The organism is Kutzneria buriramensis (genome assembly GCF_003387475.1).
In the GTDB taxonomy this organism is placed as follows: domain Bacteria; phylum Actinomycetota; class Actinomycetes; order Mycobacteriales; family Pseudonocardiaceae; genus Kutzneria; species Kutzneria buriramensis.
This window is the reverse complement of the sequence record NZ_QUNO01000001.1, coordinates 906569-964239: the sequence shown is the minus strand read 5'-3', so window position 1 is coordinate 964239 and position 57671 is coordinate 906569. Positions and strand designations below refer to the sequence as shown.

45 protein-coding genes and 1 riboswitch (2 of these 46 running past the window's edge) are annotated in these 57671 nt (G+C 70.8%); of the genes, 23 read left to right on the top strand and 22 right to left on the bottom strand.

Annotated features, from left to right (window positions below; genetic code table 11):
- Nucleotides 1-1035: the 5' portion of an MFS transporter gene (locus BCF44_RS04595; RefSeq protein ID WP_246014822.1), read on the bottom strand. It extends 261 nt beyond the left edge of the window; only the first 1035 of its 1296 coding nucleotides appear in the window; it begins with the start codon at nt 1033-1035; its stop codon lies beyond the left edge, outside the window.
- A 117-nt stretch (nt 1036-1152) separates the two neighbouring features.
- Between BCF44_RS04595 and BCF44_RS04590 the strand changes: the two genes are divergently transcribed.
- Nucleotides 1153-1542, top strand: coding sequence for an SSI family serine proteinase inhibitor (locus BCF44_RS04590; protein ID WP_116172732.1), 390 nt, complete (start codon nt 1153-1155; stop codon nt 1540-1542).
- Nucleotides 1543-1645: 103 nt separating this feature from the next.
- Here BCF44_RS04590 and BCF44_RS04585 read toward each other — a convergent pair whose 3' ends face one another.
- Nucleotides 1646-3883 (bottom strand): glycosyl hydrolase family 95 catalytic domain-containing protein, encoded by a 2238-nt coding sequence (locus tag BCF44_RS04585; protein WP_116172912.1) that lies wholly within the window; start codon nt 3881-3883, stop codon nt 1646-1648.
- Nucleotides 3884-4074: 191 nt separating this feature from the next.
- Between BCF44_RS04585 and BCF44_RS04580 the strand changes: the two genes are divergently transcribed.
- The 4 genes from BCF44_RS04580 (at nt 4075) to BCF44_RS04565 (ending at nt 8453) form a co-directional block, all read left to right on the top strand.
- Nucleotides 4075-4299: a hypothetical protein gene (locus BCF44_RS04580; protein ID WP_116172731.1), complete on the top strand. Its 225-nt coding sequence runs from the start codon at nt 4075-4077 to the stop codon at nt 4297-4299.
- Between the two features lie 65 nt (nt 4300-4364).
- The gene (locus tag BCF44_RS04575) at nt 4365-5438 is read left to right on the top strand and encodes a glycoside hydrolase family 88 protein (RefSeq protein ID WP_170217322.1); all 1074 of its coding nucleotides are present in this window, start codon (nt 4365-4367) and stop codon (nt 5436-5438) included.
- Nucleotides 5439-5451: 13 nt separating this feature from the next.
- Nucleotides 5452-7581, top strand: coding sequence for an AAA family ATPase (locus BCF44_RS04570; RefSeq protein WP_116172729.1), 2130 nt, complete (start codon nt 5452-5454; stop codon nt 7579-7581).
- A 35-nt stretch (nt 7582-7616) separates the two neighbouring features.
- Nucleotides 7617-8453 (top strand): SAM-dependent methyltransferase, encoded by an 837-nt coding sequence (locus tag BCF44_RS04565; RefSeq protein WP_116172728.1) that lies wholly within the window; start codon nt 7617-7619, stop codon nt 8451-8453.
- A 16-nt stretch (nt 8454-8469) separates the two neighbouring features.
- Here BCF44_RS04565 and BCF44_RS04560 read toward each other — a convergent pair whose 3' ends face one another.
- The 4 genes from BCF44_RS04560 to BCF44_RS04545 all read right to left on the bottom strand — a co-directional run bounded on the left by BCF44_RS04560 (nt 8470) and on the right by BCF44_RS04545 (nt 11662).
- Nucleotides 8470-9165: an SIR2 family NAD-dependent protein deacylase gene (locus BCF44_RS04560; RefSeq protein WP_116172727.1), complete on the bottom strand. Its 696-nt coding sequence runs from the start codon at nt 9163-9165 to the stop codon at nt 8470-8472.
- 51 nt (nt 9166-9216) lie between these two features.
- On the bottom strand, nt 9217-9693 hold the full coding sequence (locus BCF44_RS04555; RefSeq protein ID WP_147328387.1) for a nucleoside deaminase: 477 nt from the start codon (nt 9691-9693) through the stop codon (nt 9217-9219).
- A 175-nt stretch (nt 9694-9868) separates the two neighbouring features.
- A complete protein-coding gene (locus BCF44_RS04550) occupies nt 9869-10288 on the bottom strand; it encodes a DUF6228 family protein (protein ID WP_116172725.1) in 420 nt (139 codons plus the stop codon).
- A gap of 3 nt (nt 10289-10291) precedes the next feature.
- Complete coding sequence (locus BCF44_RS04545; RefSeq protein WP_116172724.1) at nt 10292-11662, bottom strand: L-serine ammonia-lyase; 1371 nt, start codon at nt 11660-11662, stop codon at nt 10292-10294.
- Between the two features lie 137 nt (nt 11663-11799).
- A riboswitch (glycine riboswitch) is annotated at nt 11800-11891 on the bottom strand.
- A gap of 67 nt (nt 11892-11958) precedes the next feature.
- On the opposite strand from BCF44_RS04545, the gene BCF44_RS04540 reads away from it, so the two are divergent.
- Nucleotides 11959-13131, top strand: coding sequence for a glycoside hydrolase 5 family protein (locus tag BCF44_RS04540; RefSeq protein ID WP_116172723.1), 1173 nt, complete (start codon nt 11959-11961; stop codon nt 13129-13131).
- A gap of 123 nt (nt 13132-13254) precedes the next feature.
- Entirely contained in the window at nt 13255-15555 is a 2301-nt protein-coding gene (locus BCF44_RS04535; RefSeq protein ID WP_116172722.1) for an alpha-L-fucosidase, read from the top strand.
- Nucleotides 15556-15614: 59 nt separating this feature from the next.
- Here the strand turns inward: BCF44_RS04535 and BCF44_RS04530 are convergent, their stop codons facing one another.
- Nucleotides 15615-16043 carry a hypothetical protein gene (locus BCF44_RS04530; RefSeq protein ID WP_170217321.1) on the bottom strand — a complete coding sequence of 143 codons (429 nt, stop codon included), beginning with the start codon at nt 16041-16043 and terminating at the stop codon, nt 15615-15617.
- Between the two features lie 217 nt (nt 16044-16260).
- Here BCF44_RS04530 and BCF44_RS04525 point away from each other — a divergent pair, with 217 nt between their 5' ends.
- A complete protein-coding gene (locus tag BCF44_RS04525; protein ID WP_116172720.1) occupies nt 16261-17754 on the top strand; it encodes a PucR family transcriptional regulator in 1494 nt (497 codons plus the stop codon).
- Here BCF44_RS04525 and BCF44_RS04520 read toward each other — a convergent pair.
- Entirely contained in the window at nt 17735-18661 is a 927-nt protein-coding gene (locus BCF44_RS04520) for a GlxA family transcriptional regulator (RefSeq protein WP_116172911.1), read from the bottom strand. The two genes, BCF44_RS04525 and BCF44_RS04520, sit on opposite strands and share 20 nt — an antisense overlap.
- A 121-nt stretch (nt 18662-18782) precedes the next feature.
- Between BCF44_RS04520 and BCF44_RS04515 the strand changes: the two genes are divergently transcribed.
- From BCF44_RS04515 to BCF44_RS04505, 3 genes are all read left to right on the top strand, one after another.
- Complete coding sequence (locus BCF44_RS04515) at nt 18783-19223, top strand: hypothetical protein (protein ID WP_116172719.1); 441 nt, start codon at nt 18783-18785, stop codon at nt 19221-19223.
- Nucleotides 19224-19367: 144 nt separating this feature from the next.
- Nucleotides 19368-20486, top strand: coding sequence for an alanine dehydrogenase (ald, locus tag BCF44_RS04510; protein WP_116172910.1), 1119 nt, complete (start codon nt 19368-19370; stop codon nt 20484-20486).
- Nucleotides 20487-20660: 174 nt separating this feature from the next.
- Complete coding sequence (locus tag BCF44_RS04505) at nt 20661-22256, top strand: S53 family peptidase (RefSeq protein WP_116172718.1); 1596 nt, start codon at nt 20661-20663, stop codon at nt 22254-22256.
- A gap of 71 nt (nt 22257-22327) precedes the next feature.
- Here BCF44_RS04505 and BCF44_RS04500 read toward each other — a convergent pair whose 3' ends face one another.
- Genes BCF44_RS04500 through BCF44_RS04490 form a run of 3 tightly spaced genes read right to left on the bottom strand, consistent with a single transcriptional unit; the run spans nt 22328 to nt 25832 of the window.
- Entirely contained in the window at nt 22328-23470 is a 1143-nt protein-coding gene (locus BCF44_RS04500; RefSeq protein WP_116172717.1) for a nucleotide disphospho-sugar-binding domain-containing protein, read from the bottom strand.
- Between the two features lie 41 nt (nt 23471-23511).
- Nucleotides 23512-24657: a nucleotide disphospho-sugar-binding domain-containing protein gene (locus BCF44_RS04495; RefSeq protein WP_170217320.1), complete on the bottom strand. Its 1146-nt coding sequence runs from the start codon at nt 24655-24657 to the stop codon at nt 23512-23514.
- Between the two features lie 11 nt (nt 24658-24668).
- Nucleotides 24669-25832, bottom strand: a complete 1164-nt coding sequence (locus tag BCF44_RS04490; protein WP_147328386.1) for a nucleotide disphospho-sugar-binding domain-containing protein — start codon at nt 25830-25832, stop codon at nt 24669-24671.
- 405 nt (nt 25833-26237) lie between these two features.
- Between BCF44_RS04490 and BCF44_RS04485 the strand changes: the two genes are divergently transcribed.
- From BCF44_RS04485 to surE, 9 genes are all read left to right on the top strand, one after another.
- Nucleotides 26238-26435 (top strand): hypothetical protein, encoded by a 198-nt coding sequence (locus tag BCF44_RS04485; protein WP_116172714.1) that lies wholly within the window; start codon nt 26238-26240, stop codon nt 26433-26435.
- Nucleotides 26432-27265 carry a hypothetical protein gene (locus tag BCF44_RS55295; RefSeq protein WP_170217319.1) on the top strand — a complete coding sequence of 278 codons (834 nt, stop codon included), beginning with the start codon at nt 26432-26434 and terminating at the stop codon, nt 27263-27265. Before BCF44_RS04485 ends, BCF44_RS55295 begins: the two co-directional genes overlap by 4 nt.
- Before the next feature lie 10 nt (nt 27266-27275).
- Nucleotides 27276-28169: an HAD-IIB family hydrolase gene (locus BCF44_RS04480; protein WP_170217318.1), complete on the top strand. Its 894-nt coding sequence runs from the start codon at nt 27276-27278 to the stop codon at nt 28167-28169.
- Nucleotides 28170-28214: 45 nt separating this feature from the next.
- Nucleotides 28215-29471 (top strand): ABC transporter ATP-binding protein, encoded by a 1257-nt coding sequence (locus tag BCF44_RS04475; RefSeq protein WP_116172909.1) that lies wholly within the window; start codon nt 28215-28217, stop codon nt 29469-29471.
- Nucleotides 29471-30346: an ABC transporter permease subunit gene (locus BCF44_RS04470; protein WP_116172712.1), complete on the top strand. Its 876-nt coding sequence runs from the start codon at nt 29471-29473 to the stop codon at nt 30344-30346. The genes BCF44_RS04475 and BCF44_RS04470 overlap by 1 nt, the downstream gene beginning before the upstream one ends.
- A gap of 135 nt (nt 30347-30481) precedes the next feature.
- On the top strand, nt 30482-34075 hold the full coding sequence (locus BCF44_RS04465; protein WP_170217317.1) for an ABC transporter ATP-binding protein: 3594 nt from the start codon (nt 30482-30484) through the stop codon (nt 34073-34075).
- Nucleotides 34076-34634: 559 nt separating this feature from the next.
- A complete protein-coding gene (locus BCF44_RS04460) occupies nt 34635-38339 on the top strand; it encodes a multifunctional oxoglutarate decarboxylase/oxoglutarate dehydrogenase thiamine pyrophosphate-binding subunit/dihydrolipoyllysine-residue succinyltransferase subunit (RefSeq protein ID WP_116172711.1) in 3705 nt (1234 codons plus the stop codon).
- 142 nt (nt 38340-38481) lie between these two features.
- Nucleotides 38482-38664 carry a DUF6104 family protein gene (locus tag BCF44_RS04455; RefSeq protein ID WP_116172710.1) on the top strand — a complete coding sequence of 61 codons (183 nt, stop codon included), beginning with the start codon at nt 38482-38484 and terminating at the stop codon, nt 38662-38664.
- 70 nt (nt 38665-38734) lie between these two features.
- Nucleotides 38735-39487: a 5'/3'-nucleotidase SurE gene (surE, locus tag BCF44_RS04450; RefSeq protein WP_116172709.1), complete on the top strand. Its 753-nt coding sequence runs from the start codon at nt 38735-38737 to the stop codon at nt 39485-39487.
- On the opposite strand, the gene hutI is transcribed toward surE, so the two are convergent.
- Genes hutI through hutH form a run of 5 tightly spaced genes read right to left on the bottom strand, consistent with a single transcriptional unit; the run spans nt 39447 to nt 46252 of the window.
- Nucleotides 39447-40595 carry an imidazolonepropionase gene (gene hutI, locus BCF44_RS04445; protein WP_116172708.1) on the bottom strand — a complete coding sequence of 383 codons (1149 nt, stop codon included), beginning with the start codon at nt 40593-40595 and terminating at the stop codon, nt 39447-39449. The two genes, surE and hutI, sit on opposite strands and share 41 nt — an antisense overlap.
- Nucleotides 40580-41890, bottom strand: a complete 1311-nt coding sequence (locus BCF44_RS04440; protein ID WP_246014821.1) for a formimidoylglutamate deiminase — start codon at nt 41888-41890, stop codon at nt 40580-40582. The genes hutI and BCF44_RS04440 overlap by 16 nt, the downstream gene beginning before the upstream one ends.
- Nucleotides 41887-43071, bottom strand: coding sequence for an allantoate amidohydrolase (locus BCF44_RS04435; protein WP_116172706.1), 1185 nt, complete (start codon nt 43069-43071; stop codon nt 41887-41889). Before BCF44_RS04435 ends, BCF44_RS04440 begins: the two co-directional genes overlap by 4 nt.
- Nucleotides 43071-44717, bottom strand: coding sequence for a urocanate hydratase (gene hutU, locus BCF44_RS04430; RefSeq protein ID WP_379801649.1), 1647 nt, complete (start codon nt 44715-44717; stop codon nt 43071-43073). The genes BCF44_RS04435 and hutU overlap by 1 nt, the downstream gene beginning before the upstream one ends.
- Nucleotides 44717-46252 carry a histidine ammonia-lyase gene (hutH, locus tag BCF44_RS04425; protein ID WP_116172906.1) on the bottom strand — a complete coding sequence of 512 codons (1536 nt, stop codon included), beginning with the start codon at nt 46250-46252 and terminating at the stop codon, nt 44717-44719. Before hutH ends, hutU begins: the two co-directional genes overlap by 1 nt.
- Nucleotides 46253-46338: 86 nt before the next feature.
- On the opposite strand from hutH, the gene BCF44_RS04420 reads away from it, so the two are divergent.
- On the top strand, nt 46339-47124 hold the full coding sequence (locus BCF44_RS04420) for an IclR family transcriptional regulator (RefSeq protein WP_116172705.1): 786 nt from the start codon (nt 46339-46341) through the stop codon (nt 47122-47124).
- Nucleotides 47125-47234: 110 nt separating this feature from the next.
- Here BCF44_RS04420 and BCF44_RS04415 read toward each other — a convergent pair whose 3' ends face one another.
- The 4 genes from BCF44_RS04415 to BCF44_RS04400 are packed head-to-tail and all read right to left on the bottom strand — an operon-like array spanning nt 47235 to nt 50599.
- Nucleotides 47235-48158, bottom strand: a complete 924-nt coding sequence (locus BCF44_RS04415; RefSeq protein WP_116172704.1) for an ABC transporter substrate-binding protein — start codon at nt 48156-48158, stop codon at nt 47235-47237.
- Complete coding sequence (locus tag BCF44_RS04410; protein ID WP_116172703.1) at nt 48155-48835, bottom strand: ABC transporter permease; 681 nt, start codon at nt 48833-48835, stop codon at nt 48155-48157. Before BCF44_RS04410 ends, BCF44_RS04415 begins: the two co-directional genes overlap by 4 nt.
- A 4-nt stretch (nt 48836-48839) precedes the next feature.
- The gene (locus tag BCF44_RS04405) at nt 48840-49478 is read right to left on the bottom strand and encodes an ABC transporter permease (RefSeq protein ID WP_116172702.1); all 639 of its coding nucleotides are present in this window, start codon (nt 49476-49478) and stop codon (nt 48840-48842) included.
- On the bottom strand, nt 49475-50599 hold the full coding sequence (locus BCF44_RS04400) for an ABC transporter ATP-binding protein (protein ID WP_116172701.1): 1125 nt from the start codon (nt 50597-50599) through the stop codon (nt 49475-49477). Before BCF44_RS04400 ends, BCF44_RS04405 begins: the two co-directional genes overlap by 4 nt.
- 104 nt (nt 50600-50703) lie before the next feature.
- On the opposite strand from BCF44_RS04400, the gene BCF44_RS04395 reads away from it, so the two are divergent.
- Nucleotides 50704-52146, top strand: coding sequence for a bis-aminopropyl spermidine synthase family protein (locus BCF44_RS04395; RefSeq protein WP_342775556.1), 1443 nt, complete (start codon nt 50704-50706; stop codon nt 52144-52146).
- A gap of 56 nt (nt 52147-52202) precedes the next feature.
- On the opposite strand, the gene BCF44_RS04390 is transcribed toward BCF44_RS04395, so the two are convergent.
- Nucleotides 52203-55391, bottom strand: coding sequence for a sensor domain-containing protein (locus tag BCF44_RS04390; RefSeq protein WP_246014820.1), 3189 nt, complete (start codon nt 55389-55391; stop codon nt 52203-52205).
- A gap of 222 nt (nt 55392-55613) precedes the next feature.
- Entirely contained in the window at nt 55614-56792 is a 1179-nt protein-coding gene (locus BCF44_RS04385) for an NAD(P)-dependent malic enzyme (protein ID WP_116172903.1), read from the bottom strand.
- A 306-nt stretch (nt 56793-57098) separates the two neighbouring features.
- On the opposite strand from BCF44_RS04385, the gene BCF44_RS04380 reads away from it, so the two are divergent.
- Nucleotides 57099-57671 carry the 5' portion of a dTDP-4-dehydrorhamnose 3,5-epimerase family protein gene (locus tag BCF44_RS04380; protein ID WP_116172700.1) on the top strand. It continues 33 nt past the right edge of the window, so the window shows 573 of its 606 coding nt (coding positions 1-573); it begins with the start codon at nt 57099-57101; its stop codon lies off the right edge, out of view.

Sequence of the window (57671 nt, the reverse complement as noted above, 5' to 3'; positions counted from 1 at the left end):
TCCCGCGTACGCCAAGGCCATCGCCAGGATCAGCGCCCCGTACGAGCCGGAGTCCACCAGCCAGAACAGCGGGAACGCGAACACGATGATGAACACGGCCCCGACCAGCATCACCGGCGTGCGGCCGACGCGGTCGGCGATCCGGCAGGCGACCAGGATGGCCGCCACCTGACACGCGGCCCCGACCAGGCCGGCGTTCAGCACCTGCTGCTGCGGCAGGTGGTGCACGGACGTCCAGTAGCTCAACACGAAGGTCACCAATACGAAGATGAAGGCGTTGAAGCCCAGGTTCACGCCGACACCCAGCACCACCTTGCGCCACGACGTGCGCAGCACCTCGCCCAGCGGCAGCCGCGTGACCCGGTGCTCGGCGCGCAGCTCCTTGAACTCCGGGCTCTCCTCGATGGACAGCCGCATGTAGATGCCGACCGCCACCAGCACCAGGCTGGCCAGGAACGGGATCCGCCAGCCCCAGCTGAGGAACGCGGGGCCGGACACGGCCGTGGACAGCGAGAACATGGCCGTGCCGAGGAACAGGCCCAGCGGCGAGCCGAGGAACGTCCAGCCGCCGTACCAGGTGCGATGCCGTTCCGGCGCGTGCTCGACGACCATCAGCGCCGCGCCGCTCTGCTCGCCGCCGAGGAAGAACCCTTGCAGCAGACGGAGAACCAGCAGCAGCACCGGCGCGATCAGGCCGGCGCCGGCGTAGGTGGGCAGCACGCCGATCAGCGCCGTGCACACGCCCGTCGCGGTCAGCGTGAGCACGAGCATCGGGCGCCGGCCGACGCGGTCGCCGAAGTGCCCGATGACGGCCGCGCCCAGCGGTCTCACCAGGAAGCCGACCCCGAAGGTGGCGTAGGCCAGCAGGATGCTGACCGTCGGGTTGCCGGCCGGGAAGAACAGCTTGCCCAGCGCCACCGCGGAGGCGGTGCCGTAGATCAGGAAGTCGTACAGTTCGATGGTGGTGCCGGCCGCACTCGCGAGCGCGACCTTGCGGACGGACGAACTCTGGACCTGGTCAATCGATCGAGTCACGGCAGCCTCCCTCAGTCACGACATAGCACCACAAATGGGTGAAGGCGGCCACACGTTCTGGTGGAGCACTCGGTTTTACATCGATGGTTTGCACGATCGGCGCAAGAGTAGGCAACCATGGCCCTCCCCCGAGTCCTGGCCGGCGCGGCTGCCCTTTTCGCCGTCGCCGCCTGCGTGACCGCCCTCCCCGCCGCGGCCGCCATGCCCTCCACGCTGACCCTCACCGCCGCCACCAACGGCGGGACACCCCACGTCGTCGAGCTCACCTGTGACCCGGACGGCGGCAATCACCCGGATGCCCAGACCGCCTGCATGCAACTGGCACAGGTCGACGGCGACATCGAGAACATGCCCGGCACCGAGGCGCACATCTTCTGCCCGATGATCTACCAGCCGATCACGGTGACCGCGACCGGCCTGTGGCGCGGCCGCCTCGTGCAGTTCCAGGACAGGTACACCAACGGCTGTGAACGGGACAACAGGACCGGAAATCTCTTCCGTTTCTGATAGTGGTCGGGGCTCCCGGTTTCCACCGGGAGCCCCGCGACACAGATCACATCAGGCGTTCCTGAGGAACGGTTACGACCTTCCTTACAGAATCCTGTGAAACTCACGCAGGCAGGCCCCAGGGGGCCGTAGGTCCGTTCGACGCGACCGGCGCGACCGTGAAGTCGGGCCGGTCCCCGGACCGGTGGAGTACGGCCTCGCCGCCCCGCGGCAGGTCGATCTGGATCGTGGTGGCGTCGAGTTCCTTGCTCCGCAGCGGCCGCCCGTGCGGGTCGCGGACCACCACCTGCCCCGGAATCCCGTGCCGGACCACACACGGCGCGCCAACTTCGCTCCGCAGCCGCACCCAACGCGTCACGCCCTTTTGACGCGAGGCGCTGAGCAGGAACGCGCCCTGCGTGCGGAAGCTGTCCACCGTGACATCGGCCCAGGAGTCGGGGATGGCCGGGAACACCCGGATGACCCCGTTCCAGCTCTGGCACACCATGTCGTGCATCGACTGCGACGCCGACAGCGGCGTCTCGATCACCGGGCCGGACTCCTTGTACAGGGTGTTCGGCTGGATGTAGAGCCGCAGCAGGTCGGACAGGTACTGGGCGGAGTCGTTGCCGCGCAGCATCTGCGCCGCGAACGAGGCCGCGCCGGTGTAGCTGTAGCCCTGCAACGCGCCCTTGAAGCTGATCCAGTGGTTGACCGAGGTCTGGATCAGGTTCCGGTTCTCCGGCTGCTCCCAGTTCACCAGGTACAGCGGGTACACCGACAGCATGTGCGAGTAGTGCCGGTGGGACATGGCGAACGACTGGCCGGCGCCGATCATGAAACCGTTGGCGTCCACCGGATACGGCGTCAGGTTGGCCAGCACGTCCCGCCACTTCGGCGCCAGCGGGTCGTCGATGTGCAGCAACTGGGCGCTGTCGAGGAGCGTCTGGCAGCCCCAGCGGATCAGCGCGAGGTCGAAGTTGGTGTCGGGCGTGTCGACGCCGTACTCCGGCGAGAACGTCTTGGGCAGGTGCAGCTTGCCGTCGGCGCCGGGGGCCAGGAAGTGCAGGTAGTAGTTGATCGCCTTGCGCAGCAACGGGAACACCGTGTTGCGCAGCAGGTTGGTGTCCATGGTGTGGCGGTAGGTCAGCCACACGTTGTGCAGCGCCCAGGTCAGGTTGCCGGTCTCCGGCGTCGGCGGGTCCTGGCCGGGGATGCCGACCGTGCCGCCGTTGACCAGCGTGATGTCCGTGGTGCGGCAGATGCCGGCGGAATCCTGGTTGTACGGCGCGGCGATCTGGGTGGTCAGGGTGTCCCGGAACTGGCTCAGCGCCCGGGTCAGGGAATCCAGTTCGAGGTGGTTGGAGCCGTTGATCAGCCAGTACTCCAACTGCACGTTCAGGTTCCACCAGGTGGCAGGCCACGGCGTCGGCTCCAGCCAGGGGCCGGTCGTGGCCATCACCGGCGCGGCTTTTCGCGTCGCGGAGGCGACCTTGTAGAGCTGGATCCAGTAGAAGCTCTGGAGCCGGCCGTCCGGCACCGACAGGAAACTCTGCCGGTAGAACGCGTTCCACCAGGCGCGATGGTCGCGGGTCAGCGCGTCGAACGTGTTGCCGCAGGCGGACTTGAGCGTGTGCAGCGCCTTCGCGCCGGCGGTCTTGTCGGGGTTCGACCAGGCGACGGTCGCGTAGAGGGTCCGGACCGTGCCCCGGGTCTGCTCCTGGTAGGCGGTGACGTGCTCGCCGCCGGAGAGCAGGGGCTGGGTCACCAGGGTGGCGTTGCCGCCGGTCTGGGTGCTGGGCGCGGGGTTGGGCAGGTAGCCGGCCGGGGCCGGCTTGTTGAACTTGGGGTCGGTGCGCGGGCTGACCGCGGCGGCCGGGTGGAACACCCAGCGGAACTTCGCCTCGCCGTCGGAGGGTTTCGCCTGCACAGCCAGGATCGACCGTCCGTTGTGGACGATCACCCGCAGCGCGATGCTGCCGGCGGAGGTGGTGATCGTGCCGGCGAGCTCGGCGTCGTACAGGCTGAGCCGCCAGTCGACGGCGGTGATCGTGCCGACCGGCTCCAGGGTGAACCAGCCGATGGGCAGGCGGGCCAGGCCGTAGAGGGAGCCGAACTCGGGGCGGTGGTCCTGCACCTCGCTGTGCTGGACGTTGAACCGGACGGCGTTGGCGCCCGGCTCGGCGTAGATGCCGGAGCCGAGGAATCCGTTGCCCAGGAACGGGCCGTCGAACCAGTTCTTGGGGAGTTGCTGCCAGACGAGGTCGCTGCCGGCGAGGAAGGACCGCCAATTCAGGCCGTTCGCGTCGATGTCGGCGGCGTCGGCGGGTATCGCGGCGGCGCTGGCCGTGCCGGCCGCCATCGCGGGCGCCGCAAGCAGCGCGCCGCCCGCGGCCAGCAGGGTTCTCCGGGACAGCTCGCTCACGCCGGCCTCCTCGTTGAAAACCTATACATCGGAGCTCTGTCGCCGACCGTAGGGAGGCCATGTCGACCCGTCAAGAGGTTGTCCGAGGTCACGGCCTGACGTCATCGGATGAATCGATCGTGACAACAATGATCTTCATGCGCATCACCGGCCTGGTCATCGGCCTGCTCGTCGCCCTCGCCGCGCCCGCGGCCGCCTCGGACGTCCGGCCGGGCGTCGGCGGCTCGTTCAACGGATCGACCGGAGTGCTCACCGGCAACAACACGATGGCGCTGACCGGCGTGCCGGTGCAGCTGCCCGCCCCCGGCGTCGGCGTGCTCGGCTCCGGACACGGCGGCGACGCCGACCGTTGACAGCCACCCCTACTATGTAAACGTTTCCAGCCCTCGCCGCCGCGCCGACACCCCTGGAGGTTGTGGTGGCTTCACGTTCCCGGTGGTCGCTCGCGATCGCCGCAACACTCGTCGCCGGGGCCCTGCTCCCCGCGGCGGCCTCGGCGGCGCCGGCCGTCTGCTCGGAGGTCGCGCCGATCCGGGCGGCCGCCGACCACTGGATCGCCGGCAACGCCAAACCCGCCGACGCCACCTGGTTCAACTCGCTGTTCATCAAGGGTGACATCGAGACGTACAAGCTGACGGGCGACGCGAAGTACCTGAACTACGCGACCGCGTGGGCCGCCCACAACAAGTGGAAGCTGCCCACCGGCACACCGAACCTGGACGGCCCCGAGGCCTCCCAGGAGTACATCGACCTCTACCAGCTCGACCCCAAGCGCCCCGCCGGGGACATCGCCGACGCCAAGGCCTATGTCGACCGGGAGACCAAGAAGGTCGAGGGCGGCAGCGCCTCCGACATGTCCTATGTGGACGCCGTGCGGCTCGGCGCGCTGTCGGCGTTCGCCTACTTCGGCGGCAGCACGAACCTCGACGCCATGGCCAAGCTGTTCGCCTACCCCGAGAGCCACATCTACGACAAGAAGAACGCGCTGTGGTGGCGGGACTCCCGCTGGGTCGGCACCACGCAGCACTGGTCGCGGGGCAACGGCTGGATCGTCGCCGCGCTCACCGACACCATCGCCAACCTGCCCGCCGGCGACACCCACCGCGCGCACTACATCAGCCTGTTGCAGGACATGTTCGCCAAGCTGAAGGCCACCCAGCAGGCCGGCGGCTACTGGACCGCGGACGTCGACCACCCGGCCGCCTTCCCCGCGCCCGAGTCGAGCGGCACCTCGCTGTTCACGTACGGCATGGCCAAGGCGATCCAGGCCGGCTACCTCGACTCGGCGACGTACCTGCCGGTCGTGCAGAAGGCGTGGGGGTGGCTGAAGGGGACGGCGCTGCGGTCCAACGGGGTCGTCGGCTACGTGCAGGGCCCGTCCTCGCACCCGTCCCAGTACCAGCCCATCAGCCCCACCGCGACCAGCAATTACGGCGTCGGTGTGTTCCTGATGGCCGGTGTGGAGACGGCTCGGCTGACGCCCGGCTGCTGACTATTGTGGACGGGTGGACTTGGTCGGCCGGGCCCGGGAGCTGCGTGACCTGACGCAGGCGCTGGACCGCGCCGTCGCGGGGCACGGCGACGTTCTGGTGCTCACCGGGCCACGCGGCGCCGGCACCACGGCTCTGGCCGACGCCGCCGTCGACCTGGCCCGGGAGCGCGGGATGGCCGTGCTGCGGGCCGGCGGCCGTCTGATGTGGACACAGGTGGCCCGGGACCGGGGCGTGCCGGACGAAGCGGTGGCGCCACTGCTCGCCTCGCCCGGGCCGCTCGACCTCGACGACGTCGCCCGGCGGCTGGTGTCCGCCGAGCCGCTGTTGATCGTCGCCGACGACGTCGACCGCTCCGGCGGCGTCGACCTGCTCGCCGTGCTCGCCGGGCGGGTCGGCGCCGGCCGCACCGTGGTCGTCGCGACGGCCCGCGGCTCGGTCGGCGTCGGCCGGGAGGTGGCCGTCCGCGGGCTCAGCGAGGACGAGCTGGCGCAGGTGATGCCGTCCTCGCAGGCGTTGTGGATCGCCTCTCGCGGGCTGCCCGGTATCGCCCGTGAACTCTCGGCTTTCGGGGACTCGTTGGTCGACATCGCGTTGAACTCCCTGTCGGCAAACGAGTTCCTCGAAGTCGACGTGGCGCTGGTCCGGCTGCTGGAGCTGGCCGTGTCCCGGTCCACCGGTGCTGTGCGGGCTCGGCTGCTGGCACGGCTGGCCCGTGAACTCGTTGGTGACGCGTCGTCTTGTGACCGCCGCCGGGAACTCATCACCGAGGCAGGGCGGTTGGCGGACGCGGACCCCGAGGTTCTCGACGCCCAGCTCTTCGCCCTGTGGGACCCGCTTGCCGCTCAGGACCGTATCGAGGTCGGCCGCCGGATCGCCACCCTGGCCGACTCCGATGCGGTGCAGCGCAAGGGTTTGTTCTGGCAGTTCATCGGTCTCATGGAGCTCGGCCAGGTCGGCGCCGCCGAGTCCGTGCTCGCCGTCTTCACCCGCTCCGCCGAGGCCGCCGGCGACGGTCCCGACATCGTGATGGCGTTGAGCCGTCAGGCCATGCTCGCCGCCCTCCGGGGCCGCTTCGCCGACGCCACCCGCCTCGTGTCGGAGTTCGTCGCCCTCGGCATGCGCTTCGGTGTCCCCGACACGCAACGCCTCGCCGGCACCATTCTCGGCGGCATGATCGGCGATCCCACTCGCCTGGCCGAGGGTGTCGAGCTCATGACCGCCATGGCCCGCCGCTTCCCCGGCCACTTCTTCGAGGCCACCACCGCCGCCATCCTGGTCGTGTTGGGGCGGCTGGACGAAGCCGCCGCCGAGCTCCACCGGGTGCTCCCAGCGGTCCTCGCCGGCACCGGCCCCCGCTGGCTCGCCGCCATGGCCGATCTTTCCTGCGCCGCCGTGGCCACCGCCGACGTCGAGGCCGCTTCCCCGTTGTACAAGGGACTCCTGCCCTTCGCCGGACGCCTGGTCGTCTGGGCCGGCGCCAACACCGTCCGCGAACCGGTGTCGTACTGGCTCGGCCGCCTCGCCAACGTCCTGGGCCTCCCCGCCGTCGACCACCTCCGCTCCGCCATCGCCCTGGCCACCGAGATCGGCGCCCTGCCGGCGCTGGAACGTGCCGAGGAGGCGTTGTCTCGGGAAACGGCCCCTTCGGCGGAGGAGTGGCACCTCCGCCGCGACGGCGACTACTGGCTCCTGACCGCAGGCCCCGAACACGCCAGACTCGACGACCGTCGCGGCCTGCGCTACCTGCACGCCCTTCTTTCCTCCCCTGGGAAGGAAATCCCCGCCCTCGACCTGGCCGCCGGCGGCCCCGGCCTCGCCGCGGTCAGCACCACGCCACTGCTCGACGAGACCGCCCTACGCGCCTACCGCTCCCGCCTCGGCCTCTTGTCCGACGACGATCCCGAGCGCGCGTTCATCCTCGACGAGCTCCGCCGCGCCACCGGCCTCGGCGGCCGTCCCCGCTCCGCATCCGCCGAGGCCGAGCGCGCCCGGGTCAACGTCACGCGGACCCTGCGCGCCGCCCTCGACCGGATCGCCGCCCAGGCCCCGCGCGCCGCCGCGCACCTCCAGGCCTCCATCCGCACCGGCCTCGCCTGCCGCTACGACCCCGGGCCGGGCGGTCCCGTGCGCTGGCGGGTGTGAACGATTCGTTCCACGCCGATTTACGCCTCCCCCGCATGACCCTCTTCGACGACCTGAACTCGCAGCTCTGGGTGCTCGGCGCCATCGGCCGGCTCGCCGACCAGGGCCTGCTCCTGCGGCCCGCCGACGCCGACGACGAGGTGTCGCGGCTGAGCCAGCAGCTGCTCATCGACACCGGCTGGCTGGCCGCCGACCCGATCCGACCCACCGCCCAGCTGCTCTCCGCCGCGCCGCCCGGCGTGCCGCTCGGGGCCGTCAGCGGCTACGTCCGGGAGCAGCTCGGCCGGATCTCCCGCTTCGCCGACGGCGCGCCGCCCGGGTGGGCCGAGACCGACCGGGAGCTCATCCGGTGGCGCGGGCGGAGCAGCGGGGCCATCGTCCAGCGCATCTTCGGCCGGGTCTGCCCCGACGTGCTGCCGCGGGCCACCAGCTTCCTCGACGTCGGCACCGGCGCCGGCGGCATCGCCATGCAGCTCTGCCGCCAGCTACCCGATCTCCACGCCGTCGGCATCGACGTCAGCCCCACCGCCCTGGACGTCGCCCGCCGCGACGTCGCCGAGGCCGGTCTCGACGACCGCATCGAGCTGCGCGACCAGTCCGTCGACGCACTGTCCGATGTGGACGCCTACGACCTGGTCTGGCTTCCCCAGCAGTTCATCCCCCGGCCCGTGCTGGAGGCGGCCCTCCCCTTGCTGTGCAAGGCCACCCGCGCCGACGGCTGCTTCGTCATGGCCCTGTCCACCGAGCATGACCTGGCCAACCTGATGTCCGGCGGCGGCACAATGTCCGTCGAGGACGCCGTGAAGCTGGTGACCCACGCCGGTTTCCTCGACGTGCAAGACCACGACCACGTCATCACCGGCCGCCGCTGAGCCCTGGCCGCCGTTCTCACCGGGCGGCGGCCAACTCCGCACAGAGCCTGGGCACCGCCGTGCCGATCGGCTCCGTGATCTTCTCCGCCGCCTGGTCGTCGTACGGCGTCGGATCGCGGTTCACGATCACCAGCCGCGAGCCGGCCTTCACCGCCACCGTGCACAGCGCCGCCGCCGGCTCCACCTGCAACGAACTCCCGATCGCCAGGAACACCTCACTCGCCGCCGCGATGTTCCTCGCGTGGCTCAACACGTCCGGGTCCAGGTGCTCGCCGAACAGCGTCACCCCCAGCTTCAGGATTCCCCCGCACTCGCGGCACTTCTTGTCCGTGCCGAGGATCTCCTTGGTGCTGAACGTCTTCCGGCAGCCCACGCACACCGTCCGGTGCATGCTCCCGTGCAGCTCCGACACCTTCCGCTCCGGGGTGCCCGCCTTCTGGTGCAGGCCGTCGACGTTCTGCGTCAGCACCCTCGTGTTCGCCAGCCCCGCGAGCGCCCGATGAGCCGCGTTCGGCTCCGCCCGCCACGCCGGATGCCCCTCGTACCGCGCCCAGAACTCCCGCCGCGTCCCCTCGTCGGCCATGAAGTTCTTGTAGGTGAACAGATCCTGCGCACCGGGGTCCTTCGTCCACTCCCCCTGCGGGCCGCGGTAGTCGGGGATGCCCGAGTCCGTCGAGATCCCCGCCCCCGTCAACACCGCGATCCTGGTCATACCGGGAAGTCTAGGTACCGGCCACAACCGCATTTGCCCACCGGGTCTCGATCAGCGAGCCACCAGCGTCTCCGCCCACCGTCGCAACGCGGTGTCCGACGCTTGCTCGCAGTACCTCCGGAACTGCGCCCGCACCTCGTCCGCCCGGATTCCGCCGCGCACCACCGGCGCCCGGTACCACTCCATCCCCGGTCCCGGCCGCCAACTCCTCGCGATCCCCGTCGCCCCGTCCCCCGGCGAGTCCAGGCCGTAGTGGATCTCCTTGACCCCCAACGACATCGCCGCCCCGAGGCACATCAGGCACGGCTCCAGGTTCACCGCCAGGACGAGGTCCCTCGCACCCTTCCCGTCCGCCTCCTGCATCGCCAGCAGGTCCGCGTGCCTCAGGCGCCCCTCGCTGTCCCGCGTGTGCGCCCGGCCGACTACCTCGTCACCGCTGATCACCACTGCCCCGATCGGCAGCTCCCCCTTCGCCATCCCCTCCTCGGCGACCGCCATCGCCGCGCGCAGCATCTCGTCCGGAGTCACTCGGTCCCCACATCACCCACACCGGCTGCCCGGTGTTCGTCTCCCGCTGCTCGTACACCCCCGACGCCTGGCCGGTCTCCGCCTTCAACTCCTCGACGACGCGCTTGAGCCACTCGATGTGCTGCTCGTCGCTCAGCCCCTCCGGCCGGTTCAGGTCGACCACCGCTCATCCCCCCTACAACAGTTCTCGCAGGTCAGCCGCCAGCCTACGCATTTGCTCGCCCGCTTCGACCCCTTTGACCGTGACCGATGCGGCCCACGAGTACCTCTCCCGCCACGGCTCGACCGTCCACGTCAGGTCGACGTGCCCGCCCGGCTCGAACACCGCTTCGATCCGTACGTCCCGATCGAGGTTCTGCCACGCCCTGACGCCGCTCCACCCCTCGAAGCTCGCCGCCAGCCCCTCGACGAACGCCGCCGGCGACTCACCCGCCACCACCACCCCGTGCGCGACGGCCGTCATCCCATCCCCACCGAGCTCGATGCAGAACGCCACCATGTCGTCGCCGTGCGGGTGGGTCCGGTTCCACAACCGCACCCACCCCTGCGGCCCACCCAGCCGCACCCCGATGTCGTCGCCGCACTCGTGCTCCACGGATCAGCACTCGATGACGTTGACGGCCAGGCCGCCGCGAGCCGTCTCCTTGTACTTGTCCTTCATGTCACGGCCGGTGTCGCGCATGGTCTTGATGACCTTGTCCAACGACACGAAGTGGGCGCCGTCGCCGCGAAGGGCCATGCGGGCGGCGGTGATGGCCTTGATGGACGCGAGGGCGTTGCGCTCGATGCAGGGGATCTGCACGAGCCCGCCGATGGGGTCGCAGGTGAGACCGAGGTTGTGCTCCATGGCGATCTCGGCGGCGTTCTCGACCTGCTCGGGGGTGCCGCCGAGCACCTCGGCGAGACCGGCGGCGGCCATGGAGCAGGCGGAGCCGACCTCACCCTGGCAACCGACCTCGGCGCCGGAGATGGAGGCGTTCTCCTTGAACAGGACGCCGATGGCCCCGGCGGTGAGCAGGAATCGGACGACGCCGTCGTCGGAGGCGCCGGGAACGAAGCGGGAGTAGTAGTGCAGGACGGCGGGCACGATGCCGGCAGCGCCGTTGGTGGGGGCGGTGACGACGCGGCCGCCGGCGGCGTTCTCCTCGTTGACGGCCAGGGCGAACAGGGTCACCCAGTCCATGACGCGCAGGGGGTCGGTGGCGAAGTGCTCTGCGGCCAGGGTGCGGCGCAGGTCCGCCGCCCGCCGACGCACCTTGAGACCACCGGGCAGGGTGCCCTCGACGGTGCACCCCCGCTCCACGCACTCCTGCATGACGTGCCAGATGTGCAGCAGCCCGGAGCGAACCTCGCCCTCGGTGCGCCACGAGAGCTCGTTGGCGAGCATGACATCGCTGATGGACAGGCCGGATTCCCGCGTCCGGGCAAGGAGTTCGTCGCCGGACAGGAACGGGTGCGGCAGCACAGTCTGGTCCTGCTTGATCCGGTCGGTGCCGGTGGCGGTCTCGTCGACGATGAAGCCACCGCCGACGGAGTAGTACACGGCGGAGTCCAGCTCCGTGTCCCCGTCCAACGCGGCGAAGCTCATTCCGTTGGGATGCAACGGAAGCTGCTTGCGGCGGTGCATGATCAGGTCGGTGTCCTCGACGAACTCGATCTCACGGGAGCCGCCCAGCGTCAGCCGACTCGACGACCGGATGCGGGCCACACGGTCGTCGGCGTCGGTGGGGTCGCACAGCTCGGGCTGCGAACCCTCCAGCCCCAGCATCACGGCCTTGGGGCTGCCGTGGCCGTGTCCGGTCGCGCCGAGCGACCCGAACAGCTCGACGTGCACCCGGGACACGGAGTCGAACAGACCGGCGGAACGCAGCCGGGACACGAACATGGTGGCGGCCCGCATCGGCCCGACGGTGTGCGAGCTGGACGGGCCGATCCCCACCGAGAAGAGGTCGAAAACGCTGATGGCCATGTGGCGGACTCCACGGTTGTGTGCCGAAAAGGAGCTCCCCCTCTGTCATGGGACCTGAGAGCTTCGCCGTCACGACCGCGACAGCTTGCACCGTGGGTGTGCGTGCACGACCGCGCACGCGAACTTTCCAGAGTCGCCTCGCCCGGCCGGTCTGGTTGCCTGAGAGTGTGCGGGGAGGCTTGCTCCTTCGGCGCCCCGGCGGTTCCGAGGGCTCTCCCGACCGGGCTGTGTGCCGTGGGGCACGCGGCCTGTGTGGAATTGTTGCCTCACACTCTAGGCGACCCGGGGAGCTGTGCATGAGGTTCGGCGCCAACTACACGCCCAGCAAGCACTGGTGGCACACCTGGCTCGACTTCGAGCCGGACTCGATCCGCCGCGACCTGGACCAGCTGGCCGGCCTCGGCCTGGACCACGTCCGGGTCTTCCCGATCTGGCCGGTCTTCCAGCCCAACCGCGGTGTCATCCGTGAAAAAGCCGTCGAGCAGCTGCTGGAGCTGGTCCGCCTCGGCGCGGCGGCCGGCCTGGACGTCACGGTCGACGGCATCCAGGGCCACCTGTCCAGCTTCGACTTCTACCCCTCCTGGACGCAGACCTGGCACCACCGCAACGTCTTCACCGATCCGGACGTGCTGGAGGGCCAGATCCTGCTGCTGCGCACGCTGGCGACGGCCCTGCGGGGCGAGCCGAACTTCCTGGGCATGACGCTCGGCAACGAGATGAACAACCTGGTGGCGCACAACCCGTGCACGGCGGACGAGGTGGACGTCTGGCTGGACCGGCTGCTGGCCGCCGTCAACGAGGCCGACCCGGACCATCCGCACTGCCACTCGGCCTTCGACGACGCCTGGTACGTCGACGATCACCCCTTCACGCCGCTGGCCAGCGCGACCAAGGGCGCGATGACCACGGTCCACCCCTGGGTCTTCACGCTGAACGCGGCCCGCCGTTACGGTCCGCAGTCGACGGAGATCCACCACCTCGCCGAGTACGGCACCGAGCTGGCCCGCGCCTACGGCACGCCGGACCGGGTGATCTGGGTGCAGGAGGTCGGCGCGCCGGCCCCGCACATCCCGGTGGAGCACGCCGAGGAGTACGCGGAGCAAACGATTGGCAACGTCGCCACCTGCAAGAACGTGTGGGGCCTGACCTGGTGGTGCTCGCACGACGTGGACCGGAAGTTCGTCGACTACCCCGAGCTGGAGTACGGCCTGGGCCTGTTCGACGCCGACGGCAACGCGAAGCCGCTGGCCAAGGCCGTCAGCCAGGCCGTGCACGCGGAGTTGCCGAAGCCGGTGGACCGCACGACCGCCCTGTTCTTCGACGGCAAACGGAGTTCCTCGGGGCCGGGCGGCGCGTTCTTCGAGGCCTGGATGCGGCTGGCGGCGGAGGGCAGGCGGCCGGCGATCGTGCTGGAGACCACGCCCGAGCACCTCGCGGCCAGGGGCGTGACCGAGGTCTTGACAGTGTGAGCCCGGCCACCCCAGGATCACAGTCATCCGATGACTAACCCGCGTCAGGCCCCCGGTCCGCCGCAAACCCCGCCCACACATCGGATCTATTCGTCGCCGGGTGGCCCGACGCAGGAGGGCTCGATGACGACCTTCCCCCGACGGACCGCCCTGGGTCTGGCCCTGGGTGCCACCGCGCTAGCGACCATCAGCACCGGGACAGGGGCCGCATTCGCGGCCTCCGACGCACCGAATCCGGTCCCTGTCCCCCTGGACGGCCTGTTCGACAACGACGGCATCGACACCGCCACCACCCACGACGGCAACTTCGACGGATCCGGCTACACCTTCCCGGCCGAGGGCTTACCGAGCGGCCCGATCACCGTGGACGGCGTCCCGTTCACGTTTCCGGCCGCCACCGGCAAGAACAACATCGTCGCCATGGGCCAGCAGATCCCGCTGCCCAAGGGGCGCTACGTCACGGCCCTGTTCCTCACGGCCTGCTCGTACGGCGCGACCGGCGGCACGGCGACCGTGCACTACGCCGACGGCACCACCAGCCAGGCCCAGCTCGGCGGCGCCGACTGGTACTCGGGCAGCGGCCAGCTCGTCGCCCCGTTCCGCTACACGCCCGGCGGCGGCACCGACCAGAGCCCGGTGTCGATCAGCACCTCGCAGGTCTGGCTGGATCCGGCCCGGGACGCGGTGGCGATCACCCTGCCGACCACCAATCCCGCCGTCGAGGGCAAATCCAGCCTGCACGTGTTCGCGCTCAGCCTCCAGCCGGTGGTCGTCGGCAAGGCCGTCACGCTGCGCGGCACGAAGTCGACCACCAGCCTGCTCACCGACGCCGGCCCGCAGGTCGTCGAGGCGACGGTGGTCAACCTCGGCACCGAGTGGATCACCCCGCAGGACCAGCTGACGATCTCCGTCACCGTCCCGGGCGGCCGCACCGTCACCCCGGCCACCGTCGCCTGGCTGGCCCCCGGCGACGAGGCGAAGGTCCGCATCGGCATCCGCAAGAACCAGACCGTCGACGACGGCACGACCGTCAACGGAACCCTCACCGCGAAGTCCAAAAAGGACACGCTGGCCAGCGCGCAGGCCCCGATCCTGTTGGGAGTCCCCGACTACCAGCCAGCCGACACGTCCCTGAACACGCACCAGGCCCCGTACTGGTTCCAGGACGCCAAGTTCGGCATCTTCATCCACTGGGGCGTCTACTCGGTGCCGGCCTGGTCGCCGCCCGGCAAGCAGTACGCCGAGTGGTACTGGAACTGGATGCAGGACCCGTCCAACGCCGTCTACGACTACCACCGCCAGACCTTCGGCGCGAACTTCAACTACGACGACTTCATCCCCCAGTTCAAGGCGGAGAAGTGGAATCCGCTGGACTGGCTCAACCTCTTCGTCGACGCCGGCGCCCGCTACTACGTGTTGACCTCCAAGCACCACGAGGGTTTCGCGCTCTGGGACTCCAAGGTCTCCGGCCGCACCGCCGCCAAGCTGGGGCCGAAACGCGACCTGGTCAAGGACCTGTTCGCGGCGTCCCGCCAGCACACTCCCCAGCTGCGCAACGGTTTGTACTTCTCGATGCCGGAGTGGTTCAACCCGGACAACCCGTGGATGGGCCACGCGCCGCGCAACCCGTACACCGGCGCGGCGGTGCCGTACACGGGGTACGCGAGCGGCCGGGACTTCGTGCTCGACTACCAGCTGCCGCAGATGCTGGAGCTGGTGCACGGCTACGACCCGGACGTGATCTGGTGCGACATCGGCGGCGTCAACGACAGCCGGCGGCTGATGGCGGAGTACTTCAACCACGCCAAGGACCGGCCGCGGCCGAAGGACGTGACGATCAACGACCGGTCGGGCATCTCGGTGCACGACTTCACCACGCCGGAGTACGCCACGTACCCGAACACGGTGGTGGCCAAGTGGGAGGCCAGCCGCGGGCTGGATCCGCGCAGCTACGGCTACAACCGGGCGACCCCGGACGACATGTACATGACCGCCGAGGAGGTCGTGCACACGCTGGTCGACATCGTCAGCAAGAACGGCAACTTCCTGCTGGACATCGGCCCGCGCGCGGACGGCACCATCCCGGAGATCATGCAGACCCGGCTGCGCCAGACCGGTGCCTGGCTCAAGGTCAACGGCGAGTCGATCTACGACACGTCGTACTGGTCGAGGCAGGCTCAGCTGGGTGACCTGCGGTTCACGGTGAAGTCGGACGCCTTCTACATCACGTCGCTGACGGCGCCGGGCAGCCAGTTGACGGTGGCCGCGCCGGTGCCGATCCGGCCGGGTGACACCGTCACCATGCTGGGGTACCGCACCCCGCTCACGTGGGCGGTGACCGGCGGCTCGCTGGTGGTCGACGTGCCGGCGGCCGCGGTCGCCGCCGGCCAGTACGCCTGGGTTTTCAAGATCAGCAGGCGCTGACCGCGGGTTCGGCCCCCCGACGGTCGCGTCGGGGGGCCGAACGACGGCGCGAGCTCAGGTCAGAGGAGCGTCACCGAGAAGTTGAGAGTGGTGCCGGTCACCCGGTAGGCGGCGGTGGCGCCACCCTCGCAGAACTGCACGCGCGGGCCGCTCTCCGTGGTGCCGAGAATGGCGTGCACCTCGGGCCAGATCTCGACGCCGTCCCTGATTCCGTACGCATTGAAGTCGATGGTCCGCTCCTGGCCGACAGGATAATTGTCGGTGGACGGCGTGGACAGACCGGTGGAAATCTTCCCGGTCCAGTTCATGACGAACGCGGCGCTGTTGACGACCGAAATCTTCTGATAACAAGGAGCCTTGGCGGCTGCTCCGCCCGGGCCGTCGAGCGCGCGGGCCATCGCCGCGCCCTGCGGGGCCACGAGCAGGATTCCCAGAAGGACGGCGAACAGAGCGGACAGGGCGCGCGTACCACGGAGGAAGGCCTTCACCATTTCATCCCTTTCGCAATTGTCGAGCGATGTGCGCGTTCAAGGCCGGCCCGTGTCGAAACGCCGTGATCCACAGGAAGCCTCGCTCAAGGATTGCCGCCCCGTGAGCGCCGATAAAAGAGGCCACGTGATTGGCCGCCCCGCAAATGTGAAATATCTTCTCCCCCTTCCGCTCGTCGGACATGAACAGCGGCGACGGGGGTGGCACGATGGCGCGATGGTGACCGTGCAGGGCGTCGTCGACCGGGTGGGGCCGACGATGCTGCGCGCCGTGCACGCGGCGGCGGCCCCGCACAGCGTCACCGACGTGGTGATCGCCGAGCCGGGCCGCCGCAACGTGATCGCGGCCGGCGACCTGGTGCTGGGCGTGGCGGTCGGCGGCCGGAAGGACGCGGTCGACCTGGTCCGGCACTCCAGGGGCGCCGCCGGTGTGCTGCTCAAGCAGCCGCAGGCCGGCGACATCGAGGTGCTGAAGGCGGCCACGGAGGCGGAGATCGCCGTCGTCGAGGTACGGCAGGAAGCCGCCTGGGCGCAACTGGTCTGGCTGCTGCGAGCCGTCCTCGACGCGGCCGCCGACGACGAGTCCGACGGCGACGTCGAGCAGTTCGGCGACCTGTTCCGGCTGGCCGACGCCGTGGCGGCGGTGATCGACGCGCCGGTGACGATCGAGGACGCGAACTCCCGGGTGCTGGCCTACTCCTCGCGGCAGGACCGCACCGACCCGGCCCGGGTGTCCACGATCATGGGCCGCCGGGTGCCGGACGACGTGCTGGCCAGGTTCCGCAGCCGGGGCGTGTTCCGGCAGCTCAGCAAGGGCCGGTCGGTGATCTTCGTGCCGGCGCAGAAGGACGGCACGCTGCCGCGGCTGATCGTGCCGATCCGGATGGGCGGCGAGCTGCTGGGCTCGATGTGGGCGGTGGTCGACGGCGAGGTCACCGACGAGCGGTCGGCCGCCTTCGCCGACACCGGCCCGGTCGTCGCGCTGCACCTGCTGCGCCGCCGGGCCCGGGTGGACGCCGAGCGGATGCGCTCGGCCGAGCTCGTGCGGGCGGTGTTGGCCGGTTCCACCGGCAGCCGGGCCGCGGCGGCGGAGCTGGGGCTCGACGAGCAACCCCATCGGGTGATCGCGATCGACGCGTCCAGCGAGGACGCCGAGGACGCGGAGGGCGTCCGCCTCGCGCTCTGGGAGCGGATGACCCGGGGTGTGGGCCGCCGACCGGCGGTCGCCGACCTGCACGGCGTCCTCTACGCCGTGGTCCCGGACAAGGGCTGGGCGCCGCTACGAGAGGTGCTCGCCACCGGCGAGCCGCTCGTCGCCGCCGGCAGCCCGGTCGAGCTGGCCGACCTCCCACTGTCCCGGTCGCAGGCCGACGAAACGTTGGCGCTGCTGCGAACCGGGCTCGTCGCGCGCAAGCTCGCCAACTACGAGGAGGTCTGGTCGGCGCTGGTGCTGCACCGCGTCGCCGCCGCCTCCAAGGCGTCCGGGGTGGGCGAGCTCGGACCGCTGGCACAGCTGAAGGACATGGACCTGGACACGTTGTTCGAGTGGCTGCGGCACCCCGGCGATCCCCGCGCCGCGAGCCGGGCGCTGCGGATCCACCCGAACACCTTCCGGTACCGGATGAAGAAGATCGGCGAGCTGGTCGACCTGGACGATCCCGATGTGCGGCTCGCGCTGCTGGTGCAGCTGGTCACGCTGAAGTGGGCGTGAACGCGTTCCGGTAGGCCTGCGGACTCGTGCCGACGATCCGCTTGAAGTGCTCGCGAAACGCCGTCGGGGAGCCGAATCCGGTGCGCGCCGCGATCCGCTCCACCGGTTCGCCCGTCGCCTCCAACAGGTGCTGCGCGCGGCGGACCCGCGCGCGGTGCAGCCACCGCAGCGGCGAAGTCCCGGTCTGCTCCCGGAATCGCCGGTTCAGCGTGCGGGTGCTCATGCCGGCCTGCGCGGCGATCTCGTCCAATGTCAGGTCGCGGACGGAGTTCTCTTCCATCCACGCCAACAACTTCTCCAGCTCGGTGCCCCGCGGCACCGGCGGCAGGTCGTGCACGATGAACTGCGCCTGGCCGCCGTCCCGCTCCAGCGGCATCACCGACAGCCGCGCGGCGTCGGCGGCGGCAGCGGAGCCGTAGTCGCGACGGATGAGGTGCAGACACAGGTCGAGCCCGGCGGCCGCGCCGGCCGAGGTCAGGAACTGGCCGTTGTCCACGTACAGCACGTCCGGATCGACGTCGACCAGCGGATAGCGTTCGGCGAGCGCGGCGGCGGCGACCCAGTGCGTGGTCGCGCGCAGGCCGTCCAACAGACCCGTCGCGGCGAGGATGAACGCCCCCGAACAGATCGACGCGATCCGAACGCCTCGCGCGGCCGCCGCCCGCAGCGCCTCGACGACGGCCTCCGGCACGTCGAAGGACTCGGTACCCGGAAGGATGACCGTGTCCGCCTCGATCAGGGCATCGAGGCCCCAGTGGACACGGACCGTGAACAGGCCGGCGTCGATCTCCGGCTCGGAGCCGCAGATCCGCACGCGGTAGCCGGGGGTGCGTCGGAAGACCTCGATCGGCGTGGCCAGATCGAACGGGATGACCCCGGGCAGGGCGAGCACGGCGACGGTGTGCATGCCGCCACGGTAGCTGGCGGGAATCCGTTGCACCCTGGCGATCCAGCCACTGTCTCAGCAGGCGAATGATGAGGCTGAATGAGTGACGCGCAGAGCGCGCCCACAGGGAGGAAGCAGCGCCGTGACCAAGATCCTGCTCACCATCCACATCATCGCCGTGATCGTCGCCATCGGGCCGGTCGCGGTGGCCGCGAGCATGTTCCCGCCCGCCGCCCGCAAGGCCCTGACCAGCGGAGACGATGCCGACATGGCCACTCTGCGGCTGCTCAACCGGATCTGCAAGGTGTACGCGCTGGTGGCGATCGCGGTGCCGTTCTTCGGCTTCGCCACCGCCGGCATCATGGGCGTCACCGGCAACCTGTGGATCATCATCTCGATCGTGCTGACCGGCGTCGCCGCGCTGGTGCTCGGCCTGCTGGTGCTGCCCTACCAGCAGCGCGTGCTGGAGGGGAAGCCGGCGCCGAGCACCCAGCTGGCGATGTACACCGGCCTGTTCAACCTGCTCTGGGTCGCCGTCACGGTGGTGATGATCTTCCGGCCGGGCTCCAGCCTGAACAGCTGACAGGTCTAGACCTCACCCCGTTTTGTGCCCCGAGCACAACGGGGCGGTCGTTCGATGCTTCCGGGCGCACGATGACACCCCGGGTTGGCGTAGCCCACCGTGGGAGACGACACACCAGCCGTGCGCCCGGAAAGGACCGACATCGTGCGGATCGCCGTCCCCCGCGAGATCAAGAACCACGAGTACCGCGTCGCGCTGACCCCGGCCGGCGCGCACGAGTTGGTCACCCGTGGCCACGACGTGTTCGTGCAGGCCGGGGCCGGTGTCGGCTCCTCCATCCCGGACGAGGACTACCTGGCCGCGGGCGCCAAGGTGCTGGCCACCGCCGACGACGTGTGGGCCGAGGGCGAACTGGTGCTCAAGGTCAAGGAGCCGATCGCCTCGGAGTACGGCAAGCTGCGTGCCGGCCAGACCCTGTTCACCTACCTGCACCTGGCCGCCGACCGGCCGCTCACCGACGCGCTCATCGCGTCCGGCAACACCGCGATCGCGTACGAGACGGTGCAGACCGCGAACGGCGCGCTGCCGCTGCTGGCCCCGATGTCCGAGGTCGCCGGCCGGCTGTCCGCCCAGGTCGGCGCCTACTCCCTGATGCGCCCCTCCGGCGGCCGCGGCGTGCTGCCCGGCGGCGTGCCCGGCGTCCGGCCGGCCCGCGTGGTCGTGCTCGGCGGCGGCGTGGCCGGCGTGAACGCGGCGACGATCGCCGCCGGCATGGGCTCCGACGTGGAGATCCTGGACACCAACGTGGACCGGCTGCGTCAGATCGACCACGAGTTCCACGGCCGGATCCGCACCGTCACCTCCAACCGGTACGCCCTGGAGCAGGCCGTGCTGGAGGCCGACCTGGTGATCGGCGCGGTGCTGGTGGCCGGCGCGAAGGCGCCGAAGCTGGTCAGCAACGAGCTGGTGTCGCGGATGAAGCCGGGCTCGGTGCTGGTGGACATCTCCATCGACCAGGGCGGCTGCTTCGAGGACTCGCGGCCGACCACGCACGACGACCCGACCTACCGCGTGCACAACTCGGTCTTCTACTGCGTGGCCAACATGCCGGGCGCGGTGCCGAACACCTCCACCTACGCGCTGACCAACGTGACGCTGCCCTACGCGGTCGCGCTGGCCGACAAGGGCTGGGAGCAGGCGCTGCACGCCGACAAGGCGCTGGCGCTGGGGCTGAACGTGCACGCCGGCCAGCTGGTCAACGAGCCCGTCGCGGTCGCGCACGGGCTCCCGCACACCCCGCTGAGCGACGTGGTGAACATCTGAGCCAGGCTCGGCATTCCGGGAACAGGTCGGTCGCGCGAACAGCGCGGCCGACCTGTCGTCTGTTGATGGACTGTTGAAGAACCCCTCACATCGTCGCTTCCCTCGAAAGCGTTACACGTCTACCGTCGGTGACCACTTGGGTACGAACCCTGCCTCGCACCAAGGAGTCACCGAATGTCACGACGTCTCCGCGCACTCGCGCTCGCCGCGGCGCCCCTGCCCCTGATCGCCGCGGCGGCCCTGGCCGGTTCCGCCGCCGCGGCGACTCAGCCGCTGGTTTCCGTTCCCGACAACACATCTCCGGCGCTCGCGCACAGCCAGCGCGACGGCGCGCTCGACGCCAACACGAAGATGTCGGTGTCGGTGGCGCTCAAGCTGCGCAACAGCAGCGAACTGGACAAGTTCATCGCCGACGCGAGCAACCCTCACTCGCCGAACCACGGCAAGTTCCTCACCACCGCGCAGTTCAACGACCGGTTCGCGCCCACCCAGTCTTCCGTGGACAGTGTGTCCACCTACCTGCGCTCCCAGGGCCTGACCGTCGACAAGGTCAGCGCCAACCGCCAGGTCGTCACGGTCGACGGCACCGCAGCGCAGCTCCAGACGGCGTTCGGCACCTCGATGGGCCGCTACACCGACACCGCGCAGCACCGCGACTTCTACGCCAACGACAGCGCGCCGCAGCTGCCGGCGAACGTCGCCGCCGTGGTGCAGGGCGTCGTCGGCCTGGACAACCACGCCGTCAAGCACACCAACAACACCAACAAGCGCAAGCCGAACGCGCCGTCCGGCTACAACCCGACGCAGCTGCGCGGCGCGTACGACACCGGCTCGCTCGGCACCGGTTCCGGCCAGTCGGTGGCGCTGTGGGAGTTCGATGGCTACCAGGCGTCCAACATCTCCACGTACGACAAGCAGTTCTCGCTGAGCTCGTCGGCGCCGAAGACCGTTTCGGTGGACAACGCCAACTACGACTCGCAGCCGGGCCAGGGCCAGGGCGAAGTCGAGCTGGACATCGAGATCGTGCAGGCGATGGCCCCGGCCGCGTCGACCTACGTGTACGAGGCGCCCAACAGCGACCAGGGCGAGATCGACATGGCCAACCAGATCGCCAGCGACAACAAGGTGTCGGTGGTGTCGATCTCCTGGGGCTCGTGCGAGCCGGACACCACGCAGTCGGCGATCACCAGCACCAGCAACGCGATCAAGCAGGCGACCGCCGAGGGCATCAGCTTCTTCTCCGCCTCCGGTGACGACGGCTCCAAGGACTGCACCCGCAGCCAGACCGGGTCCGGCGTGGACGCCGTCGACTACCCCGCCTCCGACCCGAACGTGACCGGTGTCGGCGGCACGCACCTGACCGTCAGCGGCAACGCCTACGGCTCGGAGACCGCGTGGAGCGGTTCCGGCGGCGGCACCTCCACGGTGTTCGACACGCCGAGCTGGCAGGCCGGCGTCGGCGGCAAGCGCACCGTGCCGGACGTGTCGGCCGACGCCGACCCGAACAGCGGCTACGCCATCTACTCCGCCGGCGCCTGGCAGGTCTACGGCGGCACCAGCTGCGCCGCCCCGATGTGGGCCGGCCTCGCCGCGCTCATCGGCACCAAGCTCGGCGCGGCCAACCAGGCGCTGTACGGCCTGAAGGGCACCGGCTTCCACGACGTGACGTCCGGCAGCAACGGCACCTTCAAGGCCGGCACCGGCTACGACCAGGTCACCGGCTGGGGCTCCTACGACGGCGCCAAGCTCGCCGCCGCCCTCAAGGGCTGACCTAACGCAGGGAAGGACGCCTTACCCTCACTCAACGAGGGTAAGGCGTCCTTCCCTGCATAAACCTGGTGTCAGCCGACGAAGCCGGCGAGGCGTTCGACGACCTCGACCGGGGACGGCATGGCACGCAGCTCGTCGCGCATCCGCAGGGCATTCGCACGCCAGTCGGCGTCCCCCAGCAGCCGCTCGATCAGCGCCACGTCCACATCGCCGACCGTGGCCCGCTGCCCGACGCCGTTCTCCTGCACGGTGTCCGCATTGAGGAACTGGTCCGCCCCTTGCGGCACAACGATCTGCGGGATGCCGGCGTCCACAATGGTCATCGTGGTGCCGGCGCCACCGTGGTGGATCGCCGCGTCACAAGAGGAAAGCAGCACGCCGAGCGGCAGGTAGCCGACGGCCCGGACGTTTTCCGGCAGCTCCCCCAGCGCCGACAGGTCCACATTCCCCAGCGCCAGCACGAACTCCGCGTCCACCTTGCTCGCGGCGGCCACGACCGGCTCCAGCATGCCGAGCCCGAAGTGCGGCACGACGGTGCCCAGGGTGATCAGCACCCGGCGGCGTTCCGGCTTGTCCAGCAACCACTCCGGCACCACCGAGCCGCCGTTGTACGGCACGTACCGCATCGGCCAGACGGTGTCGGGGACCTCGCCCGTCCCCCGCACGCTCGGCGGCGTGACGCTGAGCAGCGCCGCCGTGTTCGGCACCGAAGCGACGCCGTGACGGTCGAAGTACTCGCGCAGCTCGTCGCGGGTGATCTGCTCATGGCCCGTGAACATGCGGTCCGGTCCCATGGCGAGCTGCACCGACACCAGCGGCACGCCGAGCTTGCCGGCGGCGAGCTGGCCGGCGGCCTGGAGCGGGGTGTGCACGATGACGTCCGGCTGCCACTTCTCGGCAACCCGCACCACGCTGTCGAGTGTCGGCTCGGACACCTTCGCGAACAGCTTCAGCCCGAGCTCCATGGTCCGCTGCACGTCGTCCTGCGCGGCCTGCATCTGCTCGCGCAGTTTCGCGCCGGCGCCCATGAAGATCTGCGCGTAGTCGGTGTCCGGCGAGGCGTCGACGACCTGGAGGCCGGCCTCGGAGATCGCGTTCACCGAGCCGCCGGTCGCGTAGAGCACGTCGTGACCGGCGGCGCGGGCCGCGTGGGCGAACGAGATGGTCGGCAGGATGTGTCCCAGCCCCGGGGACGTGGTGATCAGAATGCGCATGACGGGTTCCCTCCCTCAGATCCCGTCATTTAACTCGCTTGCTAAGACTTCTGTCCACCGAAATTCTTACCGAGCCGGTCGGCCACCTCGATCGGCGACGGCATGGCGTGCATCTCGGCCCGGATCCGCTCCGCGGCGACGCGCAGCGAGTCCTCGGTCAGCAGCCGCTCGATCAGCTGGGCGTCCAACTGGTCGTCGGTGACGTTCAGGCCGCAGCCGGCGTCGGCCACCGCGGCGGCGTTGACCGGGCCGTCCGCGCCCTGCGGCACCACGATCTGCGGCACACCGGCGTCCAGCGCGGTCAGCGTGGTGCCCGCGCCGCCGTGGTGGATCACCGCGGTGCTGCTGGCCAGCAGCGGGCCGAGCGGCACGTAGCCGGCCAGCCGCACGTTGTCCGGCAGGTCCGTCAGCGACGAGGTGTCGGCGGTGGCGCCGATCGCGATCACGAACTCGGCGTCGATCTTCTCCGCCGCCGCGGCGACCCGCTGCACCGGCCCGACGCCGGTCAGCATCGGCGCGACCGTGCCCAGCGTGACGGTGATCCGCGGCCGCTCCGGCCGGCCGGTCAGCCAGCCCGGCAGCTGCCCGCCGCCGTTGTACGGCACGTACCGCATCAGCCAGCCGTCCGGCTCCGGCTTCATGCTCGGCGGCGCGACGTCCAGGTGCACGTCCGGGTCCGGGATGGCGGTCATGCCGTAGCGCTGGAAGATCTCCACCTGCATGCTGCCGAACATGGCCATCATGGCGCGGTTGTGCGCGACGCCGATCGAGTGCGACACCGTGCCCGCGCCGACGGCGTCCGCCGCGATCAGTCCGATCAGGTTCATCGCCTCGTAGACGACGACGTCCGGCCGCCAGTCCCGGGCCAGCCCGACCAGGCCGTCCACCATGCCCTCGGCCAGGCCGTTGAACAGCCGGAACGCCGGGTGCTCGCGCAGCTTGGCCGGATCGGGATCGAACCCCTGGCCGCGGGTGGAGCTGCGGAACGCGTCGCCGGCGTTGTCGCCGACCAGCGAGCGCATGTCCAGGCCGGGCGCCACGTCGTAGGAGTGCAGGCCGGTGCCCTGCACGGCAGTCATGTCGCCGGCGGTGGCGAACAGGACGTCGTGGCCGGCGGAGCGCAGCGCCCACGCCGTCGTGACGAGCGGGAAGAGATGGCCGTGTCCGGCCAGGGCAGTGACGAGCACGCGCATGAGGATCAGCCCACCAGTTCGACGAGTCGGGACACGAGTGCGGCCGGCGCCGGCTGGGCGGCGATCTCGGCCTTGACCTCGGCGGCCGTCGCGGCCAGCGAGGTGTCGTTCAGCAGCCGGTCGAGGTCGTCCGCGCCGATGCCGGCCCCGTCGCTGTCGATCTCGAAGCCGGCGCCGCGCTTGGCCACCTCGTGGGCATTGTGGAACTGGTCGGCGCCGTGCGGCACGACCAGCTGCGGCAGGCCCATCGCCAGCGCGGTCATGGTGGAGCCGGAGCCGCCGTGGTGGATCACCGCAGTGCTGGTGGCCAGCAGGGCGTTCAACGGCGTGTACGGCACCGGACGCACGTTGGCCGGCAGCGAGCCGAGCTGCGCGGCGTCCGCGTCGCCGAGCGTGACCACGAATTCGGCGTCGACGCCGCCGGCGACGTCGGCCAGCCACTGCAACGAGCCGAGGCCGGCGAAGCCGGGGACGACCGTGCCCAGCGTGACGACCACGCGCCGGCGTTCGGGCTTGCGCACCAACCAGTCCGGCAGCTGGCCGCCGCCGTTGAACGGCACGTACCGCAGGGACCAGCCGACCTCCGGCGTGCCCATGCTCGGCGGGGCCACGTTGAGCAGGCCGCGGCGCTCGGGCGGGCCGGCCACGCCGTGCCGGCGATAGGTGTCGGCCAGCAGCTCGGCCATCTGCGGGACCCGGTCGGCCAGGCTGAACATGCCGAACGCCTGCTCCACCGCCGGCACGCCGAGCTTGGCCGCGGCGAGCGGGCCGGCGCCGTCCATCGGCGAGTGCAGCACCAGGTCGGGCCGCCAGTCCTCGGCGACCGCCACGACGTTGTCGGCGACCACGTCGGACTGCGGCGCGAACAGCCGCATCCCGATGCCCGTGAGCTTCTCGAAGCTGCCGGACCGGGCGGCCTCCCTGATCGTCTGCTGGATCTGGGCGACGTCCAGCGACTCGCGCGCGGACTGCATCAGCCGCTCGAACGCCTCGTGGCCGTGCGTCTCGACGACGTGCAGGCCGGACGCGGCCAGCATCGGCACGTGCTCGGCGCTGCGACCGGCCATGGCCAGCAGCACGTCGTGACCGGCGGCGCGCAGCGCCCAGGAGATCGGCACCATCGGCAGCATGTGCCCGAGGCCGGGCGAGGCGGTGACCAGAACCCTCATCGGTACCCCCAGGTTAAAAGAGATGGGAAACACCCACAATTTAGCGGGCGAACGAAGGTCACGTCGAGGAGGTTGCGAGAGTGAGCCCGGTCACGAACCATGGGCGGAGAAGGGCATAAAGGAGCGGCCCGCTCAACCAGCCTGGGGGTCACTGGGAGCGGGCCGCCATCAACAGCTTAGGGTCTGCGACCCCGATTTGCCTCATGTTTGGGCGAGATCTGTCGAAAAAATCTTGTGTGCAGCCACTCGAACGGGTGAACGCACGTGCAAACGGGTGAAACCCTGCCTCGCGGACTGTGTGAACTGCCCCGATCGGCCGATGTGTGTCGGGTGTGTGCCGCCAGCCCTGCGCGACCGACGTGACACGAATCTGGGTGGCACACCCTGGAGCATCCGGAGACGTCGATGAGTGAACCCCGTTGGTGGGTGGACTGCCTGGACCCCTTCGGCCGGGACCGAGCCATGACGGTGATCGTCGACCGCGGCCAGGTGCTGCTGGTCGCCCCGCCGGGCGAGACAGCGGTGCTGTCGCCGCAGCAGACCAGGCGGCTGCACCGTGCGCTGGACCATGCCGCCGACACCGCGGGAGGACTGGGGGAATGAGCACCGTCGACGACGGGATGCGGCGCGCCGTGCTGCGCCGGCTCGCCGCGCTCGACCAAGCCGCCGAGCAGACCAGCGCCGGCACGCTGGCCCCGCTCGCGCGCGCCGAGTTGCAGCGGCTGGCGGACGGCTGGCGGCTGCTGCTCGAAGTGCACACCGCCGACGAGGACGGCCGCTGCCGTGCCTGCCCCGGCCGGCTGCGCAAGCGACGCTGGCCGTGCAAGGTGTGGCTGCTGGCGCACCAGCACCTCATCGGCGACGGCGCCCCGCAACCGCGGCCGCGCAGCGGTGTGCGCAATCCGTTCCGCCGCGGTGGGCGGCACAGCAAGCAGGCCGACGGCACCGCCGTGCAGGGCGTGCGGACGCGGCCGCTGCCGGCCGAGGCGCACCGCATCATGACCATCCCGCCGGAGATCCCGGCCGAGATGACCATGGAGATGCCGGCGCTGCCGGCCGGGCCCAGCGGCTACGCCGCCATCGCGCCGCCCCCGCCGCCGGCGATCGCCAGCTCGGGGCCGTTCGCCACCGTGCACATCGTGGACGACCCGACGTGGCCCGCGCCCGGCGAGTACGTGGACCGTCCGGACGCCCCGGCGCTGGCCCGCCTGGACCCGGTCCTCGCCTTCGGCGGGGTGCTGCCCGCGCCGCCGCCGGAGCGGCCGGAGCCGGTCGCGGCGACCCAGCATCACCCGCTGGAGGGCCAGTTGGTGGCGGAGGTCGAGGTCGCCCCGCCGCCGCGCGTCGAGCTGCTGGGCGAGCCGGACGCGGAGACCACCGAGATGCGGCGCGTGCTGGAGGAGTACTGGCGGGAGTCGCCGGCCGCGAAGTGATGCAGGGAAGGTGGCTTTCCCTGCAAAGATCGGGGCGGTGAGCTGGCTTACCGCACCGGGACACCTGCTGGTCTGCGATCTGGACGGGACGCTGCTGCGTTCCGACACGTCGCTGTCCGACGCCGCCCGCGACGGGCTGAACCGGCTCGTCGCGGCCGGCGTCGCGCTGACCGTGGCGAGCGCCCGCAGCACCGAGGCGATGCGGCCGCTGCTGCCCGGCGTGGACGTGCGGCTGCCGGTGATTGAGCACAACGGGGCGTACATCTCGGACCTGCGCACCGGAGAGCACCTCGTCACCAACGCACTGGACCCGGCGGTCGCCGACAAGGCGGTCGAGCTGCTCGGCGACCCGATCGTGACGAGCTGGGACGGCCGCCGGGACCGCGTGCACTTCGGCCCGGACCTCAATCCCGGCGCGGGCTGGTTCATCGGGGAGAAGCGCCGCTACCGCGACCCTCGGCTGACCGAGTCCGCCGACCTGCGGGCCGTCGCCGCCCGGGAACGGGTCGTCATGCTGTGCTCGTACGTGCCGGACGAGCAGGCGCCGGCCGTCGCCGAGACCGTCCAGGCCGCCGTCGGCGACGGCGCGCGAGTGTGGGCGGCGCTCAACTCGTACAGCCCGGGGTGGTCGGAAGTGGTGGTGCAGAGCCCGCTGGCCACCAAGGGCGCGGCGATCCTCGAGCTGCGGCAGCGCTTGGATCTCGACGGCGAGATCACCGTGTGCGGCGACCACGTCAACGACCTGCCGATGTTCGCGGTCGCCGACCGCCGGATCGCGCCCGGCAACGCCCGGCCGGCGGTGCGCGCGGCCGCGTCGGTGGTCACGGGAACCAACGACGATGACGGAGTCGTCACATATCTGGCGGATCAACTCGCGATCTCACGGCGAGCAGCCGGTGAATAGGGTATGACCGGGGCACCCGAACGCACCGGCACCTGGGAGGAACACGTGCACGACGGCAGTGGCCGCATCGTGGTGCAGGGCCTGAGCAAGCAGTTCGGGCCGATCATCGCGGTCAACAACCTCAGCTTCACCGTGGAGCCGGGGTCGGTCACCGGCTTCCTCGGGCCCAACGGCGCGGGCAAGACCACCACCCTGCGCATGCTGCTGGGCCTGGTGCGACCGACCGCGGGCGGCTCGACGATCAACGGCCTGCCGTTCGAGCAGCTGGGCAACCCCGGCCGGGTGGTCGGCGCGGTGCTGGAGGCGCAGGGCTTCCACCCGACCCGGACCGCGCGCAACCACCTGCGGGTCTACGCCACCGCGATGGGCGTGCCGGACGAGCGGGCCGACCAGGTGCTGGCGCTCGTCGGCCTGTCCGAGGCCGGCCACCGCGCCGCCGGCAGCTTCTCGCTGGGCATGAAGCAGCGGCTGGCGCTGGCCACCGCGCTGCTCGGCGACCCGCAGGTGCTGGTGCTCGACGAGCCGGCCAACGGCCTGGACCCGGAGGGCATCGCCTGGCTGCGCGCCTTCCTCCAGTCCTTCGCCCGCACCGGCCGCACGGTGCTGATCTCCAGCCACCTGCTGGCCGAGGTCGAGCAGACCGTGGACCAGGTCGTGATCATCAGCCGCGGCCAGACCGTGTACTACGGCGGCCTGGACTACCTGCGGCAGTCCCAGCAGAGCCGGGTGCTCGTGCAGGCCGCCGACCCGCAGGCGCTGGTGACCAAGCTCCAGGAGGCCGGCGTCAACGCCGTCGAGCCGACGCCGGACGGCCGGCTGGCGATCACCGGCGTGGACCGCAAGACCGTCGCCGACACCGCCATGGCCGCCGGCATCGCGCTGTACGACATCCAGCAGGAGAACGTCGACCTGGAGCAGCTGTTCTTCCGGCTGACCCAGGGCCAGTACGCCGGCCAGCAGCCGCCGCCCGGCTACGGCCCGCCGCCCGGTGGCGGCTGGGGTCCGCCGCCCGGTCCGGGCTACGGCCCGCCGTCCGGCGGCTACGCGGCCCCGACCTATGCGCCGCCGCAGGGCTACCCCGGCACGCCGCCCCAGGGCACGCCACCCGGGTACGCGCCGCCCGGTTACGCCCCGCAGGGCACGCCGCCGCAGGGCTACGCCGCCCCGCAGCCGGGGTACGCCCCGCCCCAGGACTACGTGCCGCCGCCCGTCGATCCCCAGCAGTACCAACAGCAGTACCAGCCGCAGGCGGCCCCGCCGCCCGAGCAGCCGCCGGGTGGCGGCTGGGGAGGTAACGCCTGATGGGCCGGCTCATCTCCGCCGAGTTCCGCAAGATCCTCACCACCAAGATGTGGTGGGCGCTGCTCATCCCGACGGTGGCGCTGGCCGCGCTGTGGAGCATCGGCGGCAACGCGCTCGTCGGCGCGATCGTCGACCAGACCGACCAGTCGGAGATCGCCGGCGCGGTGAAGGCCAACGTCAGCAACCTGCCGTGGTCGACGCTGATCTTCGCCCGCACGGTCAACATCAGCGCGCTGTTCCCCATCGTGTTCGGCGCGCTGGCGGTGTCCAGCGAGATCAACCGCCGGACCATCACCACCAGCTACCTGACCGCGCCCAACCGCGGCACCCTGCTCGGCGCCAAGCTGATCACGTACGCGATCTGGGGCCTCGCCTTCGGCGTCGTGATCACCGGCGTGGACAGCATCGGCATGGCCATCGCCTCCCACCCCGAGCAGCTGCCCGACGCGGTGAGCTGGCTGGAGATCGCCGGCACCGGCATCCTGTCGTGCATGCTCTGGACGCTGCTGGCCATGGGCATCGGGGCGCTGTTCGGCAGCCCCATCGCGGCGATCATCTCGCTGCTGCTGTACACGCTGCTGGTGGAGAACCTGATCGGTTTGGTGCTGCCGGACAACTGGCCCGGCATCCTGATCAACGGCTCCGCCGACGGGCTCACCGGCTCGGTCGCGGCGCAGCTGATCGTGGACAAGGTGTCGACCATCAGCCCGTACTTCAACCAGGAGGCGCAGGACGCGGCCTCCAACATCGCCCGCACCCTCGCGGGCGCGCGTGGCGCCTTCGACTGGTGGATCAGCGGCCTCATCTTCGCCGCCTGGACCGCCGCGTTCGTGGTCGGCGGCTGGTTCATGAGCAAGCAGCGCGACATCACGTAACCCACCCACCTCTTTTTTCGCCACATGCGCTTCCTACTTGGCACCAGGTGCCAAGTAGGAAGCGCATGTGGCGTTTTTCTGGCGGCTCCGGGAAGTGCCGGGCATGATCAAGGCCGCGCACCGTAAGTTACTTCTGTGTCCGAACGAACTGGTTGGGTGCGACGGCTGTCGGCGGCGTGCTGGCGGCATCCGGTCGTGGTGGTGCTGTCGTTGGGCGCTGCCGTCCTGGGCGTGGGCCAGCAGGCGGTGGCGCCGCTGGTGGTCCGGCTCGCAGTCGACGACGCGGTGGCCGGCACGACCACCCGCCTCGGCTGGCTGATCACCGCCCTGATCGGCATCGAGCTGCTGACCTTCGTCACCGCCTTCCTGCGCCGCTACCTGGGCGGACGGCTCGCCCTGGACGTCCAGCACGACCTGCGCCGCCAGGTGTTCGGCGCGATGCAGCGGCTGGACGGCGGCAAGCAGGACGAGCTGCGCACCGGCCAGGTGGTGTCCCGCTCGATCAGCGACCTGAACCAGGTGCAGGGCCTGATCTCGATGGCCCCGTACGCGCTGGGCAACATCGCCTTCGTGGCGGTCGCCGTCGGCGCGATGCTGTGGCTGTCGCCGTTGCTGACGGTGATCGCCCTGATCGTGGTGCCGGCCGTGGTGTTCGTGGCGATCCGCAGCCGCCGCACGCTGTTCTCGGCCACGTGGCACGCGCAGCAGCAGGCGGCCGACGTGGCGCAGCACGTCGAGGAGACGGTGACGGGCGTCCGCGTGGTGAAGGGCTTCGGCCAGGAGGGGCGGGAGATCGCCGGCCTGGAGGGGCTGGCCCGGCGGCTGTTCTCGTTACGGATGCGCGCCGCGCGGCTGACGTCGCCGCCGACGGCGACGCTGGGCGCGATGCCGCTGTTCGGCCAGATCGCGGTGCTGGGCCTCGGCGGCTGGCTCGCGCTGAACGGCCAGGTCACGCTGGGCACCTTCCTCGCGTTCGCCAGTTACGTGACGGGCCTGCTGGGGCCCGCGCGGTTCCTGGCGGCGGCGATGGTCACCGCGCAGACGACCAAGGCGAGCGTGAAGCGGGTCAACGAGCTCATCGACTCGCAGCCGGACGTCAAGGACGGCGTCGGGGACGTGCCGGACGGGCCGCTCGCCGTCGAGCTGGACGACATAACCTTCGGCTACGCCCGCAGCGAGCCGGTGCTCGACCACGTGTCGCTCAAGGTCGAGCCCGGCGAGACGCTGGCGCTGGTCGGCACCGCCGGCTCCGGCAAGTCGACGGTTTCCCTTCTGCTGCCCCGCTTCTACGACGTGCATGCGGGCGCGATCCGGGTCGGCGGCGTGGACGTGCGGCAGCTGCGGCTGCATTCGTTGCGCAACGCGGTGGGGGTCGTGTTCGAGGAGGCGTTCCTCTTCTCGGACTCCATCCGCGCGAACATCGCATACGGACGACCAGATGCAACCGACGCGGAGGTCGAGGAGGCGGCCCGCGCGGCGGAGGCTCACGAGTTCATCGCCGCGCTGCCCGAGGGTTACGGGACGACGGTCGGCGAGCGTGGCCTCACGCTGTCCGGCGGCCAGCGGCAGCGCATCGCCCTCGCCCGGGCGCTGCTGTCGGCGCCTCGCGTGCTCGTGCTGGACGACGCGACGTCGGCTGTGGACGCCGTCACCGAGGCGGCGATCCACGACACGCTCAAGGCCGTCACCGCGCAGCGCACCACGCTTCTGGTGGCACACCGTCGTTCCACGCTCGCGCTGGCGGACCGCATTGCCGTACTGGACGGCGGCAACGTCGTGGACGTCGGCACGGAGGAGGAGCTCAACGCGCGCTGCGCGCTGTTCCGCGAGCTGCTGGCGGGCCCCGGCGAGGCGATCGAGGACACGCACACCGACGTCGCATCGGCGGAGCTGTGGCCGGAGGTCGAGCCGGAGCAGGAGGACGTGCCGGATCTCGTGCCGCTGCCCGAGGCGACGGAACAGCCGAACCTGAGCCCCGACACCGGCGCCACAGACCGCAAGTTCGGGTTGGTGTCGCTGCTGCGGCCGGTGCGCTGGTCGCTGCTGCTGGTGGGCCTGCTCGTGACGATCGACGCCCTCAGCTCGATGGCACTGCCGGCGCTGGTGCGCTACGGCGTGGATGACGGCGTCACGCGGGGCACGATGAGCGCATTGTGGATCGCTACCGGGCTCGGCGCCGGCATCGTCGTCGTCAACTGGGTGAACACGCGCCTGGAGACCGTCATGACGGCTCGGGTCGGAGAGCGTCTGCTCTATGTGTTGCGGGTACGCAGCTTTGCGCATCTGCAACGGCTCGGCCTGGACTACTACGAGCGTGAGCTCGCCGGCCGCATCATGACCCGCATGACCACGGACGTCGACGCCCTGTCGACGTTCCTCCAGACCGGTCTGGTGACAGCGGCGGTGAGCGCGCTGACGATCGTGGGCATCGCGGTGGCACTGCTCGTCACGGACATCGGGCTGGCGCTGGTGTCGATGGCGGCGATCCCGATTCTGGCCGTGGCGACGTACTTCTTCCGCAAGGCGTCCTCCGCGGCGTACGCGCAGGCGCGTGAGCGGGTCAGCGTCGTGAACGCCGACCTCCAGGAGAACGTGTCCGGCCTTCGGGTCACGCAGGCGTTCACGCGTGAGCAGTACTCGGCGCGGGAGTTCGGCGAGCGCAGCCTCGCCTACCGGACCTCACGGCTGCGCGCACAGCGCTACATCGCCGTGTACTTCCCTTTCGTGGCGCTGCTTTCCGGTGCGGCGCAGGCGGCGGTGCTGGCGGTCGGCGCGTACCGCGTGGCCAGCGGCGACCTCAGTGCCGGTGCGCTGCTGGCGTTCCAGCTGTACCTCGGGCTGTTTTTCGCGCCCGTGCAACAGCTGTCCGGCGTGTTCGACGGCTACCAGCAGGCGATGGTCGGCCTCAAGCGCATCGGCGAGCTGCTGCACACGCCGTCGTCGATCGTGCCGCCCGCGAAGCCCGTGCCGCTGCCGTCGACGCTGCGCGGCGAGATCGAACTGCGTGACGTGACATTCCGCTACGAGGGCGCCGCAACGCCCGCACTGGACGGCGTGAGCCTGCACGTTCGCGCCGGCGAGACCGTCGCGCTCGTCGGCCGCACCGGCGCCGGCAAGTCCACGCTCGTGAAACTCGTCGCGCGGTTCTACGACGTGACCGGCGGTGCCGTGCTCGTCGACGGCGTCAACGTGCGTGACTACGACCTGGACGCCTACCGCGGCCGGCTCGGTGTCGTGCCGCAGGAGGCGCACCTGTTCGTCGGCGACGTCGCCGACAACGTGCGCTACGGCCGTCCCACCGCGTCCCGCGACGAGGTCACTGCCGCCGTACGTGCCGTCGGCGCGCTGCGACAGGTCGCCGGTCTACAGCATGCAATGCACCAGCAGGTCGGCGAACGCGGCCAGGCGCTGTCGGCCGGTCAGCGCCAGCTGGTGGCCTTGGCCCGTGCCGAGCTCGTCGACCCCGCGATCCTGTTGCTCGACGAGGCCACCGCCGCGCTGGACCCGGCCACCGAGGCCACCGTGCTGGCCGCCAGCGAGCGCCTGGCCGGTCGGCGGACGACCTTCGTGGTGGCGCACCGCTTGGCCACCGCCGCCCGCGCGGACCGGATCGTCGTGTTGGAACAGGGCCGGATCGTCGAGCAGGGCACCCACGCCGAGCTCCTGGAGGCCGGCGGCCGCTACGCCGAGATGTGGCGCACGGGAGCCCACCTAGACGACGCCGCGTAACCCGCCCAGGTACCACCTGATGCAGGGAAGGACGCCTTACCCGCGTTCAATGCAGTGAAGGCGTCCTTCACTGCATCAGGAGTCACCCGAAAGTGCACGTGCAACGGATGGGGCGAGTGGGGGTGACCGACGAATGCGAGGCCCGGCGATGCTTCGCCCGGTTGGCGCAGGTCACGCGCCGCCACTCGACGCGCCGGACCACCGTGCCGATGCGGCGCTTGACCTGTGGCAAGGGCGAGGCATCGGCCACCGAAGGGGCCGAGCCGCGACGCCGAAGGCGGCGCCAAAAGCCCAGCGCCGGGGCTTGAGGGCATATCAAACGTGGTTCCGGCCACAGTTGTTCCCCGTGCAAATGCACGGCTGAAACGATCCAGTTCCCTAAGCCCTGCTCAACATCGCCGGTCAGAAGGCCGGGACGGTGGGAGAATCTGGATTGATCATGTGATCCACCTGACGTTGTGCGCGCTTGGCTGTGTGTGAAGCGACCTACGCGGAGTACTAGCCTTGCTGCGGAGTGAGTCAGTACCACTAGCGAGATAGATAGAGGCGAGCGCCAGCCGTGTCCAGCTCCAGCTCTGCGTCGCAGTTCGGCCCGAACGAGTGGCTGGTCGAGGAGATGTACGACCAGTTCCTCGCCGATCCGTCGTCGGTCGACCCGGCGTGGCATGACTTCTTCGCCGACTACAAGGCGACGCAGCGCAGCACCGCGGCCAACGGCGCCAGTGCCGCCACCGCGACGGCCACGGCCACGGCCACCACCACGGCCCCGCCGGCCGCCCCGGCCAACGGCCGGGTCGCCACCCCGCCGGCCCCGCAGCCGGCCGCGCCGGCCGCCGCCTCCACCCCGGCCGAGACGACGCTGCCGAGCACCAAGCCGACGCCGGCCGCCTCGGCCACCGCCGCCCCCGTGAAGCCGGCCGCCGGCTCCGAGGTGAAGGTGCTGCGCGGCGCCGCCGCGGCGATCGCCCGGAACATGGACGCCTCGCTCACCGTGCCGACCGCGACCTCCGTGCGCGCGGTCCCGGCGAAGCTGCTCGCGGACAACCGCATCGTCATCAACAACCACCTGAAGCGGACCCGCGGCGGCAAGGTCTCCTTCACCCACATCATCGGGTACGCGCTGGTCAAGGCGCTCGAGTCGTACCCGAACATGAACAACTCCTACGGCGTGGTCGACGGCAAGCCCTCGATCATCACCCCGGAGCACGTGAACCTGGGCCTGGCCATCGACCTGCCCGGCAAGAACGGCCAGCGCACGCTGGTGGTGGCGGCCATCAAGAACTGCGAGACGATGACGTTCACGCAGTTCTGGCAGGCCTACGAGGACCTGATCCGCAAGGCCCGCGGCGGCGGCCTGACCGCCGACGACTTCGCCGGCAGCACCATCCAGCTGACCAACCCGGGCACCATCGGCACCAACCACTCGGTGCCGCGGCTGACCGCCGGCCAGGGCGCGATCATCGGCGTCGGCGCCATGGAGTACCCGGCGCACTTCCAGGGCACCAGCGAGAAGGCCCTGGTCGAGATGGGCGTCAGCAAGATCATGACGCTCACCTCGACCTACGACCACCGCATCATCCAGGGCGCCGAGTCCGGCGAGTTCCTGCGCCGCATCCACCAGCTGCTGCTCGGTGAGAACGGCTTCTACGACGACATCTTCACCTCGCTGCGGCTGCCCTACGAGCCGATCCGCTGGGTCGAGGACCTGCCCGAGGGCTCGGTCGACAAGACCGCCCGGGTGATCGAGCTGATCGACGCGTTCCGCTCGCGCGGCCACCTGATGGCCGACACCGACCCGCTGAACTACCGGCAGCGCCGGCACGAGGACCTGGACGTGCTCTCGCACGGCCTGACCCTGTGGGACCTGGACCGCGAGTTCGCCGTGGGCGGCTTCGCCGGCCAGGAGAAGATGAAGCTGCGCGACATCCTCGGCGTGCTGCGCAACTCCTACTGCCGCACCGTCGGCGTCGAGTACACGCACATCCTGGAGCCCGCCGAGCGGCGCTGGCTCCAGGAGCGGGTCGAGGTCGTGCACGAGAAGCCGCCGGCCACCGTGCAGAAGTACATCCTGTCCAAGCTGAACGCGGCCGAGGCCTTCGAGACCTTCCTGCAGACCAAGTACGTCGGTCAGCGGCGGTTCTCGCTGGAGGGCGGCGAGACGCTGATCCCGCTGCTGGACGCGGTGCTGGACAAGGCGGCCGAGCACGAGCTGGACGAGGTCGTCATCGGCATGCCGCACCGCGGCCGGCTGAACGTGCTGGCCAACATCGTGGGCAAGCCGATCTCGCAGATCTTCCGCGAGTTCGAGGGCAACCTCGACCCGGGCCAGGCGCACGGCTCCGGCGACGTCAAGTACCACCTGGGCGCCGAGGGCAAGTACTTCCGGATGTTCGGCGACGGCGAGACCAAGGTGTCGCTGGCCTCCAACCCGTCCCACCTGGAGGCCGTGGACCCGGTGCTGGAGGGCATCGTCCGGGCCAAGCAGGACCTGCTGGACAAGGGCACCGAGGGCTACACCGTGCTGCCGGTGGCGATGCACGGCGACGCCGCGTTCGCCGGCCAGGGCGTGGTCGCCGAGACGCTGAACCTGGCGCTGCTGCGCGGCTACCGCACCGGCGGCACCGTGCACGTCGTGGTGAACAACCAGGTCGGCTTCACCACCAACCCGGAGCACTCGCGGTCGTCCAAGTACTGCACCGACGTGGCCAAGATGATCGGCGCGCCGGTCTTCCACGTGAACGGCGACGACCCGGAGGCCTGCTACTGGGTGGCCAAGCTGGCCGTCGAGTACCGGCAGGCGTTCCACAAGGACGTCGTCATCGACATGATCTGCTACCGCCGCCGCGGCCACAACGAGGGCGACGACCCGTCGATGACCCAGCCGGCGATGTACGACATCATCGACACCAAGCGCTCGGTGCGGAAGACCTACACCGAGTCGCTGATCGGCCGCGGCGACATCTCCGTGGACGAGGCCGAGAAGGCGCTGCGCGACTACGCCAGCCAGCTCGAGCACGTCTTCAACGAGGTCCGCGAGCTGGAGAAGCACCCGGTCAAGCCGACCAACTCGGTGGAGTCCGAGCAGCAGGTGCCGGCGAAGGTGCCGACCGCCGTCTCCGCCGAGACCGTGGCCCACATCGGCCAGGCCCAGATCGATCTGCCGGAGGGCTTCAACGCCCACCCGCGGGTGAAGCCGGTGCTGGAGCGCCGGGCGCAGATGGCGCACGAGGGCGGCATCGACTGGGGCTTCGGCGAGCTGCTCGCGTTCGGCTCGCTGGTGATGGAGGGCAAGACGGTCCGGCTGTCCGGCCAGGACTCCCAGCGCGGCACCTTCGGCCAGCGGCACTCGGTCGTCATCGACCGCAAGACCAGCGCCGAGTACACGCCGCTGCAGAACCTGGCCGAGAGCCAGGGCAAGTTCATGGTCTACGACTCGGCGCTGTCGGAGTTCGCGGCCGTCGGCTTCGAGTACGGCTACTCGGTGGCCAACCCGGACGCGCTGGTGCTGTGGGAGGCGCAGTTCGGCGACTTCGTCAACGGCGCCCAGTCGATCATCGACGAGTTCATCTCCTCCGGCGAGGCCAAGTGGGGCCAGCGCGGCAACGTCGTGCTGCTGCTGCCGCACGGCCTGGAGGGGCAGGGCCCCGACCACAGCTCCGGCCGCATCGAGCGATTCCTCCAGCTGTGCGCCGAGGGCTCGATGACCGTCGCCGTGCCGTCCACCCCGGCCAACTACTTCCACCTGCTGCGCCGGCACGCGCTCGACGGTGTGAAGCGGCCGATGGTGGTCTTCACGCCGAAGTCCATGCTGCGCCTCAAGGCCGCCGCCAGCTCCGTCGAGGACTTCACCACGGGCCGGTTCATGTCCGTCATCGACGACCCGACGCAGCCCAGCCCGGAGCAGGTCGACCGGCTGCTGCTGTGCAGCGGCAAGATCTACTACGAGCTGGCCGCCGAGAAGGCGAAGCTGGGCGCGAACAACGTCGCCATCGCCCGCATCGAGCAGCTCTACCCGCTGCCCGAGCGCAAGCTGGCCGCCGTGCTCGACCGGTACCCGAACGTCAGCGACATCCGCTGGGTGCAGGAGGAGCCGGCCAACCAGGGCGCGTGGCCGCACCTGGGCCTGGTCATCCCGGAGGCGCTGCCGCAGGTGCAGGGCAAGCTTCGCCGCGTGTCCCGCCGCCCCATGGCCGCCCCGGCCTCGGGCTTCAGCAAGGTGCACGAGGTCGAGCAGCGCGACATCATCACCAAGGCCTTCGCGTGAGGTTGTAGTTCCCGGGCGGCCGCGAGGTCGCGCCGGTCTCTGGAGCCGCTCGCCGGAAAATCGCAACTTCTCAGCGATTTTCCGGACTAGGCGAAGAGACCGGCGCGACCTCGCCCGCCGCGGAACGCGGCGAAAGGACACTGTGTACTTCACCGACCGTGGCATCGAGGAGTTGGAGAACCGGCGCGGCGAGGAGGAGGTCACCCTCGCCTGGCTCGCCGACCGCCTGCGCGCCTTCGTCGACCTGAACCCCGAGTTCGAGACCCCCGTCGAGCGCCTGGCCACCTTCCTCGCCCGCGACGACTCCGACGACCTCGACGACTGAACCCCCGCGAGTCGCGCTCTCAGACACACCGAATGTAGATCTGAGGCAGGTCATTGGGTACGACTGACGTGTGAACTCTCTCCGCGTACTGGTCACCAATGACGACGGCATCGACTCGCCCGGCCTGATCGCGCTGGCCCGCTGCGCGGTGGAGCTGGGCCACGAGACGATCATCGCCGCGCCCAGCGTCGAAGCCAGTGGCACCGGCGCCGGGCTGACGGCGTCGGGCGGACACCGGCAGGTGGCGCTGTCGCGGCGAACCATCGAGGAGCTGCCGGGGGTGCCGGCCTACGCGGTCGACTCGCACCCTGGCCTGATCGCGCTGCTGGCCTGCCGCGGGGCCTTCGGCGGCCGGCCGGACCTGGTGCTGTCGGGCATCAACTTCGGCGCGAACATCGGCCGGGCGCTGATCCACTCGGGCACGGTCGGCGCGGCGCTGACGGCCCACGTCAACGGGATCACGGCGCTGGCGGTGTCGCTGGACGTTCACTGGGATCCGCCGGGCACGCCGCTGTGGGACGTCGTCGACCCGTACGTGAAGGACGTCCTGGGCTTCATCGAGCCGGGCACGGTGCTCAACCTGAACGTGCCCAACCGGCCCGACCCGGGTCCGCTGCGCTGGGCCACGCTCACCAGGTACGGCCGGGTGCAGAGCCGAATCGTGAACCAGGACGACGACGTGATCGAGCTCCAGACGGTGATCCTGGACGACGAGGTGGAGCCGGACTCGGACGCGGGCCTGCTGGAGGCGGGCTACGCGACCGTGACCGAGCTGCGGTCGGTCAGCGCTGTCGAACGCCCGCGCGCCACACCGCCCAGGTGAGCGGCACGCCGGGGCGGTAAGCGAGGTGCGTGGTGGACGGCGCGTCCAGCACGTGCACGTCGGCCCGTGAGCCGGGCCGCAGCACGCCGACATCGTCGCGGCGCAGGGCCTGCGCGCCGCCGAGCGTGGCGGCACGCACGGCCTCCTCGACGGTCATGCGCATCTGGAGCACGGCGGTGGTGACGCAGAACGCCATCGACGACGTGTACGACGAGCCAGGGTTGCAGTTGGACGCCAGGGCGACGGTGACGCCGGCGTCGAGCAGCGCCCGCACCTCAGGCAGCGGCTGCCGCGTGGACAGGTCGCACGCGGGCAGCAGCGTGGCGACGGTGTCGGAGTCAGCGAGGGCGGCGACGTCGGCGGGCGTGAGGTACGTGCAGTGGTCGACGCTGGCGGCGCCGACCTCCACGGCCAGCCGCACGCCGGGACCGGGCCCGAGCTGGTTGCCGTGCACCCGAAGCCCGAGGCCCTTCTTGCCGGCGGCGGTGAGCACCGTCCGCGACTGGTCCTCGTCGAACGCGCCGGTCTCGCAGAACACATCGGCCCAGCTCACATGCGGCGCGACGGCGTCGAGCATCGGCCCGCACACGAGGTCGACGTACTCGTCGGCCTTGGCGCCGGGCGGCACCAGGTGCGCGCCGAGGAAGGTGACCTCGTCGGCGTACTGGCCGGCCAGCACGGCCGAACGCAGTTCGTCGGCGACGGTCAGGCCGTAGCCGGTCTTGGTCTCGATGTACGTGGTGCCCTGCGACACGGCCTCGTCGACATGTTTGCGAAGGCCGGCGGCCAGTTTCGCGTCGCTGGCGGCCCGCGTGGCGTCGACCGTGACGGCGATGCCGCCGGCGGCGTAGGGCTGGCCGGACATCCGCGCCCCGAACTCGGCGGTGCGGTCGCCGGCGAAGACCAGGTGCGTGTGGCTGTCCACCCAGCCGGGCAGCACCGCGCGCCCATCGACATCGACGGATTCGTCGGCGTCCGGGGCGTCGGCGGCGGCGCCGACCCAGGCGACCCGGCCGCCGTCCAGCACGAGGGCGGCGTTGCGCAGCTTGCCCAGCTCGGCGTCGTTGGTGGTCAGCTCGCCGATGCCGGTGACTAGTACTGCCGCCACAGTTCCCCCATCACGTCCGCCAGCAGAGGTCCTACCTCCCCTAGCGTCGCATGACGGCCCCCGGTGGCCACAACCCGCCCATCGACTATTACCGTGTCCACATCGGACGAATTCGCGGTAAGCAGAATCTGTTCCGGACGGGAACCCGCCGTTCGTACGGAATCCAGGCGGACCGCGACCAGATCGGCCGGCGCGCCGGCGGCGATGCGGCCGGCCTCGGGCCAGCCCAGGCAGGCATGCCCGGCGGTGGTGGCCGCGGCCAGCAGCTCCTCGGGGCTGAACCGACCCCGCTGGCCGGTGCGCAGCCGCTCGCCGTGTTCAAGCGCCCGCGTCTCGACGAGCGGGTCGATCACGACATGTTGGTCGCTGCCAAGGGAAAGCGGGCTGCCGGCGTCGACGAGCTCCCGCGCCGGGCCGATACCGTCGGCGAGGTCCGCCTCCGTGGTCGGGCAGAAGCAGGCGGTAGTGGCACTCCCACCGAGAAGCGCACGGTCACCCTGGGTGAGATGCGTGGCGTGCACGGCGGTCGTCCGCGGCGACAGCGCGCCGGCCTCGGCCAGCAGCGCGGTCGGCGTTTTTCCGTACGCGGCAAGGCAAGCCTCGTTCTCCGCCGGCTGCTCGGAGAGGTGGACGTGCAGCGGTCCGCCGAAGTCGGCGACGTCGGCCAACTGGTCGCGCGGCACGCCTCGAACGGAGTGGATCGCAGCACCCACCCGCATCACTTTGTCCGACTTCAGCGCGGAAACCCTTGCCGCCCAGCGGGTTACGTCGCCGTCGCTGAAGCGGAGCTGGGTGCCCTCGAGGTCCTTGCCGATTCCGCCGGCCACGTAACAGGTGTCGAGCAGCGTGATGCGAATTCGTGCCGCTGCGGCAGCTTCCCGCAGCACATGGCCCATCTCGTTCGGATCGGCGTACGGGGTGCCGCCGGGACCGTGGTGCAGGTAGTGGAACTCGCCGACGCACGAGATGCCGGCGACGGCCATCTCCGCGTAGACGGCGGTGGCCAGCTTCAGGTAGCTCTCCGGCGTCAGCCGCTCGGCGAGCTGGTACATCGCCTGCCGCCAGGTCCAGAACGTGCCGCCATCGGCGTGCGTGCGGCCGCGCAGCGCCCGGTGGAACGCGTGCGAGTGCGCGTTGGCGAAGCCCGGCAGCACAACACCTTGCAGCATCACGGCATTGACCGGAATTGTGTCCGTTGTGGACACCGATTCGATCCGGCCGTCGTCGCCGACGTACACGAGCACGCCGGCGACCACACCCTCGGGCAGCCAGGCCCGCTCACACCAGTAGATCACGACGTCAGATGCTCCAAGGTCGTCGCCAGCGCGGCGACTCCGGCCTCGCAGTCGTCCGGCTCCGCGTACTCCTCCGGTGCGTGACTGACGCCGGTCGGGTTGCGTACGAACAACATCGCGGTCGGCACCCGGCTGGCCAGGATGCCGGCATCGTGCCCGGCACCGGTGGGCAGCGCCGGCACGCCACCCAGCACAGTGGACAGATCGTCGCGCAGGACCTCGTCGAACACCACGGTGTCGCCGTACGACTCCTGCGTGACGCGAACCCCGCAGCCCTCCTCGGCGGCCGCCTGCCTTGCCAGCGCTTGAATCTCGGCCACCACCGACTTCGTGGTGGCGTCGTCCGCCGCGCGGGCGTCCAGCCAGACGTTCACCTCGGACGCGATCACGTTGGTGCCACCGGGAACCGGCATGATCCGGCCCACGGTCGCCCGCGCGCCGCCGACGGCTGCCTTGCGGGCAGCCAGAACCAGCGACGCCGCCGGCACCATCGGGTCGCGCCGGTCCTGCATCAGCGTTGCCCCGGCGTGGTTTCCCTCACCGGTGAACGTGAACCGCCAGCGGCCGTGCGCCAGGATCGACGACGCCACGCCGACCGGAACCGTGAGGCCACGCCCCTGTTCCACGTGCAGCTCGACGAAGCATCCGATGCGCGTCAACGCTTCCTCGTCCGGACCGAGGGTCGACGGATCGGCGCCGGCCGCGCGAATGGCGTCCGCCAACGAGATCCCGTCCGGGTCGACCAGCGACCGAGCCCGGTCCGGGTCGATGGCCCCGGTGATCAGCCGGGAGCCGAGGCAGGGCACGCCGAACCGGCCGCCCTCCTCCTCCACGAACACCACCACCGCGAGCGGCTTGCGCGGCACGAACCCCTTGGCCCGCAACACATCCACCGCCGCCAGCGCGGACACCACACCCAGCGGCCCGTCGAACGCGCCGCCGCCGGGCACGGAGTCCAGGTGGCTGCCGGTGATCACGGCGTCCGGGCCGGGTTTTCCCCACCACGCCCAGATGTTGCCGTTGCGGTCGGTCTCCACGTCCAGACCGCGCCGCCGGGCCTCGGCGATGAACCACTCGCGCAGCTCCAGCTCGACCCGGTCGAACCCGTGGCGGGAGTACCCGCCCCGAGTCCGATCCGCGCCCACGTCCGCGATCGCGGCGAGCAGGCCGGTAGCCGTCATCAGTTGGCCTTCATCGGGATCTTGACGCCCCGCTCCTCCGCGACCTGGTCGGCCAGCGCGTAGCCGGCGTCGACGTGCCGCAGCACGCCCATGCCCGGGTCGTTGGTGAGCACCCGCTCGATCTTCTGCCCGGCCAGCGCGGTGCCGTCGGCGACGGTGACCTGCCCGGCGTGGATGGAGCGGCCGATGCCGACGCCACCGCCGTGGTGGATCGACACCCAGGTGGCGCCGGAGGCGGTGTTGACCAGGGCGTTCAGCAGCGGCCAGTCGGCGATCGCGTCGGAGCCGTCGGCCATGCCCTCGGTCTCCCGGTACGGCGAGGCGACCGAGCCGCAGTCGAGGTGGTCGCGGCCGATGACGACCGGCGCGGACAGCTCGCCGCTGGCCACCATCTCGTTGAAGCGCAGGCCGGCCAGGTGCCGCTCGCCGTAGCCGAGCCAGCAGATGCGGGCCGGAAGTCCTTGGAACGCGACGCGTTCGCCGGCCATCTTGATCCAGCGCTTGAGCGGCTCGTTGTCCGGGAACAGCTCCAGGATCGCCTTGTCGGTGGCCGCGATGTCGGCCGGGTCGCCGGACAGCGCCGCCCAGCGGAACGGGCCCTTGCCCTCGCAGAACAGCGGCCGGATGTAGGCCGGCACGAAGCCGGGGAACTCGAAGGCCCGCTCGTAGCCGCCGAGCTTTGCCTCGCCCCGCAGCGAGTTGCCGTAGTCGAAGACCTCGGCGCCGCCGTCCTGGAACTCGACCATCGCCTGCACGTGCTGGGCCATCGAGGCCCGCGCCCGGTCGGTGAACTCCTCCGGCTTCTTGGCGGCGTAGTCGTGCCAGTCGTCCAGACCCACACCGACGGGCAGGTACGACAGCGGGTCGTGGGCCGAGGTCTGGTCGGTGACGATGTCGACCTCGACGCCGCGGCGCAGCAGCTCCGGCAGCACCGCCGCGGCGTTGCCGACCAGGCCCACCGACAGCGCCTTGCGGTCGCGCTTGGCCGCCTCGACGCGGCGGATCGCGTCGTCCAGGTCGGTGGCGATCTCGTCCAGGTAGCGGTGCTCCACCCGGCGCTGGGCGCGCACCGGGTCGACGTCGATGCACAGCGCCACGCCGTCGTTCATGGTGACGGCCAGCGGCTGCGCGCCGCCCATGCCGCCGAGGCCGGCGGTGACGGTGAGCGTGCCAGCCAGGGTCCCGCCGAAGCGCTTCTCGGCGACGGCCGCGAACGTCTCGTACGTGCCCTGGAGGATGCCCTGGGTGCCGATGTAGATCCACGAGCCGGCGGTCATCTGGCCGTACATGGTGAGGCCGGCGGCCTCCAGCCGGCGGAACTCGGGCCAGTTGGCCCAGTCCGGCACCAGGTTGGAGTTGGCGATCAGCACCCGCGGCGCCCACTCGTGGGTGCGCAGCACGCCGACCGGTCGACCGGACTGCACCAGCAGCGTCTCGTCGTCGGACAGCGTGGTCAGCTCGCGGGAGATGGCCTGGAAGCTCGGCCAGTCGCGGGCGGCCTTGCCCGTGCCGCCGTAGACGACCAGGTCCTCGGGGCGCTCGGCGACCTCCGGGTCCAGGTTGTTGTGCAGCATCCGCAGCGGCGCCTCGGTCTGCCAGCTGCGCGCGGTCAGCTGGGTGCCCCGGGCGGCCCGAATCTCGGTCATCAGGAGTTCTCCTCGACGGTGCGCGCGATCAGTCCACTTCGGACGAGCGCTTCGGTGGCCGCGATCTCCGGGGCCAGATGGCGGTCGGGTCCGGGGCCCTGGACGTGCTCCCGGAGCAGGGCGACGACGGCCGCGGTGGCGGGCGCCGGCTTGAGCGGGGCGCGCAGGTCCAGCGCGCGGGCGGCGGTGAGCAGCTCGATCGACAGCACGGTGGTCAGACCGTCCACGGCCTTGCGCAGCTTGCGCGCGGCGGACCAGCCCATGGAGACGTGGTCCTCCTGCATGGCGCTGGACGGGATGGAGTCCACGCTGGCCGGCACGGCCAGCCGCTTGAGTTCGGACACCACGGCGGCCTGTGTGTAGTGCGCGATCATGTGGCCGGAGTCCACGCCCGGGTCGTCGGCCAGGAACGGCGGCAGCCCGTGCGAGCGGGCCACGTCCAGCATCCGGTCGGTGCGCCGCTCGGCCATGCTGGCCACGTCCGCGACCGGGATGGCCAGGAAGTCCAGCACGTACGCGACGGGCGCGCCGTGGAAGTTGCCGTTGGACTCGACGCGGCCGTCGGCCAGCACGGCCGGGTTGTCGATGGCCGAGTCCAGCTCGCGGTCGGCCACCAGCTCGGCGTGCGCCAGCGTGTCGCGGGCCGCGCCGTGCACCTGCGGCGAGCACCGCAGCGAATACGCGTCCTGCACTCGGGTGCAATCAGGACCGCGGTGGCTCTCCATGATCTCGGAGCCGGCGAGGATCTTCGTCATCCGCGCCGCCGACAGCGCCTGGCCGGGGTGCGGGCGCAGCGCCTGGAGGTCCGGCGCGAAGACGCGGTCGGTGCCCAGCAGGGCCTCGACGCTCATCGCCGCGGTGAGGTCGGCGATGTCCAGCAGCTTGGCCAGGTCGGTGATCGCCAGCACCAGCATGCCGAGCATGCCGTCGGTGCCGTTGATCATGGCGAGGCCCTCCTTCTCGGCCAGCGCCACCGGCTCGATGCCGGCCTCGGCCAGGGCCTCGGCGGCCGGCCGCAGTGTGCCGGCGGCGTCGCGGACCTGGCCCTCGCCGATCAGCGCCAGCGCGACCGAGGACAGCGGCGCGAGGTCGCCGGAGCAGCCGAGGCTGCCGTACTCGTGCACGATCGGCGTGATGCCGGCGTTGAGCATGCGGGCCATCGCGTCCACCGTGGACGGTCGGACGCCGGTGTGGCCGGTGGCCAGCGTGCGCAGTCGCAGCAGGGCCAGCGCGCGGATCACCTCCCGCTCGACCTCCGGGCCCGCGCCGGCCGCGTGCGAGCGGATCAGCGAGCGTTGCAGCTGAGCGCGCCGGTCCGGCGGGATGTGCCGGACGGCGAGCGCCCCGAAGCCGGTCGACACGCCGTAGGTGGGCGTCGTCGCGTTGGCCAGCTCCTCGATGTGCGCCCGGGCCGTGGTGACGGCCTCGACCGCGGCCGGTTCCAGCTCGACCGCCACGCCGTCGCGGGCGACCGCGACGACCTCGTCACGCCGCAGCGGCTTCGCGCCGAGCTGCACTGCCTCCGGGTGTGCCATGCGGTCCATCACAGCTGTTGGCGGCCGCTTGCACGAGTCCAGGACGGGTGACAGTGTCTGGGATACCAGACATGGCGAGGTGATCGATGGGAAGCAGCAGCGACGTGCCGGCCCTGCGCCGGGGACTGGCGGTGCTCCGCCTGCTGTCCACCCGGCCCGGCCCGATGTCCGCCGGCATGATCGCCCGCGAGCTGGAACTGCCCAGGTCCACGACGTATCACCTGCTGACGGAGCTGGCCGACGCCGGCTTCGTCACGCACCTGCCGGAGGAGCGCCGCTACGGGCTCGGTGTGGCCGCCTTCGAGCTGGGATCGGCGTACCTGCGGCACGACCCGTTGGAACGGCTGGCTCGGCCGCTGCTGCGGCGGCTGGTCGACCGTACGGGGGCGACGGCGCACCTCGGGGTTCTCCACGGGGCGGAGGCGCTGTACCTGTTGCGGGAACAGCCCCGGCAGCCCAACACCCTCGTCTCGGATGTCGGCGTCCGGCTGCCGGCCCATCTGCCGGCGTCGGGGCGGGCGATGCTGGCGCACCTGCTCCCGGCGCAGGTCAGGGCGTTGTTCCCGGGGGTTCGGAGCTTTGTCGACCGCACCGGCCGAGGGCCGCGCGACCTGCCGTCGCTGCGCCGGCTCCTGACGTCGGAGCGGCAGCGGGGGTGGTTCGTCGAGGACGGCTTCGTCACCGCCGACTTCGCCTCCGTCGCGGCCCCCGTCTTCGACCACGGCGGCCGCCCCATCGCCGCCATCAGCACCACCTTCCGGCACGTCTGCCCCAACCCCGCAAACGCTTGCGCCGACACCTGGCCCGACATCGCCGCGGAAGTCCAACGCTCCGCCCAGGAACTCACCCTCAGAATCGGCGGCCACGAATAAACCCCCGCGAGTCGCGCTCTGGGACACACCGAATGTGGATCTCGGGCATGTGCCCGAAACGCACATTCGGTGTGCTTGAGAGCGCGACTCGCGGGGGTTCTAGGTGTGCGTCAGATGCCGGCGGTGGCGAGCCAGTCGGCGGCGACCTTGGAGGCGTCCGGCTTGTCCGGGGCCGCCAGCTTGGTGTTGAGGTCGGTCAGGGTCTTGGTGTCCAGCTTGGCCGAGATGGCGTTGAGCGCCTGCTTGACCTTGTCGCTGGCCTTGGCGGTGTTGATCAGCGGCAGCACGTTCTGCGCGGCGAAGTTGAACTTCGGGTCCTCCAGCACGACCCAGCCGTTCTTCTGGATGGTGCTGTCCGTGGTGAACATGTCCGCGGCCTGGACGGTGTTCTGGGTCAGCGCGGCGACCGTCAGCGGGCCGTCGGCGTCCAGCGACTTGAAGTCCTTGAACGTGCAGTTGTAGTTCTTCAGCAGGCCCGGCACGCCGTCCGGCCGCTTCTGGAACTCCGGCGCCGCGCCGATCACCAGGTCGCCGCAGTGCGGGGCGATGTCGGCCAGCGACTTCGCGTTGTACTTGTCGGCCGTCTCCTTGGTGACGACGATGGCGTCCTTGTCCTCCGCCGCCGACTTGTCCAGCACGGACAGGCCGCTGGGCAGCGCCTTCTGCAACGCCGCGTAGACGTCGTCGGCGCTGGTCGCGGTGGCGGTCTTGTCGAAGTACTGGAGCAGCACGCCGCTGTACTCGGGGATCAGGTCGATGGACCCATCCTTGAGCGCCGGGATGTAGGTCTCCCGGCTGCCGATGTTGAGCTTCTTGCTGACCTTCGCGCCGGCCTTGGTCAGCGCCGCCGCGTAGATCTCGGCCAGCAGCTGGCTCTCCGGGAAGTTGGCGGACCCGATGGTGATCGTGTCCGACGGGGACTGGGAGCCGCTGTTGCCGCCCGCGAGCGGGTCGCTACCGGAGCCCCCACCACACGCGGTCAGCGAAAGCGCCGCCACCAGGGCAGTGACCAGGCCGGCTACGGTTCGCTTCATCTTTGAGTTCCTCCACTCGTCCTCACCGGGCGCAGCCCCGGTGAGACAACCAGCCGTTGCACGCCGGTGAGCACCAGCTCGACCAGCACCGCGAGCACGGCGACCAGGATCGCGCCGCCCGCCATCTGGGGGTAGTCGTGCAGCGCGAGGCCGTCGAACACGTACCGGCCCAGGCCGCCGAGCCCCACGTACGCGGCGATGGTCGCGGTGGCCACCACCTGTAGGGCCGCGCTGCGCACGCCGCCGAAGATCAGCGGCATCGCGTTCGGGATCTCCACCTGGAACAGGACCTCCCGCTCGGTCATGCCCACGCCCCGGGCCGCGTCCACCACGACCGGCTCGACGGCCTGGATGCCGGCGTAGGCGCCGGCCATGATCGGCGGGATGGCCAGCAGGGTCAGCGCGGCGATCGGCGGGACCAGGCCGATGCCGGCCAGCAGCACCACCAGCGTCAGCACGCCGACGGTGGGCAGCGCCCGCAGCACGTTGGCCGCGCCGACCAGCACGAAGCCGCCGCGCTTGGTGTGCCCGACCAGCGCCCCCAGCGGGAAGCCGATCACGATGGCGATGGCCAGCGCCAGCGCGGTGTACCAGAGGTGCTCCACCAGGCGCTGCGGGATGCCGCCGGTGCCGCTCCAGTTGGTGGGGTCGAAGAGCCAGCTCGTCAGCAGGTTCACGGCCTTACCTCCCCACCCGGGTCCACGGCGTCACGAGCCGTCCGATCAGCTGGAGCACCAGGTCGGCGACCAGCGCCAGCAGCAGCGTCGCGACGATGCCGGTGACGATCTCGGTGACGAACTGGAGCTGGAAGCCGTTGGTGAACAGCTGCCCGTAGCCGGCGATGCCGATCAGCGCGCCCACGCTGACCAGGCTGATGTTGGACACCATGGCCACCCGCAGGCCGGCCACGACGACCGGGATGGCCAGCGGGAACTCGACGCCGAGGAAGCGCTTGAACGGCCGGTAGCCGATGGCGGTGGCGGCCGCGACGATCGTCGGCGGCACCGCGGACAGCGCGTCGGCGATCGACCGGACCAGCAGAGCGATCGTGTACACGGTGAGCGTGATGATCACGTTGACCGGGTCGAGCGTCTTGGTGCTGATGATGGCCGGCAGGATGACGATCAGCGCCAGCGACGGGATGGTGTAGAGCAGGCCGCTGACGGTGAGCAGGAACGCGCGCGCCGGCCGCCACCGGCTGGCCGCCCAGCCCAGCGGGATGGCGATGATCAGCCCGAGCACCACCGGCAGCACGGACAGGTAGACGTGCGTCACCGTGAGGTCGCCGAGCAACCCCAGGTGGTCGAACACCCACGTCATTGCGGGACCTCGCCGGCGGTGCGCGCGGCGGCCAGCGCCCGCAGCACCTCGTCGGCGGTGATCGAGCCGGCCAGCACGCCCTGCCCGTCGACCGCGACGCCCAGCGCCGACGGCGAGCTGAGCGCGGCGTCCAGCGCGCTGCGCAGCGAGCCGTGCTCGGTGTCGTAGAGGGATCCGCCGGCCAGCAGCAGATCCGCGTCCACGGTGGCCGACTCGTCCACACTGGACAGACGGTCCGCGGACAGCCAGCCACACGGGTGGTTCCGCTCGTCCACGACCACGGCCCAGCCGTCGCGCAGCGCCTGCCGCGCCTCGGCCACGGTCGCGCCGACCTTGACGGGGGCCAGCTCGCCGAGGCTCAGCCCGCCGGCGGTGAGGAAGCCCAGCGCGCGGTAGCCGCGGTCGCGGCCGACGAAGTTGGTGACGAAGTCGTCCGCCGGCCGGGCCAGCAGCTCGGCCGGGGTGTCGTACTGGGCGAGGATGCCGCCGGTGCGGAACACCGCCACCTTGTCGCCCAGCTTGATCGCCTCGTCGATGTCGTGCGTGACGAACACGATCGTCTTGCCGAGCTCGCCCTGCAACCGCAGCAGCTCGTCCTGGAGACCCTCGCGGACCACCGGGTCGACCGCGCTGAACGGCTCGTCCATCAGCAGCACCGGCGGGTCCACGGCGAGCGCGCGGGCCACGCCGACGCGCTGCTGCTGGCCGCCGGACAGCTGCGCCGGGTAGCGGCGGCCCATCGCCGCCGGCAGGCCAACCGTCTCCAGCAGCTCCTCGGCCCGCTTGCGGGCCTTGGCCCGGCCCCAGCCGGCCAGCACCGGCACCGTGGCGATGTTGTCCAGCACGGTCCGGTGCGGGAACAGGCCGGCCTGTTGGATCACGTAGCCGATGCCCCGCCGCAGCAGCGGCGGGTCCGACTGGCGCACGTCCTTGCCGTCGACCAGGATCGAGCCCGAGGTGAGGTCGATCATGCGGTTGATCATGCGCAGGGAGGTCGTCTTGCCGCAGCCCGATGGTCCGACGAACACCGTGATCCGGCCAGGATCCACGGTCAGGTCCAGTTCGTCGACGGCGACGGTGCCATCATCGAACCGCTTGGTCACGGCCTGGAACTCGATCACCCCGAGGTCCTTCCGGTCGTCGCGGTAGTGCGGACGACAGTAGCCTCTGCCACTGACAACGGCACTCCGTTCCACCATGTGCGAACCAGTAGGCTTACCCGATTGTGACCCCACTGGACCAGGCCCGTGCGCTGATTTCCGGCCACGGAGCGCGTACCGAGCCGGCACGCCGCGTGATCGCCATGCTCGGTCAGGGCCCGTGCACGCTGGCCGAACTGGTGCGCGAGTCGACCATGCCACGGCGCGGGGTCGAGGAGTTGCTGTCCGCGCTGGACAGTGACCTGGTGCGAAACCGTGACACATATGAGATCCGGGGCGACGCCGTCGCGTCGTACACCGAGGCATTCACGGTTCCGAACCGGACGGAGCCGGATCTGGCGCGCATCCGCTCCGATGTGGACGCTGTGCCGCCGCCGCTGGCCGCGCTCGATCATGTGCAGGCACGGCCGGAGACGGTCGCGCGGCGGGCGAGTTGGCTGAACGAGCACTATGAACTCGCCGGACGGACATTGTTGTGCCTCGGCGACCACGATCTGACCTCGCTTGCGGTAGCGGCGGTCAACCCGGACGTCGCGATCACCGTCGTCGATCTGGACGAGCGTGTGCTGGCCTACGTCGACACCCTCGCGCGGGAGCGAGGCCTGAACATTCGCTGCCTGCACGCGGATCTACGCTTCGGACTGCCGCCCGCCGCAACGGAATCCTCGGATCTGGTGTTCAGCGATCCGCCGTACACGCCGGAGGGCATGGCGCTGTTCGCCGGTCGCGGCGTCGAGGCGCTGCGCGACACCGGCTCCGGCCGGCTGCTGCTCGCGTACGGATTCAGCGACCGGACGCCCGCGCTGGGCCAGAAGGTGCAGCAGGAACTGCTCGGCATCGGGCTCGTGTTCGAGGCGATCCTGCCCGCCTTCCACCGGTTCGACGGGGCGCAGGCCATCGGCAGCGCCGCCGACCTCTACGTGTGCCAGCCGACCTCTCGTGGCCGCAAAGCCGCGCAGCGCACCGGTATCTACACCCACGGCCCGCAGTCGATCGAGTCATCGTCCACGGTGGACAACGCGGCACTGCTGGTCTTCACCGGCGATTCCGTTGTGCAGCAACCGGACTGGTCCCAGCCGATCACCGGCCGATCGCTCACCATCGACGCCGCCGCCGACCCCGGCCCATGGCTGCTGCGGATCCTGTTGGCGTGCAACGCGGAACGCGTGTCGATCCTGGTGCCCAACAACCACCCGGACATCCGCGACGAGCGCGGCCAGAAGTCACTGTCCACTGTGGTCGCCTCGAAATACCGGCTGCGGTTCCACCGGAGCACTCCCGACGGCAAGCACGCGGTCGTGGTGGCCACGCGCACCGGCGCCGGTCTGCTGGACCGCGTGCACGGCAAGCTCGGCAACGCGCTGCGCGAACACCTGATCGCCGAGTCCGATGGGAAGTTGACGAAGCGGGAGGCCCGGGAACTGGTCGCGGCGAAGATCCCGGACCTGACCGACGTGCGGCTGATCGACCTGCCGCGGCACCGGATCGAGGAGCTGATCTCTGTCTGAGAGCGCGACTCGCCCTGTCCGACCGTGTTTCATTTCCGGGCGAACTCGGCGGGGGTTCAGCCGGCGCGGGGGACGTGCAGCGGGCCCAGCGCGAGCACGGCCCGGAACTCGCGCGGCGGCACCGGGCGGGAGAACAGCCAGCCCTGGTAGGCGTCCACGCCGACGCCGTGCAACACGTGGAACTGGGTCGCGGTCTCCACGCCCTCGGCGACGCAGCTGCGGCCCATCGCCCGGGCCATGTCCACGACCGCGCGGGCGACCGCGAAGTCGGACGGGTCGCTGCCGACGCCCGACACGAACCGCCGGTCCACCTTGATGATCTGCGCCGGCAGGTCCTTGAGCCGGGCCAGCGACGAGTAGCCGGTGCCGAAGTCGTCCACGGCGAACCGAACACCCTTGTCCACCAACACGTCCATCTGCTGCATGGTCTTGCACGGCAGGTCGACCAGCGCCGTCTCCACGAGCTCCAGCACCACCCGGTCCCACGCGATGCCCGCCTCGGCGACGGCGTTGGACACCGCGTCCACGAAGTCGGGGTCGCCTGGAACAAGACCTGAAAGGTTTACAGCAACCGCCACGGGCTTGCCGTTGGGCACCGGCCAGGTCGACGCCTCGCGCAGCGCGGTCCGCAGCACCCAGCGGTCCAGCTCGCGCATCAGGTCGCCCTGCTCGGCGACCGGCAGGAACGCGTCCGGCGCGAGCAACCCGCGCTCCGGATGCGGCCACCGGACCAGCGCCTCGGCCGTCTGCACGGTGCCGTCGACGCCCACCACCGGCTGGAAGTGCAGCGTCAGCCCGTCCTTGGCCAGCGCCTCGCGCAGCTGGCCCTCCAGGTGCACCTGCCGGTCCGCGGACGCGATCAGCGCCGCCGACGCCAGCGACACCCGGCCGGCGCCGCGCCTCTTGGCCTCGAACATCGCGGCGTCGGCGAAGCGCAGCAGGTCGACGCCGCTGGTTCGGGAGCCGTTGGGCACCGCCGCGCCGATCGACGCCGACACCCGCACCAGCTGCCCGTGCACGGGAACGGCCGCCCGCAACAGGCTCGCCACCCGCGTGCCCAGCGCGTCCACCCCGCCGACCGCGTCGATGTCGTCGCAGATGATCACGTACTCGTCGCCGGACATCCGCGCCGCCGTGCAGCCGGTCGGCAGCCCGCCCTCCAGCCGCCGGGCCAGCGCCACCAGCAGCTCGTCGCCGGCGTCGTGGCCCAGCGAGTCGTTGACCCGCTTGAAGTTGTCGATGTCGCAGAACAGCACCGCGATCTTCTCGGCGCCCTCGCCGGCCAGCAGCTGGGTCAGCGTCTCCTTGACCGCCGCGCGGTTGGGCAGCCCGGTCAGCTCGTCGTGATTCGCCTGATGCCGCAAGGCTTCCGCGACCCGGCGGCGCTCGGTGATGTCCTGGAACACCACCAGCCAGAACCGGCGGCCGTCGTCCTGCACGGAGATCGCGATGTGCAGCTCGCAGTACACCAGCTCGCCGTCCGGCCGGAGCAGAATGCGTTGCGGCACCTTGAATCCGCCCTCGCGTTCGGCCGTGAGCCGCGCCGCCGCCGACAGCCAGCCGACCGGCTCGTCGGGGTGCGTGATGCCGGTCGCGGTCATGCCGCGCAGCTGCTCCAGGTCGATGCCGAGCAGGTCGCACAGCGCGTCGTTGGCGTCGACCAGGCGTTCCGCCTCGTCGAACAGGCCGATGCCGACCGGCGTCACCGCGACCAGGTCGGTGAACCGCTGGCTGGACAGCTTCATCCGCGCCTCGGCGGTGCGCTGCGCGGTGACGTCCTGCGCGGTGCCGACCAGCACCGGGCCGGTGCCCTGGACCGAGGCGCCGTGGCAGCGCAGCACCCGCACCATCCCGTCCGGGCGGACGATGCGGTGCTCGCACTCCACCGGCTCGCGGTTGACCGCCAGCTGCTGCCACAGCTCGTCCACCCACGCCCGGTCGTCGGGGTGCACGAGGCTCATGTAGCGCTGGTAGGTGGCGCGCTCCTGCTCGTCCACGCCGAGCAGCTCGCGCATCATGCCCGACCAGTCGCAGTCGTCGGTGGCGGTGTTCCACTCCCAGGTGCCCAGGCTGGCCACGCGCTGCGCGTCGGAGAGGCGACGGCGCTCGTCGCGCAGGTCCTGTTCCAGCGCCCGCTGCTCGGTGACGTCCTGGACGGTGCCCAGCAGCTGCTCGACCTTGCCGCTCGGGGACAGCTGGGCGCGGGCGCGGAAGGTGTAGATCCGGCCCGCGACGTCGCGGATCTCGACTTCGAGGGGCTCGTCGGTCTGCGCGGTGAGCAGCTTGTCCCGCAGGTCGGTGATCAGCTGGACGTCGTCGGGATTCACGCCCGGCATGAAGGTCTCGTCCGACCCCGAGCCGCCCACCAGCTCGTACATCTCACGCAGCACCTCGCTGCGGTACGTGTAGCCGGTCTGCACGTCCAGCGTCCAGCTGCCGATGCGGGCCATGCGCTGCGCCTCGACCAGCCGCGCCCGCTCGCGGGCCAGCTCGTCGTTGGTGCGGTTCCGCTCGGTGATGTCCCTGATGTAGCCGGTGACCAGGCCGTCCCGGCCGTCCGCGCCGACCGTGGACTTGGCCTCGCCGCGCAGCCAGCGCACGTCGCCGTCCGGCCGGACGATGCGGTACTCGATGTCGATGGGCTCGCCGGAGAACTGGTGGTTGGCCCAGTAGTCGCGGACCATCTCCACGTCGTCCGGGTGCACGAGGTCGAGCACGGCCTGCGCGCCCGGCACCACGGAGCCCCGCTCGATGCCCAGGATCTCGTAGTGGCTGTCCGACCACACGGTCCGGCCGGTCGCCGGGTCGTACTCCCAGGACGCGATGCCGGCGACGTGCTGCACGTCGGTGAGCCGGCGCTGCTCCTCGCGCAGCTCGGCGGCCGCGGCGGCGAGGTCGGAGACGTCCACCAGCATGATGGCGCGCAACCCCGTGTTGGGCACCGGCGTCTGCACCACACGGACGGGAACCTCGACGCCGTCCAGTCGTCGTAGCCGGAGATCGGGCTCCTGCCCGGCGAACAGTTCGCGCAGGGCGGTGCCGCCCAGCTGATCGGGGTTGGCCGCGCCGATCATCGCCGCGGCGGCGGCGTTGGCCTGCATGACCACGCCCTTGGGGTCCACCCGCAGGGTCGGCGGCTCGGACAGCGTCAGTCCGCCCACCTCGACCGGGCCGCGGGCGTTCGGCAGCCGGGCACCACCGAGCGTGACAGGTGTGCTTCCCGCCTGCCCGCTGCGCTCAGCCACGGCTCCGCCCTTCCGTGTCGGCCACCGGGGCGGCGTGGGTGGGCCAAGCCGGCGACTGCATCACAGTGCGCCGGGGGTGCGTCGGTCGCGACGCACCCCCGGGGAGCACCTGACGCCAGCGACGGTATCGCGTCCACCGCAGAACTCACAGCCGTCCCCGCCAATATCCTGGCGACGTATGAAAAAAGCGGATCGGCCGGCCGAGCGGGTCCGCGTCGCCGACTACGCTACTCCATCCGCCGCAGCGGCGGCCGCGACGGCCCGCGCGACCTCGACGGACACCCGCGGGTCCAGGGCGCTGGGCACGATCCGGTCCACCGCCAGCTCGTCCGTGGCGACCTGGAAGATCGCGTCGGCGGCGGCCAGCTTCATGTTCTCGGTGATCCGGCGGGCGCCCGCGTCCAGCGCGCCGCGGAACACGCCCGGGAACGCCAGCACGTTGTTGATCTGGTTCGGGAAGTCGCTGCGGCCGGTGGCGACCACCGCGGCGTGCCGGGCGGCGACGGCCGGGTGGATCTCCGGGTCCGGGTTGGACAGCGCGAACACGATGCCCTCGGGGGCCATGGTCGCGATCAGGTCCTCCGGCACCGTCGAGCCGGACAGGCCCAGGAACACGTCCGCGCCCTTGAGCGCGTCGGCGACGCCGCCGCGCAGGCCCGAGGCGTTGGTGCGGCCGGCCAGCTCGCGCTTGACCGGATTCAGATCGTCCCGATCGGCGTGCACGATGCCGCGCGAGTCCAGCACGGTCACCTCGCCGACGCCGCCCGCGATCAGGATGTTCGCGCAGGCCACGCCGGAAGCGCCGGCGCCGGCCACGACCACCCGCAGGCTGCCGGGGTCGCGGCCCAGCACGGTGGTGGCGCCGCGCAGCGCCGCCAGCACGACGATGGCCGTGCCGTGCTGGTCGTCGTGCATGACCGGGCAGTCCAGCGCCTCGATCAGCTTGGCCTCGAGCTCGAAGCAGCGTGGCGCGGAGATGTCCTCCAGGTTGACCGCGCCGAACGACGGGCGCAGCCGGACGAGCGTCTCCACGATCTCGTCCACGTTCGTGGTGTTCAGCACCAGCGGGATGGAGTCCAGCCCGCCGAACTTCTTGAACAGCGCGGACTTGCCCTCCATGACGGGCAGCGACGCGCTCGGACCGATGTCGCCCAGCCCCAGTACCGCCGTGCCGTCGCTGACGACCGCCACCAGGCGGTGCGCCCAGGTGTACTGCGCGGCGAGCGCGGGGTTCTCGGCGATGGCGCGGCTGACCCGCGCGACGCCCGGCGTGTAGGCGATCGAGAGCGCCTTGGGGTCGGCGAGCGGGGCGGTCACACCGGTGCCCAGCTTGCCGCCCTCGTGGGCGGCGAATATCTCGGTGTCGGTCAGTTCGGCGGCGGATTCGTTCACAGCGGTCACGGCGTCCCTCTTCAGTGACACGGCAGCGTGGCGGGGCGCGCGGGGCGCGATCGACGCTGTCGCGTCGGTCACTGCGCGTCTTGCAGTCGGTCAACCATCGCGTTCCGGGTATCGAAACAGTGGTCGAAGCGACGCTGGGGTTCGCACAGTGTGACAGCCGATCACTGGTCTGTCTGCGGCGGGGATCACATTCTTTGCGCAGCTCAGAGGCCGTCCAGCAAGACGACCGTACGAATTGTTGGACTGACCGGTCAGTTTCCGCAGGCAGGTCGGTTCACGATCGGTCAAGCCGCTAACCTGCGCGCCATGCAGGTTCGTGAGCTCGACATCGCAGGTTCTTGGGAATTCACTCCTCCGGCCTTTCCCGACAACCGGGGGCTGTTCGCCGCGCCGTACCAGGAGCAGGCGTTCGTCGACGCGGTCGGCCACCCGCTGCGGCTGGCGCAGACCAACCACAGCGTGTCCCGGCGGGGCACCATCCGCGGCGTGCACTTCGCCGACGTGCCGCCCAGCCAGGCCAAGTACGTGTACTGCCCGTACGGGGCGCTGCTGGACGTGATCGTGGACATCCGGGTCGGGTCGCCCACCTTCGGCCGGTGGACCGCCGTGCGGCTGGACTCGGAGAAGTTCAACGCCGTGTACGTCTCCGAGGGCCTCGGCCACGCGTTCATCGCGCTGACCGACAACACGGCGATGTCGTACATGTGCTCCGAGGGCTTCAACCCGAGCGCGGAGCACGGCATCACGCCGCTGGACCCCGCGCTGGAGCTGCCGTGGCCCGCCGACATCGAGCACATCCTGTCCGACAAGGACCGGGACGCCCCCACCCTGGCCGAGGCGCAGGCGTCCGGCCTGCTGCCCAGCTACGACGACTGCGTC

Coding starts and splice junctions, on each gene's coding strand:
- BCF44_RS04590 (WP_116172732.1), top strand. CDS start 1,153: ATGGCCCTCCCCCGAGTCCTGGCCGGCGCGGCTGCCCTTTTCGCCGTC.
- BCF44_RS04585 (WP_116172912.1), bottom strand. CDS start 3,883: ATGGCGGCCGGCACGGCCAGCGCCGCCGCGATACCCGCCGACGCCGCC.
- BCF44_RS04580 (WP_116172731.1), top strand. CDS start 4,075: ATGATCTTCATGCGCATCACCGGCCTGGTCATCGGCCTGCTCGTCGCC.
- BCF44_RS04565 (WP_116172728.1), top strand. CDS start 7,617: ATGACCCTCTTCGACGACCTGAACTCGCAGCTCTGGGTGCTCGGCGCC.
- BCF44_RS04560 (WP_116172727.1), bottom strand. CDS start 9,165: ATGACCAGGATCGCGGTGTTGACGGGGGCGGGGATCTCGACGGACTCG.
- BCF44_RS04545 (WP_116172724.1), bottom strand. CDS start 11,662: ATGGCCATCAGCGTTTTCGACCTCTTCTCGGTGGGGATCGGCCCGTCC.
- BCF44_RS04540 (WP_116172723.1), top strand. CDS start 11,959: ATGAGGTTCGGCGCCAACTACACGCCCAGCAAGCACTGGTGGCACACC.
- BCF44_RS04535 (WP_116172722.1), top strand. CDS start 13,255: ATGACGACCTTCCCCCGACGGACCGCCCTGGGTCTGGCCCTGGGTGCC.
- BCF44_RS04525 (WP_116172720.1), top strand. CDS start 16,261: ATGGTGACCGTGCAGGGCGTCGTCGACCGGGTGGGGCCGACGATGCTG.
- BCF44_RS04520 (WP_116172911.1), bottom strand. CDS start 18,661: ATGCACACCGTCGCCGTGCTCGCCCTGCCCGGGGTCATCCCGTTCGAT.
- BCF44_RS04505 (WP_116172718.1), top strand. CDS start 20,661: ATGTCACGACGTCTCCGCGCACTCGCGCTCGCCGCGGCGCCCCTGCCC.
- BCF44_RS04500 (WP_116172717.1), bottom strand. CDS start 23,470: ATGCGCATTCTGATCACCACGTCCCCGGGGCTGGGACACATCCTGCCG.
- BCF44_RS04490 (WP_147328386.1), bottom strand. CDS start 25,832: ATGAGGGTTCTGGTCACCGCCTCGCCCGGCCTCGGGCACATGCTGCCG.
- BCF44_RS04485 (WP_116172714.1), top strand. CDS start 26,238: ATGAGTGAACCCCGTTGGTGGGTGGACTGCCTGGACCCCTTCGGCCGG.
- BCF44_RS55295 (WP_170217319.1), top strand. CDS start 26,432: ATGAGCACCGTCGACGACGGGATGCGGCGCGCCGTGCTGCGCCGGCTC.
- BCF44_RS04470 (WP_116172712.1), top strand. CDS start 29,471: ATGGGCCGGCTCATCTCCGCCGAGTTCCGCAAGATCCTCACCACCAAG.
- BCF44_RS04435 (WP_116172706.1), bottom strand. CDS start 43,071: ATGACGGCTACCGGCCTGCTCGCCGCGATCGCGGACGTGGGCGCGGAT.
- hutU (WP_379801649.1), bottom strand. CDS start 44,717: ATGACCGAGATTCGGGCCGCCCGGGGCACCCAGCTGACCGCGCGCAGC.
- hutH (WP_116172906.1), bottom strand. CDS start 46,252: ATGGCACACCCGGAGGCAGTGCAGCTCGGCGCGAAGCCGCTGCGGCGT.
- BCF44_RS04420 (WP_116172705.1), top strand. CDS start 46,339: ATGGGAAGCAGCAGCGACGTGCCGGCCCTGCGCCGGGGACTGGCGGTG.
- BCF44_RS04415 (WP_116172704.1), bottom strand. CDS start 48,158: ATGAAGCGAACCGTAGCCGGCCTGGTCACTGCCCTGGTGGCGGCGCTT.
- BCF44_RS04405 (WP_116172702.1), bottom strand. CDS start 49,478: ATGACGTGGGTGTTCGACCACCTGGGGTTGCTCGGCGACCTCACGGTG.